55 protein-coding genes, 1 tRNA gene and 1 rRNA gene (1 of these 57 cut by a window edge) are annotated in these 56314 nt (G+C 68.9%); 23 read left to right on the forward strand and 34 right to left on the reverse strand.

From position 1 onward, the window contains the following. The 24 genes from ACFXK0_RS18410 to argS all read right to left on the reverse strand — a co-directional run. A 16S ribosomal RNA gene (locus ACFXK0_RS18410) occupies positions 1 to 87 on the reverse strand; the annotation flags it as partial. 411 nt (positions 88 to 498) lie between these two features. Next, entirely contained in the window at positions 499 to 1779 is a 1281-nt protein-coding gene (murA, locus tag ACFXK0_RS18415) for a UDP-N-acetylglucosamine 1-carboxyvinyltransferase (protein ID WP_379411616.1), read from the reverse strand. 79 nt (positions 1780 to 1858) lie between these two features. Continuing rightward, the gene (locus ACFXK0_RS18420; RefSeq protein WP_379411617.1) at positions 1859 to 2437 is read right to left on the reverse strand and encodes a cob(I)yrinic acid a,c-diamide adenosyltransferase; all 579 of its coding nucleotides are present in this window, start codon (positions 2435 to 2437) and stop codon (positions 1859 to 1861) included. After that, positions 2434 to 2862 (reverse strand): DUF2550 domain-containing protein, encoded by a 429-nt coding sequence (locus tag ACFXK0_RS18425; protein ID WP_379411618.1) that lies wholly within the window; start codon positions 2860 to 2862, stop codon positions 2434 to 2436. The genes ACFXK0_RS18420 and ACFXK0_RS18425 overlap by 4 nt, the downstream gene beginning before the upstream one ends. A gap of 175 nt (positions 2863 to 3037) precedes the next feature. Continuing rightward, positions 3038 to 3415, reverse strand: coding sequence for a F0F1 ATP synthase subunit epsilon (locus ACFXK0_RS18430; protein WP_379411619.1), 378 nt, complete (start codon positions 3413 to 3415; stop codon positions 3038 to 3040). A gap of 6 nt (positions 3416 to 3421) precedes the next feature. Then, positions 3422 to 4870 carry a F0F1 ATP synthase subunit beta gene (atpD, locus tag ACFXK0_RS18435; RefSeq protein WP_379411620.1) on the reverse strand — a complete coding sequence of 483 codons (1449 nt, stop codon included), beginning with the start codon at positions 4868 to 4870 and terminating at the stop codon, positions 3422 to 3424. 24 nt (positions 4871 to 4894) lie between these two features. Continuing rightward, positions 4895 to 5866, reverse strand: a complete 972-nt coding sequence (locus ACFXK0_RS18440) for a F0F1 ATP synthase subunit gamma (protein ID WP_379411621.1) — start codon at positions 5864 to 5866, stop codon at positions 4895 to 4897. A gap of 57 nt (positions 5867 to 5923) precedes the next feature. After that, on the reverse strand, positions 5924 to 7564 hold the full coding sequence (gene atpA / locus ACFXK0_RS18445; RefSeq protein WP_379411622.1) for a F0F1 ATP synthase subunit alpha: 1641 nt from the start codon (positions 7562 to 7564) through the stop codon (positions 5924 to 5926). Between the two features lie 67 nt (positions 7565 to 7631). After that, positions 7632 to 8444: a F0F1 ATP synthase subunit delta gene (locus tag ACFXK0_RS18450; RefSeq protein ID WP_379411623.1), complete on the reverse strand. Its 813-nt coding sequence runs from the start codon at positions 8442 to 8444 to the stop codon at positions 7632 to 7634. Between the two features lie 19 nt (positions 8445 to 8463). Then, positions 8464 to 9021: a F0F1 ATP synthase subunit B gene (locus ACFXK0_RS18455; protein ID WP_379411624.1), complete on the reverse strand. Its 558-nt coding sequence runs from the start codon at positions 9019 to 9021 to the stop codon at positions 8464 to 8466. Between the two features lie 5 nt (positions 9022 to 9026). Then, positions 9027 to 9275, reverse strand: a complete 249-nt coding sequence (locus ACFXK0_RS18460; protein WP_019045404.1) for an ATP synthase F0 subunit C — start codon at positions 9273 to 9275, stop codon at positions 9027 to 9029. A gap of 78 nt (positions 9276 to 9353) precedes the next feature. Further along, positions 9354 to 10208, reverse strand: a complete 855-nt coding sequence (atpB, locus tag ACFXK0_RS18465) for a F0F1 ATP synthase subunit A (protein WP_379411625.1) — start codon at positions 10206 to 10208, stop codon at positions 9354 to 9356. A gap of 289 nt (positions 10209 to 10497) precedes the next feature. Then, positions 10498 to 10956, reverse strand: coding sequence for a hypothetical protein (locus tag ACFXK0_RS18470; RefSeq protein WP_379411626.1), 459 nt, complete (start codon positions 10954 to 10956; stop codon positions 10498 to 10500). A 27-nt stretch (positions 10957 to 10983) separates the two neighbouring features. Next, on the reverse strand, positions 10984 to 12114 hold the full coding sequence (locus ACFXK0_RS18475; protein ID WP_379411627.1) for an MraY family glycosyltransferase: 1131 nt from the start codon (positions 12112 to 12114) through the stop codon (positions 10984 to 10986). A 13-nt stretch (positions 12115 to 12127) separates the two neighbouring features. After that, positions 12128 to 12784, reverse strand: a complete 657-nt coding sequence (locus ACFXK0_RS18480; protein ID WP_379411628.1) for an L-threonylcarbamoyladenylate synthase — start codon at positions 12782 to 12784, stop codon at positions 12128 to 12130. Positions 12785 to 13020: 236 nt separating this feature from the next. Beyond that, entirely contained in the window at positions 13021 to 13917 is an 897-nt protein-coding gene (gene prmC / locus ACFXK0_RS18485; protein WP_379411629.1) for a peptide chain release factor N(5)-glutamine methyltransferase, read from the reverse strand. Positions 13918 to 13959: 42 nt separating this feature from the next. Next, on the reverse strand, positions 13960 to 15030 hold the full coding sequence (gene prfA / locus ACFXK0_RS18490; RefSeq protein ID WP_379411630.1) for a peptide chain release factor 1: 1071 nt from the start codon (positions 15028 to 15030) through the stop codon (positions 13960 to 13962). Positions 15031 to 15128: 98 nt separating this feature from the next. Further along, positions 15129 to 15362 (reverse strand): 50S ribosomal protein L31, encoded by a 234-nt coding sequence (gene rpmE / locus ACFXK0_RS18495; RefSeq protein WP_379310600.1) that lies wholly within the window; start codon positions 15360 to 15362, stop codon positions 15129 to 15131. A gap of 224 nt (positions 15363 to 15586) precedes the next feature. After that, entirely contained in the window at positions 15587 to 17587 is a 2001-nt protein-coding gene (gene rho, locus ACFXK0_RS18500) for a transcription termination factor Rho (RefSeq protein ID WP_379411631.1), read from the reverse strand. Between the two features lie 357 nt (positions 17588 to 17944). Next, positions 17945 to 18874 carry a homoserine kinase gene (thrB, locus tag ACFXK0_RS18505; RefSeq protein WP_379411632.1) on the reverse strand — a complete coding sequence of 310 codons (930 nt, stop codon included), beginning with the start codon at positions 18872 to 18874 and terminating at the stop codon, positions 17945 to 17947. 25 nt (positions 18875 to 18899) lie between these two features. Continuing rightward, positions 18900 to 19994, reverse strand: a complete 1095-nt coding sequence (gene thrC, locus ACFXK0_RS18510) for a threonine synthase (protein WP_379411633.1) — start codon at positions 19992 to 19994, stop codon at positions 18900 to 18902. Then, positions 19994 to 21337: a homoserine dehydrogenase gene (locus ACFXK0_RS18515; RefSeq protein WP_379411634.1), complete on the reverse strand. Its 1344-nt coding sequence runs from the start codon at positions 21335 to 21337 to the stop codon at positions 19994 to 19996. The genes thrC and ACFXK0_RS18515 overlap by 1 nt, the downstream gene beginning before the upstream one ends. A gap of 2 nt (positions 21338 to 21339) precedes the next feature. Beyond that, complete coding sequence (gene lysA / locus ACFXK0_RS18520; protein WP_379411635.1) at positions 21340 to 22758, reverse strand: diaminopimelate decarboxylase; 1419 nt, start codon at positions 22756 to 22758, stop codon at positions 21340 to 21342. A gap of 26 nt (positions 22759 to 22784) precedes the next feature. Next, positions 22785 to 24446: an arginine--tRNA ligase gene (gene argS, locus ACFXK0_RS18525; protein WP_379411636.1), complete on the reverse strand. Its 1662-nt coding sequence runs from the start codon at positions 24444 to 24446 to the stop codon at positions 22785 to 22787. Positions 24447 to 24535: 89 nt separating this feature from the next. Between argS and ACFXK0_RS18530 the strand changes: the two genes are divergently transcribed. The 7 genes from ACFXK0_RS18530 to ACFXK0_RS18560 all read left to right on the forward strand — a co-directional run bounded on the left by ACFXK0_RS18530 (position 24536) and on the right by ACFXK0_RS18560 (position 29826). Further along, on the forward strand, positions 24536 to 25411 hold the full coding sequence (locus ACFXK0_RS18530) for a DUF3105 domain-containing protein (protein ID WP_379411637.1): 876 nt from the start codon (positions 24536 to 24538) through the stop codon (positions 25409 to 25411). Beyond that, positions 25411 to 26121 (forward strand): DUF305 domain-containing protein, encoded by a 711-nt coding sequence (locus tag ACFXK0_RS18535; protein ID WP_379411638.1) that lies wholly within the window; start codon positions 25411 to 25413, stop codon positions 26119 to 26121. Before ACFXK0_RS18530 ends, ACFXK0_RS18535 begins: the two co-directional genes overlap by 1 nt. Before the next feature lie 112 nt (positions 26122 to 26233). After that, positions 26234 to 26306 (forward strand) — tRNA-Arg (locus tag ACFXK0_RS18540). Positions 26307 to 26410: 104 nt separating this feature from the next. Then, on the forward strand, positions 26411 to 26998 hold the full coding sequence (locus ACFXK0_RS18545; RefSeq protein ID WP_379411639.1) for a hypothetical protein: 588 nt from the start codon (positions 26411 to 26413) through the stop codon (positions 26996 to 26998). Between the two features lie 90 nt (positions 26999 to 27088). Further along, the gene (locus tag ACFXK0_RS18550; RefSeq protein WP_379411641.1) at positions 27089 to 28048 is read left to right on the forward strand and encodes an extracellular solute-binding protein; all 960 of its coding nucleotides are present in this window, start codon (positions 27089 to 27091) and stop codon (positions 28046 to 28048) included. A gap of 103 nt (positions 28049 to 28151) precedes the next feature. Next, complete coding sequence (locus ACFXK0_RS18555; protein WP_379411642.1) at positions 28152 to 28739, forward strand: MarR family winged helix-turn-helix transcriptional regulator; 588 nt, start codon at positions 28152 to 28154, stop codon at positions 28737 to 28739. Between the two features lie 25 nt (positions 28740 to 28764). Beyond that, positions 28765 to 29826, forward strand: coding sequence for a hypothetical protein (locus ACFXK0_RS18560; protein ID WP_379411644.1), 1062 nt, complete (start codon positions 28765 to 28767; stop codon positions 29824 to 29826). On the opposite strand, the gene ACFXK0_RS18565 is transcribed toward ACFXK0_RS18560, so the two are convergent. Then, a complete protein-coding gene (locus ACFXK0_RS18565; protein ID WP_379411646.1) occupies positions 29823 to 30617 on the reverse strand; it encodes an enoyl-CoA hydratase in 795 nt (264 codons plus the stop codon). The two genes, ACFXK0_RS18560 and ACFXK0_RS18565, sit on opposite strands and share 4 nt — an antisense overlap. A 66-nt stretch (positions 30618 to 30683) precedes the next feature. On the opposite strand from ACFXK0_RS18565, the gene ACFXK0_RS18570 reads away from it, so the two are divergent. Further along, positions 30684 to 31235 carry a hypothetical protein gene (locus ACFXK0_RS18570; protein WP_379411647.1) on the forward strand — a complete coding sequence of 184 codons (552 nt, stop codon included), beginning with the start codon at positions 30684 to 30686 and terminating at the stop codon, positions 31233 to 31235. Positions 31236 to 31239: 4 nt separating this feature from the next. On the opposite strand, the gene ACFXK0_RS18575 is transcribed toward ACFXK0_RS18570, so the two are convergent. Then, a complete protein-coding gene (locus ACFXK0_RS18575) occupies positions 31240 to 32181 on the reverse strand; it encodes a DUF2157 domain-containing protein (RefSeq protein ID WP_379411649.1) in 942 nt (313 codons plus the stop codon). 146 nt (positions 32182 to 32327) lie between these two features. Between ACFXK0_RS18575 and icmF the strand changes: the two genes are divergently transcribed. Next, complete coding sequence (gene icmF, locus ACFXK0_RS18580) at positions 32328 to 35549, forward strand: fused isobutyryl-CoA mutase/GTPase IcmF (RefSeq protein WP_379411651.1); 3222 nt, start codon at positions 32328 to 32330, stop codon at positions 35547 to 35549. Here the strand turns inward: icmF and ACFXK0_RS18585 are convergent. Beyond that, positions 35546 to 36196, reverse strand: a complete 651-nt coding sequence (locus tag ACFXK0_RS18585) for a TetR/AcrR family transcriptional regulator (protein ID WP_379411652.1) — start codon at positions 36194 to 36196, stop codon at positions 35546 to 35548. The genes icmF and ACFXK0_RS18585 overlap by 4 nt on opposite strands. 103 nt (positions 36197 to 36299) lie before the next feature. Here ACFXK0_RS18585 and ACFXK0_RS18590 point away from each other — a divergent pair, with 103 nt between their 5' ends. The 6 genes from ACFXK0_RS18590 to ACFXK0_RS18615 all read left to right on the forward strand — a co-directional run bounded on the left by ACFXK0_RS18590 (position 36300) and on the right by ACFXK0_RS18615 (position 41729). Next, positions 36300 to 37136: an SDR family NAD(P)-dependent oxidoreductase gene (locus ACFXK0_RS18590; RefSeq protein ID WP_379411654.1), complete on the forward strand. Its 837-nt coding sequence runs from the start codon at positions 36300 to 36302 to the stop codon at positions 37134 to 37136. Further along, positions 37133 to 38056, forward strand: a complete 924-nt coding sequence (locus ACFXK0_RS18595; protein ID WP_379411655.1) for a ferritin-like domain-containing protein — start codon at positions 37133 to 37135, stop codon at positions 38054 to 38056. Before ACFXK0_RS18590 ends, ACFXK0_RS18595 begins: the two co-directional genes overlap by 4 nt. Next, positions 38053 to 38610, forward strand: a complete 558-nt coding sequence (locus ACFXK0_RS18600) for an NAD(P)/FAD-dependent oxidoreductase (RefSeq protein ID WP_379411657.1) — start codon at positions 38053 to 38055, stop codon at positions 38608 to 38610. Before ACFXK0_RS18595 ends, ACFXK0_RS18600 begins: the two co-directional genes overlap by 4 nt. Continuing rightward, complete coding sequence (locus ACFXK0_RS18605) at positions 38607 to 40118, forward strand: flavin-containing monooxygenase (RefSeq protein ID WP_379411658.1); 1512 nt, start codon at positions 38607 to 38609, stop codon at positions 40116 to 40118. Before ACFXK0_RS18600 ends, ACFXK0_RS18605 begins: the two co-directional genes overlap by 4 nt. Positions 40119 to 40210: 92 nt before the next feature. Beyond that, positions 40211 to 41278 carry an amidohydrolase family protein gene (locus ACFXK0_RS18610; protein WP_379411659.1) on the forward strand — a complete coding sequence of 356 codons (1068 nt, stop codon included), beginning with the start codon at positions 40211 to 40213 and terminating at the stop codon, positions 41276 to 41278. A gap of 43 nt (positions 41279 to 41321) precedes the next feature. Beyond that, on the forward strand, positions 41322 to 41729 hold the full coding sequence (locus tag ACFXK0_RS18615; protein ID WP_379411661.1) for a DUF3224 domain-containing protein: 408 nt from the start codon (positions 41322 to 41324) through the stop codon (positions 41727 to 41729). Between the two features lie 2 nt (positions 41730 to 41731). Here ACFXK0_RS18615 and ACFXK0_RS18620 read toward each other — a convergent pair whose 3' ends face one another. Next, positions 41732 to 42481, reverse strand: a complete 750-nt coding sequence (locus ACFXK0_RS18620; RefSeq protein ID WP_379411662.1) for an SWIM zinc finger family protein — start codon at positions 42479 to 42481, stop codon at positions 41732 to 41734. Continuing rightward, positions 42482 to 45277, reverse strand: a complete 2796-nt coding sequence (locus tag ACFXK0_RS18625; RefSeq protein ID WP_379411663.1) for a DEAD/DEAH box helicase — start codon at positions 45275 to 45277, stop codon at positions 42482 to 42484. It lies immediately after the preceding gene. Between the two features lie 130 nt (positions 45278 to 45407). On the opposite strand from ACFXK0_RS18625, the gene ACFXK0_RS18630 reads away from it, so the two are divergent. The 3 genes from ACFXK0_RS18630 to ACFXK0_RS18640 are packed head-to-tail and all read left to right on the forward strand — an operon-like array spanning position 45408 to position 47473. Further along, complete coding sequence (locus tag ACFXK0_RS18630; protein ID WP_379411665.1) at positions 45408 to 45770, forward strand: hypothetical protein; 363 nt, start codon at positions 45408 to 45410, stop codon at positions 45768 to 45770. 37 nt (positions 45771 to 45807) lie between these two features. Further along, a complete protein-coding gene (locus tag ACFXK0_RS18635; RefSeq protein ID WP_379411666.1) occupies positions 45808 to 46488 on the forward strand; it encodes an HNH endonuclease family protein in 681 nt (226 codons plus the stop codon). Between the two features lie 58 nt (positions 46489 to 46546). Continuing rightward, positions 46547 to 47473, forward strand: coding sequence for a hypothetical protein (locus tag ACFXK0_RS18640; RefSeq protein ID WP_379411668.1), 927 nt, complete (start codon positions 46547 to 46549; stop codon positions 47471 to 47473). 12 nt (positions 47474 to 47485) lie between these two features. Here ACFXK0_RS18640 and ACFXK0_RS18645 read toward each other — a convergent pair whose 3' ends face one another. After that, positions 47486 to 48295 (reverse strand): sulfurtransferase, encoded by an 810-nt coding sequence (locus ACFXK0_RS18645; protein ID WP_379411670.1) that lies wholly within the window; start codon positions 48293 to 48295, stop codon positions 47486 to 47488. A gap of 356 nt (positions 48296 to 48651) precedes the next feature. On the opposite strand from ACFXK0_RS18645, the gene ACFXK0_RS18650 reads away from it, so the two are divergent. Then, positions 48652 to 49854: a benzoate/H(+) symporter BenE family transporter gene (locus tag ACFXK0_RS18650; RefSeq protein WP_379411671.1), complete on the forward strand. Its 1203-nt coding sequence runs from the start codon at positions 48652 to 48654 to the stop codon at positions 49852 to 49854. Between the two features lie 344 nt (positions 49855 to 50198). Here the strand turns inward: ACFXK0_RS18650 and ACFXK0_RS18655 are convergent, their stop codons facing one another. The 3 genes from ACFXK0_RS18655 to pdhA are packed head-to-tail and all read right to left on the reverse strand — an operon-like array spanning position 50199 to position 53591. Beyond that, the gene (locus ACFXK0_RS18655; protein WP_379411673.1) at positions 50199 to 51524 is read right to left on the reverse strand and encodes a dihydrolipoamide acetyltransferase family protein; all 1326 of its coding nucleotides are present in this window, start codon (positions 51522 to 51524) and stop codon (positions 50199 to 50201) included. A gap of 16 nt (positions 51525 to 51540) precedes the next feature. Beyond that, positions 51541 to 52512, reverse strand: a complete 972-nt coding sequence (locus ACFXK0_RS18660; RefSeq protein ID WP_379411674.1) for an alpha-ketoacid dehydrogenase subunit beta — start codon at positions 52510 to 52512, stop codon at positions 51541 to 51543. Further along, positions 52509 to 53591 (reverse strand): pyruvate dehydrogenase (acetyl-transferring) E1 component subunit alpha, encoded by a 1083-nt coding sequence (gene pdhA / locus ACFXK0_RS18665; protein ID WP_379411675.1) that lies wholly within the window; start codon positions 53589 to 53591, stop codon positions 52509 to 52511. The genes ACFXK0_RS18660 and pdhA overlap by 4 nt, the downstream gene beginning before the upstream one ends. A gap of 170 nt (positions 53592 to 53761) precedes the next feature. On the opposite strand from pdhA, the gene ACFXK0_RS18670 reads away from it, so the two are divergent. The 3 genes from ACFXK0_RS18670 to ACFXK0_RS18680 all read left to right on the forward strand — a co-directional run bounded on the left by ACFXK0_RS18670 (position 53762) and on the right by ACFXK0_RS18680 (position 55487). Continuing rightward, on the forward strand, positions 53762 to 54280 hold the full coding sequence (locus ACFXK0_RS18670) for an Lrp/AsnC family transcriptional regulator (RefSeq protein ID WP_379411677.1): 519 nt from the start codon (positions 53762 to 53764) through the stop codon (positions 54278 to 54280). A gap of 22 nt (positions 54281 to 54302) precedes the next feature. Further along, on the forward strand, positions 54303 to 55106 hold the full coding sequence (locus ACFXK0_RS18675; RefSeq protein ID WP_379411678.1) for an SDR family oxidoreductase: 804 nt from the start codon (positions 54303 to 54305) through the stop codon (positions 55104 to 55106). A 162-nt stretch (positions 55107 to 55268) separates the two neighbouring features. Further along, positions 55269 to 55487, forward strand: coding sequence for a hypothetical protein (locus ACFXK0_RS18680; RefSeq protein WP_379411680.1), 219 nt, complete (start codon positions 55269 to 55271; stop codon positions 55485 to 55487). Here ACFXK0_RS18680 and ACFXK0_RS18685 read toward each other — a convergent pair. Next, a complete protein-coding gene (locus tag ACFXK0_RS18685) occupies positions 55484 to 55909 on the reverse strand; it encodes an acyl-CoA thioesterase (protein ID WP_379411835.1) in 426 nt (141 codons plus the stop codon). The two genes, ACFXK0_RS18680 and ACFXK0_RS18685, sit on opposite strands and share 4 nt — an antisense overlap. Before the next feature lie 171 nt (positions 55910 to 56080). Here ACFXK0_RS18685 and ACFXK0_RS18690 point away from each other — a divergent pair, with 171 nt between their 5' ends. After that, positions 56081 to 56314: the start of a serine/threonine-protein kinase gene (locus ACFXK0_RS18690; RefSeq protein ID WP_379411682.1), read on the forward strand. 1215 nt of this gene lie beyond the right edge of the window; 234 of the gene's 1449 nt are visible here — the first part of the coding sequence; its start codon is at positions 56081 to 56083; its stop codon lies off the right edge, out of view.

Here is a 56314-nt window from a genome sequence, read left to right on the forward strand (position 1 = left end):
GTACCCCGAAGGGCCTTACCGCTCGACTTGCATGTGTTAAGCACGCCGCCAGCGTTCGTCCTGAGCCAGGATCAAACTCTCCGTTGAAGACTCTCGAAACACTCCGAAGAGCGAATCAGAATAATCTAAAGACTAGAGTCCGAAAACCTAGCAAGCCGAACACCAGCAAATAAGTTTGCTGACATTCAAATGTCCACTCCTCAACCGGGGGGTATGAGAAGCGGAACCAATAATAATATTGGCACTGACATTCATCGACACACTATTGAGTTCTCAAAGAACACACGCACAAGCTTCTACCCGCAACATTTCGTAGGGGCTTCCGCAGGGCAACTGTTCCAACCTAGCGCACCCGACCCCACCGAAGCAAGTTCAGGAGGAGAGGCTGGCTAGATGATCAATCAGGCGCTCACCGCTACCCCGTGGGGGTCCGTGTCGCTCTGACTCGAATAAAGTTACGTGGTGACTAACGCGAAGTCAAATCGCCTGGTCAGGAGGCTATTTCGGCGCGCCTACGCGTTCGACCTGTCCGCCCAGCGCCTGCATCTGCTCGACGAACTTGGGGTAGCCGCGGTCGATGTGGAAGACGTCGTGCACCTCGGTGACACCGTCGGCGACGAGGCCGGCCAGCACCAGACCCGCGCCGGCGCGGATGTCGGAGGACCACACCGGCGCGCTGGACAGGCGCGGGATACCGCGGACCACGGCGTGGTGACCGTCGGTGCGGGCGTCGGCGCCCAGGCGGATCATCTCCTCGACGAAGCGGAAGCGCGCCTCGAAGACGTTCTCGGTGATCATCGAGGTGCCGTCGGCGATGGCGGCCAGGCCGATCGCCATCGGCTGCAGATCGGTGGGGAAACCGGGGAAGGGCAGCGTCGCGAAGTTCACCGCGCGCGGGCGCTCGGGCTGGACCACGCGGAAGCCGTTGGGCTCGTAGGAGATTCGCGCGCCCGCCGACCGCAGCTTGTCCAGTACCAGGGCCAGATGCTTGGGGTTGATCCCGGTGACGCGGACATCGCCGGTGGTCATCGCGGCCGCGATCCCCCAGGTGGCGGCGACGATGCGGTCGCCGATGACCCGGTGCGTGGTCGGCGACAGGCTCTTGACGCCCTGCACGGTCAGCACCGAGGATCCGGCACCGTCGATCCGCGCACCCATCTGCACGAGCATGGTGCACAGGTCGACGATGTCGGGCTCGCGCGCCGCGTTGTCGATGACCGTCTCCCCCTCGGCCAGCACGGCGGCCATCAGGATGTTCTCGGTCGCGCCGACCGACGGGAAGTCCAGCCGGATGCGGGCGCCCTGCAGCTCGTCGGCCTTGGCGACCACACAACCGTGCTCGATCTCGCTGGTCGCGCCGAGCAGACGCAGGCCCTGCTGATGCATGTCCAGCGGGCGCGAGCCGATCGCGTCGCCGCCGGGGAGCGCGACCACCGCGCGCTTACACCGCGCCATCAGCGGGCCGAGCACACAGACCGAGGCGCGGAACTGGGTCACCGCGGGGAAGTCGGCGTGGTACTTCGGTTCCGGCGGGGTGACGATCGTGCAGACCGAGCGGTCGCCGCTCTCGTCGTCGGAGATCGTCACGTCGCAGCCGAGGCCGCGCAGCACATCGGCCATCAGCGGGACATCGAGGATGTCCGGGCAGTTGGTGATGGTGGTCGTACCCTCGGCCAGCAAAGCGGCGGCCATCAGCTTCAGCACGCTGTTCTTCGCGCCGCCGACCGCGACCTCGCCGACGAGCTGATTACCGCCGGAGACCAGAAACCGTTCGCTCACCCCGCCAGCTTATCGACCGTTGCCCGACGACACGCCCCCCGACGCCAAACCGGCCGATCCTGGCGTCGGCGAATCGCTTTCAGCGCTCGCGTCCGCCACCGGGCTGCCACAGCACGTCACCGTCGGGATTGGTGACCCGGCTGAGGATGAACAGCAGGTCCGACAGGCGATTGAGGTACTTCGCGGGCAATACGCTGGTGTCGTCGGGGTGCGCCTCGACGGCGGCCCAGGCCGCGCGCTCGGCGCGTCGCACCACGGTGCGCGCTGTGTGCAACAACGCAGCCAACGGCGTGCCGCCGGGCAGGATGAACGAATTCAGCGGTGCCAGACCGTCGTTGAACTCGTCGCACCAGGCCTCGAGCCGGTCGATATAGGGCTGGGTGATGCGCAGCGGCGGATACTTCGGCTCGGCCACGATCGGGGTGGACAGGTCGGCGCCCGCGTCGAACAGGTCGTTCTGGATCTGGCGCAGCACCGCCAGCACGGCGGGCTCCGGCGCGCCGAGGGCCACCGCGACGCCGAGCGCGGCATTGGCCTCGTCGCAGTCGGCGTAGGCGATCAGGCGCGGATCGTTCTTGGCCACCCGGGAGAAGTCGCTCAGACCGGTGGTGCCGTCGTCGCCGGTGCGGGTGTAGATACGGGTCAGGTGAACGCTCACTGGGGGCCTCCTCGGGTGCGGCGGGCACGGTCGGAGGGACGTGACTCCATCCAGGACAGAAAAGCCGCCATCGATCCGCGGTCGAGGGCCAGCTCGAAACTGTTGTGCGGGTCGGTGACGGCTACTACGACGAGGTCTTCGGTCATGATGTCGAATTCGTCGCCCTGTGGTGCGCGGCGTTCGACGATCTCGAGGCCCTGCCGGTGCACGGTGCTGTCCGGGCCGAGCTTCAGGCTGGTCAGTTTGAAGAAGACGAGCCGGTCTTCTTCGTAGCGGATGAGGCCGTGCCGCCAGCCCTGGCCGCCGCGCGCGGGCAACACCCGCAGCAGCGCGGCCGTGCCGCCCCGGCGCAACATCACCAGCCGATAGGTCGAAGCACCGGCTACGAACACGAGCGTCAGCACCAGAATGATCAGGAGAACCATCCCGGTCTGCAATGCCGTACGCCCTTTCGCTCTGCCGGTGCCACAAAGACACCCCCATGCGATATTCAATCACGCCCGATACCGCCGCTTTCGCGGGGACCGCCACTGACCCCGCAGACAGCACTGCCGGTGACGAACCGAAGTTCGTCACCGGCAGTGGGCTGTGCTCGTGCGATCAGGCCTTGACGTTCGCTTCGACCGCGCGCACCTGGCCCTGGGCGACCCGCAGCTCCACCTCGGTGGCGCCGGTGTCGGCGAGGACCTGACGGGCCGCGTCGACGTCGACCTCGGCCGCGAGATCCGCGGACTCGGCCAGCACCCGCACGGTATCGGCGGTCACCGAGAAGAAGCCGCCGTGCACCGCGGCGACGATCCGCTCGCCGTCGGTCGACACGATGGACACCGTGCCGCCCTCGACGAGCTGACCGAGCAGCGGCTCGTGGCCGGCCATGATGCCGATCTGACCTTCGGTGGTCTGCGCGCTGACGAACGTCGCCTGGCCGGACCAGAGCTTGCGTTCGACCGCTACGAGATCAACTGTCATCTCCGCCATGGTGGACTACTTCCCGGCGATCTTCTTCGCAGCGGCCTCGACGTCGTCGAGACCACCGCAGGAGTTGAACGCCTGCTCCGGGAAGTGGTCGAACTCGCCCTTGCAGACGCGATCGAAGTCGTCGATGGTCTGCTCCAGCGGCACGACCGAGCCCGGCTGACCGGTGAACTTCTCGGCCACGATGAAGTTCTGGCCGAGGAACTTCTCCAGACGACGGGCGCGACCGACCAGGACCTTGTCCTCTTCGGAGAGCTCGTCCATACCGAGGATGGCGATGATGTCCTGCAGTTCCTTGTACTTCTGCAGGATCCGCTTGACCTCGTTGGCGACCCGGAAGTGACGCTCGCCGACGATCGAAGCCTCGAGGATACGAGAGGTCGAGGTCAGCGGGTCGACGGCCGGGTAGATGCCCTTCTGCGAGATCGGGCGGGAAAGCTCGGTCGTCGCATCGAGGTGGGCGAAGGTGGTCGCCGGCGCCGGGTCGGTGTAGTCGTCGGCGGGGACGTAGATCGCCTGCAGCGAGGTGATCGAGCGACCACGGGTCGAGGTGATGCGCTCCTGGAGCTCACCCATCTCGTCGGCCAGCGTCGGCTGGTAACCCACGGCCGAAGGCATACGACCCAGCAGGGTCGAGACCTCGGAGCCGGCCTGGGTGAAGCGGAAGATGTTGTCGATGAACAGCAGCACGTCCTGGTGCTGGACATCGCGGAAGTACTCCGCCATGGTCAGCGCGGACAGGGCCACGCGCATACGCGTGCCCGGCGGCTCGTCCATCTGGCCGAAGACGAGGGCGGTGTCCTGGAGGACGCCCATCTCTTCCATTTCCAGGTGGAGGTCGGTGCCCTCACGGGTACGCTCACCGACACCCGCGAACACCGAGGTGCCGGAGAACTCGCGAGCGATACGGGTGATCATCTCCTGGATCAGCACGGTCTTGCCGACACCGGCACCACCGAACAGACCGATCTTGCCGCCCTTGACGTACGGGGTCAGCAGGTCGATGACCTTGACACCGGTCTCGAGCATCTCGGTCTTACCCTCGAGCTGGTCGAAGCTCGGGGGCTTGCGGTGGATGCCCCACTGCTCGCCGTCGCGGCCGAGGCCGGGCGAGTCGAGGCAGTCGCCGAGGGCGTTGAACACGTGGCCCTTGACGATGTCACCGACGGGCACCGAGATCGGCTTGCCCGAGTCGACGACAGTCGCGCCACGGACCAGGCCGTCGGTGGGCTGCATCGAGATGGTGCGCACGATGTTGTCGCCGAGGTGCTGAGCGACCTCGAGGGTCAGGGTCTTGGCCACCGACGCGAGCTTGATGTCGGCGTTGAGAGCGTTGAACAGCTCGGGGATGGCGCCACGCGGGAACTCGACGTCCACGACGGGGCCGATGACACGGACGACGCGGCCGGCGGTTGCGCCCGCCTTGGCTGCGTTGTCCTGAGTGACAGCTGCGGTCATTAGATTGGTTCTCTTCCTGCGCTTCTAGTCGCGGTCCGAGCTCGACGCCAGCGCGTTCACGCCGCCGACGATTTCGCTGATTTCCTGCGTGATCTGGGCCTGACGCACCGAGTTCGCCTCGCGCTGGAGCACACTGGCCAGCTCGTTGGCGTTGTCGGTCGCCGCCTTCATTGCGGTGCGCCGAGCCGCGGACTCGGATGCCGCTGCCTCGAGCAACGATGCGTAGATACGCGTGTTGACGTACTTGGGCAGCAGCGCGCCCAGCAGCACGTCGGCGTCCGGCTCGAATTCGTACTGCGCCGTGGCCACCGCGTTCGGCGAATCCGAGACGATGTCCTCGCCGAGTTCGTAGTTCTCGTCGACGAAGCTCACCTGGATCGGCGCCAGGCGGCGCACCTCCGGGTTCTGCGTCAGCATCGAGACGAACTTGGTGTACACGATGTGCAGCTCGTCGACGCCCGCGATGGTTCCGGTGCCGTCCAGCGCGGGAACCTCGCTCTCGGAGCCGGCCATGAACGCCTCGACCAGGTGCTCGCACGCGGCCGACGCGTCGGTGTACTTCGGCTGCTGCGAGAAGCCGGTCCACGACGCCTGGTACGGGCGGTTGCGGAACTTGTAGTACGTGAGGCCCTTGTTGCCCATCACGTACAGCACCGGCTCCTTGCCCTCGCCACGCAGGGTGGTCATGAGCTCCTCGGCGCGCTTGAGCACGTTCGAGTTGTAGCCACCGCACATACCGCTGTCGCTGGTGATCACCAGGACAGCGGCGCGCCGGGCGTCGGGACGCTCGGTCAGCAGCGGGTGCGACAGGTTCTTCGACGCGCTCGCCAGTTCGCCGAGGACCTTGGTGATCTCCTCGGCGTACGGCTTGGCCGCCGCGACCCTGGCCTGGGCCTTGGAAATTCGCGAGGTCGCGATGAGTTCCTGAGCCTTGGTGATCTTCTTGATCGAATTCACACCACGAATACGGGAGCGCAATTCGCGCAAACTAGCCACTAGCGGGTCACACTCCCTTCGTCAGATCGGTAGTTGCCGACATCAGTTCGACCCGGCTTACTTCTCGACGTGCTTGCGGGTGACCGACAGCGACTCGACCTCTTCGTGGTCCAGATCGCCGGCGGCGGCCTCGTTCACGACGCGGCTGCCGTCGGAGGCCAGGAAGCCTTCCTTGAACTTGTCGGTCTCCGACTTGATCGCGTCGGCGGCCTCGCCGTCGAGCGGCTTGCGGCCACCCTCGAGCGCGTCGAAGGACGACTGGGTCGCGCTGTGCAGGTGCTCGAGCAGCTCGGCGGTGAAGCGACGCACGTCGCCGACCGGCACCGAGTCGTAGTAGCCGGCGTCGACCAGGTAGATCGAGATGACCTGATCCTCGACGGCGACCGGGGAGTACTGGTTCTGCTTGAGCAGCTCCACCCAGCGGGCACCACGCTCGAGCTGGGCCAGCGAAGCGGCGTCCAGGTCGGAGGCGAAGGCGGAGAACGCCTCCAGCTCGCGGTACTGGGCCATTTCCAGACGCAGCGAACCGGCGACCTTCTTCATGGCCTTGGTCTGGGCGGCGCCACCGACACGGGAGACCGAGGTACCGACGTTGATCGCCGGGCGGACACCCTTGTTGAACAGGTCGGACTCGAGGAAGACCTGACCGTCGGTGATGGAAATGACGTTGGTCGGGATGAACGCCGAGACGTCGTTGGCCTTGGTCTCGATGATCGGCAGACCGGTCATCGAGCCGCCGCCCATCTCGTCGGACAGCTTCGCGCAACGCTCCAGCAGACGGGAGTGCAGGTAGAAGACGTCACCGGGGTACGCCTCGCGGCCCGGCGGACGACGCAGCAGCAGCGAGATGGCGCGGTAGGCCTCGGCCTGCTTGGTCAGGTCGTCGAACACGATCAGGACGTGCTTGCCCTGGTACATCCAGTGCTGGCCGATGGCCGAACCGGTGTAGGGGGCCAGCCACTTGAAGCCGGCGGAATCCGACGCAGGGGCGGCCACAATCGTGGTGTACTCCATCGCGCCGTGCTCCTCGAGCGCGGTCTTGACGCCCGCGATGGTGGAGCCCTTCTGGCCGATCGCGACGTAGATGCAGCGGACCTGCTTGGTCGGGTCGCCGGTCTCCCAGTTCGCCTTCTGGTTCAGGATCGCGTCGACGGCGACGGCGGTCTTGCCGGTCTTGCGGTCGCCGATGATCAGCTGACGCTGGCCGCGCCCGATGGCGGTCAGCGCGTCGATCGCGGTGATACCGGTCGCGAGGGGCTCCTCGACCGGCTGGCGCTCCAGCACGGTCGCGGCCTGCAGCTCGAGCACGCGGCGGTCGTCGGCCTCGATCTCGCCCAGGCCGTCGATGGCCTGACCGAGCGGGTTGACGACGCGACCGAGGAACTTGTCGCCGACGGGAACCGACAGCACGTCGCCGGTGCGGCGGACCTGCTGGCCCTCTTCCAGCGAGGCGTACTCGCCGAGGATGACGGCACCGATCTCGGTGTCCTCGAGGTTCAGCGCGACGCCCAGGACGCCGCCCGGGAACTCGAGCAGCTCGTTGGCCATCGCCGAAGGCAGACCGCTGACGTGCGCGATACCGTCGCCGGTATCGGTCACGAGGCCGACTTCTTCGATGGAGGTTTCCGGGGTGTAGCTCTGGGTGTAGCTCTCGATCGCGCTACGGATCTCGTCGGAGGAGATCGTCAGCTCCGCCATGTTGTTCCTGCTCTCGCTGTGGTCTCGAATGTCGGGGGTTGGGAAGAGGCGTCCGGGCTGCGTCGATTTACGACAGTGCCCGGCGCAGCTTCTCCAGTCGGCCGGTGGCGCTGCCGTCGATGACGTCGTCTCCGACGCGTACGACGACGCCGCTCAGCAGCGTCGGGTCGACCTGCACGTGCACGGTGACCGCCTTGCCGTAGATCCGCTGCAGGGAAGCCGAGAGCTTCTCCTTCTGCGGACCGGACAGTTCGGCCGCGGCGTGTACGTGGGCGACGATCTGGTCACGACGGGCCGCCGCCAGATCGGACAGGGCGCCGAAGGCGACGCCGATGTTGTTGGTCCGCAGTCGGGTCACCGCCTGCTCGGCCAGCGCCAGGGTGGTCGGCTCGGCCTTGCCGGTCAGCAACCGAACGATCAGCTCGCGCCGCGCCTCGGTGGGCTTGCCCTGATCGGACAGTGCCTGCTCCAGCTGCGGGTTGTCGGCGATGATACGACCGAGCCGGAACAGCTCGTCCTCCACCGCGGCCAGCCGGCCACTGTCGGCGGCCGACTCCAGCAGAGCCTCCTGCCCGAGTAGCACCAGGGTGTCGACCAGATCACGGGCCCGCGACCAGTTCTGGGCCACCGCGGTGGTCAGCACTGCCTGCGTGGCAGCGCTGACCTTGCCGCCGAAGATCCGCTCACTGAGATCAGCGCGCGCCGAACCCGGCACCGACACGTCCGCGAGCGCCACACGCAGCGAACGCTGGTCGTCCAGCACGGCGACAACGGCGAACAGTTCCGACCCCGTTGTGGCCGCAACAGTTTCGCTTCCGGTCAGAGCGGCCCGAAGCGCCTCCCGGGACCGGGAGCTGGCCTCGCGGCTCGCTGCGTACATGCTTCTCACTTTCGCGTCGTTACCTTCCGGCCCCGATGGCGGTGGTGTCGTCGAGTTCGCTGAGGAACTTGTCGATCGACGCCGCCTGCTTGGCCTCGTCCGAAACCGACTGGCCGATGATCTTCTCGGCCAGGCTGACGGCGGTGACGCCGACCTCGGAACGCAGCTCGGTCAGGATCTGCTGGCGCTGGGCTTCCAGCTGGGAGTGACCGGCGGCGACGATGCGGTCGCTTTCGGCCTGGGCATCCGTGCGCATCTGCGCGAGGATCTGCTGACCCTGGGTGCGCGCATCCTCGCGGATACGTGCGGCCTCGAGCCGGGCGTCGGCCAGCTGCTGCTGGTACTGCTGCAGCGTCTGCTGTGCTTCGACCTGGGCTGCTTCGGCCCTGGCGATACCGCCTTCGATCTTGTCGGCACGCTCGTCGAGGGTCTTGGTCACACGTGGGATCACGTACTTCCAGAACAGCAGACCGATGACGGCGACGCAGACGATCGACCAGACGATGTCGTACGTTTCGGGGATGAGAGGATTCACATCCTCTCCCCCTTCGGCAGCGAGCGTGATGAGTTCGCGCATCGGAATCAGAAGATGAAGCCGGCGACGAGGCCGATCAGCGCCAGGGCCTCGGTGAACGCGATACCGAGGAACATGTTGGTCCGGATCTGGCCGGCCAGCTCGGGCTGACGGGCAAAGCCCTCGATGGCCTTACCGACGACGATACCCACGCCGATGCCGGGGCCGATCGCGGCGAGACCGTAGCCGATGGCGCCGAAGCCCTTGAAGGTGCTCTCGGTGGTCGCGGCTTCCTGGGCCAGGTAAGCGAGGCTCATGAGTCTTCTTTCCCTTTCTTTTGCTCACCCGCCGGTCGGCGTGTGTAGCAGGTTTGGCAGTACTGGTATGGAAACAGGTCAGTGGTCGGCAGCGTGCTGCGCGAGGCTGATGTACACCGCGGTCAGCAGGGCGAACACGTACGCCTGCAGGAAGATGACCAGCAGCTCGAACAGCGTGAAGCCGATGCCTGCCAGCAGCGAGAAGGGCGAGAAGACCTTCATCCACGAGGTGGCATCGAAGAGGAAGAACCAGGTGGCGCTGAAGAACAGCACCAGCATGATGTGACCGGCCAGCATGTTGGCCATGAGTCGGACGGTCAGCGTGAACGGGCGCAGGATGAACGTCGAGACGAACTCGATCGGGATCAGCAGCACGTGCAGCGCGGGCGGCACATCGGGCACGACGATGCTCGAACGCATGTACTTCCAGAAGCCGTACTTGCGGATACCGACGTAGTTGAACGCGACGTAGGCGATCACGGCGAGCACCAGCGGCATACCGACGCGGGCATTCGAGGAGATGTTCAGGAACGGCACGACACTGGAGAAGTTCAGGAACAGCACCGTGAAGAAGATCGTCGCGATCAGCGGGAGGAACCGCTTACCGGATTCCTTGCCGAGTACCTCGTCGGCGATCTGCTCCTTGACGAAAACCACGGCGGTTTCCACCACGTTCTGCAGGCCGCGCGGCACGATCTTCGGCGAGCGGAAAGCCAGCGCGAAGACGAGCACCACAACAGCGGTCATCAGCAGCCGGATCAGCATCAGGCGATCGAGTTCGAACGGCGTACCCTCGAACAGCACTGCTGGAGGGAAGAAGTCGGACAGCGATGGCGCGTGGAACTCGCCCGCCGCCAAAGTGATGACGCTCAGCGTTCTCTCCCGTGTTCGGGCCGCGGGTACGACGGTCATTCCCGCGGTTCGATCGGACATTGACGATCAATGGGGTCGACTCTGGTCGGCTCGAAATTCGACAGTTGCTTCGTACGGGGTATCCCGCATCAGCTTCTGTTCGGGCGTCGGCGACATCGTCGACATGCTTCAACCGGGCACATTCCACCCGGATCGGCAGTAAGCATAGCGGCACCGGGTGGGATCGTGGCGATCCCCCCTCGGCAACCCGAGGCAATGCCCCGAGTCATACCGGGCAGCGCCTCCAGCTTGGGTGCTTGCTTACCAACACTTTACCAAGCTATCTACGACAGTGTGTAGCTGGGTGGGATTATTCCTGTTCGGAAGCCGTTTCGTCGTCCCCCGCGCGTGTCGTGACATACGGAACCTTCACGCTCACAACACCGTACGTCTCCGCGCCCAGCACGATCAGCAGGGCGCCGACCACTGTGAAGAACAGCGTGGGCCTGCTGTAGAAGTCGAACTGGTTGAGCACACCGACGATCACCAGCGCGATCAGCAGCTTGCCGACCCAGCTGACCAGCATGACCAGGCCCGCGGTGCTGGGCGGCAGCTTGGCGCCGAGCAGTACGGCGACCACGGTGGTGAGGATGAATCCGCCGCCGATGGCCGAGCCGAGCAGCGCGCCCCACAGGCCCGGCGTCCCGGCCACGAGGGTGGCGATCACCACCGAGACGACCACCAGGACACCGAGCCCGATCAGGCCGTAGCGCAGCGCGGTGCGCAGAGGGGCGTCGGGGCCTGGCACGGGGTTCGGTGTAAAGCTCACGGCGCGTACTTTACCTTCGGCCGCCGCTCAGCGGTTGGCCGACTCCACCCGGCGCATCGATGGGATCGCGGTCACTACCAGCGCGAACACCAATCCACCCGCCACCAGCAACACCACGATCCGCCGATCCATCAACGAGGTCCCGACCGCGCCGAACGCCAGTACCCCGACCCACAAATAGATCAGCAGAACCACGCGCCGCTGCGAATGTCCGATCTGCAGCAATCGGTGATGAAGATGCATTTTGTCCGGTGTGGAGAAACTCACGCCGGCGCGCACCCGGCGCACGATCGCGAGCAACAGATCGAGCACCGGAATGAACATCACCGCGCCGACCAGCAACAGCGGCGAGAGCAAACCCACAATGTCGCGCGGGCCATAGCCCTGCAGCGGAATTCGCCCGGAGGCACCGGTGGAAACAGCGGCCAGCATCAAGCCGATCATCATCGAACCGGTATCGCCCATGAATATTCGGGCGGGCGAGAAATTGTGCGGAAGAAATCCGAGGCACGCACCGGCCAGCGCGGCGGCCAGCAACGCGGGCGGATAGGTGTCCACCGAGCCGCCCTGGTCGTAGAGCAAACCGATGGAGAACGCGAAAACCGCGACCGCGCAGATCAAACCGAGCCCGGCCGCCAAACCGTCCAGGCCGTCGACGAAGTTCATCGCGTTCACCAGGGTGACGGTGATACCCACGGTGACCAGACCGCCCTGCAACGCGTCCAGCACCACGGTGGTGTCGTTGAACGGGTCGTAGATGACGTACCAGCTCAGGCCCATCACCGCCATCACCCCCGCCGCGGTCACCTGACCGGCGAATTTGGTGAGCGCGTCCAGCCCCCAGCGGTCGTCGACGATACCGACCAGCACGATGATGGTGGCGGCGACCAGCACCGCCGGAATATCGGGCGCGTAATCGAATCCGCGACGCAACGCGGGCAACTGGTGCGCGAACAACACCGCGGCGACGACACCGACATACATGCCGACACCACCCATGCGCGGAATCGGCGTCACATGCACATCACGCTCGCGCGGCACGGCGACCGCGCCGAAGCCGATCGCCAGCAGCCGCACACCACCGGTGGCCAGGAAGGTGACCGTGGCCGAGACGAGCAGCACGAGCAGCAGCTCGCGCAGGGGAACAACACTGCTCATCGGATACGTGCGATCACCGCTGCGCGACGCTGAGCGCGTCGGGCGTCATCCCGAGCACTTCGGCGATATCGGCCAGCGGCACGGCACCCTCCCGCAGCACCCGCGGCTGATCCGCGGTGAGATCGACGATCGTCGACGCGACCGCGTGCTCGGCCGGGCCGCCGTCGAGATACACACTCGCCAGCGAACCGAGCTGCTCGCGCGCCTGCTCGACAGTGCTCGCCGGCGGCTGACCCGAGACATTGGCGCTCGACACCGCCAGCGGACCGACCTCGCGCAGCAACTCCAGCGCCACCGGATGCAACGGCATCCGCAGCATCACCGTGCCGCGGGTGTCACCGAGATCCCAGGCCAGCGACGGCGCGGCCTGCACGACCAGGCTCAACGCACCGGGCCAGAACGCCCGGATCAGCTCACGCGCCTGCGGACGGACCGAGAACACCAGGCCGTCGATGGTGTGCCAGGAACCGACGAGCACCGGGACGGGCATATCGCGACCGCGGCGCTTGGCGGCCAGCAGGTCGGCGACCGCCGAGGAATCGAAGGCATCGGCGGCCAGGCCGTACAGGGTGTCGGTCGGCATGACGACCAATCGTCCGGACTTGAGCGAGCTGGTCGCGGCAGCGATCCCCGCAGCCCGCGACGCCGCATCCGCACAGTCATAGACCACTGTTCCGCCTCTCCGCGTATTTTTCCGGTCGCTTGGTGCGGGGTGAGTCTAGCTCTCGGGCCTGCGGGGGCGTGTGGGGGGAGTTTTGGGCGTACCCGGGGAGTTACCCATGTTCTGGCGAGATCAGTTGTTGCGTTGGATGCGGTGTGAATGCTGGGTGCTGGGCATTCGTCGTGGCGGCTGTACAGGGGCACCGTTGTGAGGTTTGCCGGGCGAGGTTTGCATGTCGTGCCGGATCAGGGAGTGCCGGGCTTGGTGCCGACGACGAAGCGTGGTTTGCCGGCGAGGTCGGGGTGTTCGACGATGTCGGTGAAACCGGCGGCCGCGAGGAGGGTGGCCGCGCCGGAGCCGTTGGTGTCGTCGTGTTCTATGCCGGTGGCGCCGCCGGGGCGCAGGAGGCGGGTGATGGTGGGGACCATGGCGCGGATGATGTCGAGGCCGTCGGGGCCGCCGAAGAGAGCGCGGTGTGGGTCGTGGTCGGCGACTTCCGGGTCGAGGACGGCGGCGTCGGGGATGTAGGGCGGGTTCGCTACGAGCAGGTCGACGCGGCCGGTCAGCTCGGTGAGCAGGGCGGGGTCGGTGACGTCGTCGGCGTAGAGGGTGATGGGGGTGTCGCCGTCGGCGATCCGGGCGTCGGCGTTGCGGCGGGCCCAGGTCAGGGCGTCGGAATCGAGTTCGACGGCGTGCACCGCGGCATCGGGGCGAGCGTGCGCGATGGCCAGGGCCAGGGCGCCGGAACCCGTACACAGGTCGACCACCACCGGCTCGTGATCGTGCGGCAGCGTCTCCAGGAAGGCCAGCGCCCAGGCGAACAGCAGCTCGGTCTCCGGACGCGGCACGAAGACACCGGGGCCGACGGCGAGGTCGATCTCGCCCATCGCGGCGGTTCCGGTCAAGTGCTGCAACGGGATTCGCGCGGCCCGCTGGTCGACGAGCCGGGCGAACCGGTCGGCGTCGGCCTGCTCGACCATCGGCACCAGGGCCAGGCGCATGCGCTCGGTACCGAGCACGTGCGCGGCCAGGGTCTCGGCGTCGGGCAGCGGCGAGGCCACGCCCGCCGCGGCCAGCCGTTCGGCGGCCGCGACGATCAGCGGACGCAAACGCACCCGGTCGGTCATCGCGTCATCGGGCATGCTCGCCACCTCTCCTCGGTCTCCACCGGGGCTCGTCGCGCGTTATTCGGCAGCCATGCGGGCGTCGCGATCGGCCTTGCCGAGCGCGTCGAGCAACGCGTCCAGGTCACCGTCGAGAACCGCGTCGAGATTGTGCGCCTTGAAACCGATGCGGTGATCGGCGATCCGGTTCTCCGGGAAGTTGTAGGTGCGGATCCGTTCGGAGCGGTCCACCGTGCGGATCTGGCTGGCGCGACCGGCGGCGGCCTCCTGATCAGCCTGCTCCTCGGCCAGCGCCTGCAACCGGGCGGCGAGCACCTGCATCGCGCGCGCCTTGTTCTGCAGCTGGGAGCGCTCGTTCTGGCAGGTCACCACGATGCCCGACGGCAGGTGGGTGATGCGGACCGCGGAGTCGGTGGTGTTGACGCCCTGGCCGCCCTTGCCGGAGGACCGGTAGACGTCGATACGCAGGTCGGTCTCGTCGATCTGCACCTGCTCGACCTCGTCGGGCTCGGGGTAGATCAGCACGCCGGCGGCCGAGGTGTGGATGCGGCCCTGCGATTCGGTGACCGGCACACGCTGCACGCGATGCACACCGCCCTCGAACTTGAACCGCGACCACACCCCGTCGCGGGCCGCGTCCTTGCTCTTGATCGACAACGTCGCGTCCTTGTATCCGCCCAGGTCGGAATAGGTGACGTCGAGCGTCTCCACCTTCCAGCCGTGCCGCTCGGCGTAGCGGATGTACATCCGGGCCAGATCGGCGGCGAACAGCGCCGATTCCTCGCCGCCTTCACCGGACTTGACCTCGAGCACCACATCGTCGCCGTCGTGCGGATCACGCGGAGCCAGCAGATCGGCCAGCGCCTGCTCGAGCTCGGCCAGCTGGCTCTCCAGACCGGGCACCTCGGCGGCGAACGCGGCATCGTCGGCGGCCAGCTCCCGCGCGGCCTCCAGATCATCACGCACCGACTCGAGCTTGCGGTAGGTGCTCATCACCGGCGCCAGCTCGGCGAACCGCTTACCGACCCGCCTGGCCGCGCCCGCGTCGTTGTGCAACGCCGGATCGGCCAGCTGCGTCTCCAGGCCCGCGTACTCGGCCAGAATGTCGTCGATGGCGGACGGCTGCGTCACGTTTGCTTCCTTATGTGCGGTGCGGAACGGGATCGGTGGGGCGAGAAACCACCGACGCCCGGCCTGCGCGATGCAGAACCGGGCGTCGGGTGAGGCAACTAGCTGTCGGCGTCGGCCTTCTTGCCTGCGCGCTTGCCGTAGCGAGCCTCGAAGCGAGCGACGCGGCCGCCGGTGTCGAGGATCTTCTGCTTGCCGGTGTAGAACGGGTGGCACTGCGAGCAGACCTCGACGGTGATCTGGCCGGACTCCTTGGTGGAGCGAGTCTGGAAGGTGTTGCCGCAACCACACACGACGGTGGTGTCGACATACGTGGGGTGGATTCCTGCCTTCATGGGCGTCCTCTCGATAATGGTCGCCGGGTCGTACACCGCTGGAGCGCGGGATACGTGAACCGGAACCGACTAGGCGGGATGTCTGCGAACGCGCAGACACACAGCGAGCCAGTATGCCAGATCTGGCCACTGCCTCCGAAAACACCCCCGAGCACCCCTTTGTTCCCGGCCTGGAACCAGACAGGGGCCCCGCCGTAGCGGAGCCCCTGTGGGTGTTCAGCGAATCACTCGTCGAGTGCGCCCGGTGCGGTCTTGGAGACCGTCATCAGGAACTCGAGGTTGTTCTTCGACTTCTTCAGCCGGTCCATCAGCAGGTCGATGGCCTGATGCGAGTCCAGACCCGAGAGCACGCGGCGAAGCTTGTGCACCACCGCCATCTCGTCGGGCGACATCAGCAGCTCGTCGTGGCGGGTGCTCGACGGGTTGATGTCGACCGCGGGGAACACGCGCCGCTCGGCGATCTTGCGGTCGAGCTTGAGCTCGGCGTTGCCGGTGCCCTTGAACTCCTCGAAGATCACCGTGTCACCGGTGGAGCCGGTCTCGACCATCGCCGTGGCGATGATGGTGAGCGAGCCACCGTTCTCGATGTTGCGTGCCGCGCCGAGGAACCGCTTGGGCGGGTACAGCGCGGTCGAGTCGACACCACCGGAGAGGATGCGGCCCGAGGCGGGCGAGGAGTTGTTGTACGCGCGGCCCAATCGGGTGATCGAGTCCAGCAGCACCACAACGTCTTTGCCCATCTCCACCAGACGCTTCGCGCGCTCGATGGCGAGCTCGGCGACCGAGGTGTGGTCACCCGGCGGACGGTCGAAGGTGGAGGCGATGACCTCACCCTTCACCGAACGCTGCATGTCGGTGACCTCTTCAGGACGTTCGTCGACCAGCACGACCATGAGGTAGCACTCGGGGTTGTTGATCGCGATCGCGTTGGCGATGTCCTGCATGATCGTGGTCTTACCCGCTTTGGGCGGGGACACGATCAGCGCGCGCTGACCCTTGCCGATCGGCATGATCAGGTCGATCACGCGCGTGGTCAGCTTGTTCTGGGTGGTTTCCAGACGCAGGCGCTGGTTCGGGTACAGCGGGGTCAGCTTCTGGAAGTCGGGGCGGCGCTTGGCCGCGTCCACCTCGCCACCGTTGACCGTGTCCAGGCGCACCAGCGGGTCGAACTTCTGGCGCTGGTTGCTCTGCTCGCCGTCGCGCGGGGCACGCACCGCGCCGGTGATCGCGTCACCGCGGCGCAGGCCGTTCTTGCGGACCAGGTTCATCGAGACGTACACGTCGTTCGGGCCGGCCAGGTAGCCGGAGGTGCGCACGAACGCGTAGTTGTCGAGGACGTCGAGAATGCCGGCGACCGGCTGCAGGACGTCGTCCTCGCGGATCTCGAAGTCGCGGGCCTCACCGCCGCCGCCGGCGCCACCGTCGCGGTCGCGACCACGACGACGCTCGCGGAACCGGCGGCCCCGGCGACCGCGGCCGCCTTCCTCGTCGTCGCCGCCACGGTCGTCGCGGGGGCCGCGATTGCCGTTCTGGTTCTGGTTGCGGTCGCCCCGATCGCCGCGGTCGCCACCCTGGCGGTCGCCACGCTCGGCACGGTCGCCACCCTGGCGCTCGCCACGCTCGCGACGGCGCTCGCCCTGCTCGCCGCCCTCGGCCTTGTCGGCCTGCTTGGTCTCCTCGGCGCGGTTCTCGGCGGGGGCGTTCTCGCCGCCACCGGAACGGGCCTGGTCACGACCACGACGCTGCCTGCCACGGCCACGCTGGCCGCCCTCACGCGCGGTTTCCTCGCCACCCTCGGCGGGCGCCTCGGACTTGGCCTGCTCGGCCGGAGCCTGCTCGGTCCCGGCCGCGGCGGCCGGCTTCTCGGCGGCGGGCGCGGCCTTCTCGGCACGCGCGGGGCGCTCCGACTTGGCGGGCGCGGCCTTGGCGGGAGCCTCGCTCTTCGCGGGAGCCTCACTCTTGGCAGGCGCTTCGCTCTTCGCGGGAGCCTCGCTCTTGGCGGGCGCCGCGGACTTGGCGGGCGCGTCGGCCGTCACGGCGGCGGCCTGCGCGGGCTTGTCCGCCTTCGCCGGCGCACCGGCCTGGTTTTCCTTGATTGCGGCGATGAGATCGCCCTTGCGCATGCCTGAGGTGCCTCGGATACCGAGCTCCCCCGCCAGTGCACGCAACTGCGGCAACAGCATTCCAGTCAGCCCCGATCGTGCGACGTCGGTGTGTTCGCTCATTTTCGAAATCTGTCCGGATTCACTTTCGCGGCCGCCCGAGTTCGTAGGGTTGGAATCCACCCCGGGTGTCGCGAGCAGGTCCGTTTCTGTCACGGAAGTCCTTTCCTTCCCTCGAATGCCGTGTGCTGAGTCGAGGGTTCGTTCCGTAGACCCGGCAACATATGCCGAGCTCGGATTATGCGTCCAGCAGGACGCCTGTGCCGTACTACCCGCCCCGCCGGACCGGAGGCTTCGCCACCAGAGGAAAGTGGTGAGGGGAGCGATTGCCCTGATGAAGCACCGGCGTCTGATGCGCACGATGTACGGACTTGCACAGAATAGCTGCCCATTGTGAACAACGGCAAGGCAGGCACGCCGTCAGTGCACCGCCACCCCGTCGGCGACGCCGGGTTCGACCACGCGCAGACCGTCGAGATCGGCCTGTTTACGCAGGTCATCGGGGAAATCCTCGGTGGTCAGCGCGAGAATGGTCGGGCCGGCGCCGGAAACCGTCGCCGGGATGCCCGCGGCGCGCAGCCGCTCGATCCAGGCGGTGGTCAGCGGTAGCGCGGGCGCACGCTGGGTCTGGTGCAGCCGGTCGGCGGTGGCCGCCATCAGCAGGTCGGGGCGCTCGGTCAGCGCGACGACGGCCAGCGCCGCCCGGCTGACATTGAACGCCGCGTCCCCGTGCGGCACCAGCTCGGGCAGCAGCCCGCGGGTGTGCGCGGTCGAGGAGCGTTCCTGCGGGATCAGCACCACCGGGCGCAGCGCGGCCGCCGGGTCCAGCCGCACGGCCCGGTAGCTGCGGGTGATGTCGGCATCCTCGGTTTCGGTCCACGACACCACGATTCCGCCGAGCACGCTGGCGGCGGCATTGTCGGGATGTCCCTCGAACTCCGCGGCCAGCTGCACCAGCCGGTCCTCGTCCAGGCGCAGCGCCGGATCGAACTTCGCGGCCAGGCCTGCGCCGGCGGCCAGGCCACCGACCACGGCCGAGGCGCTGGAGCCGAGCCCGCGCGAGTGCGGAATCACGTTGCGGCACACCACGTCGAGGCCGTCGGCCCAGACGCCGAGCGACTCCAGTCCGCGCTCGATCGCCCGTACCACCAGATGTGTTGGGCCCCAGGGCACGTCGTCGGCGCCCTCACCCTCGACCTTGATCTCGAGGCCCGACTCGGTGGTGCGCACCACGATCTCGTCGTAGAGACCCAATGCCATTCCCAGGCAATCGAATCCGGGGCCGAGATTGGCGGTGGAGGCGGGCACACGCACGGTCACTGTCAGACCGGCGGGCAGGGTCGCTGTCATCGTCCTGCTCTCGCGTGCGCTCAACTCAGGCCAGCTCGAGTTCGTGGGCGATCGCCACCGGGTCGACAGCGATCGGCTTGACCTCGGGCATCCCGGCCAGCGCGTTGTCGGGGTCCTTGAGACCGTTGCCGGTCACCGTGCACACCACGGTCAGGCCCGAATCCAGCCAGCCCTCCTGGCGGGCGGCCAGCAGACCGGCCACACTCGCCGCCGACGCGGGCTCGACGAAGACACCCTCGGTCGCGGCGACCAGCCGGTACGCGGCCAGGATCTCGGAGTCGGTGGCCGCCCGGAAGGCGCCACCGGACTGCTCCTTGGCCTCCATCGCCCCGTTCCACGACGCCGGGGCGCCGATCCGGATGGCGGTGGCCACGGTCTCGGGATCCTTCACCGGGGCACCGTTGACCAGCGGCGCGGCACCGGCGGCCTGCACACCGAGCATGCGCGGCAGCACCGAGGTGACGCCGTCGGCGTGGTACTCGCGGTAGCCACGCCAGTAGGCGGTGATGTTGCCCGCGTTGCCCACCGGCAGCACGTGCACATCGGGCGCCTTGCCCAGCACATCGCAGATCTCGAACGACGCGGTCTTCTGGCCCTCGATCCGCGCCGGGTTCACCGAGTTCACCAGGCCGACCTCGGGGAAGTCCGAGGTGACCTTGCGGGCCAGCTCGAGACAGTCGTCGAAGTTGCCCTCGACCTGGATGATCTTGGCGCCGAGCATCACGGCCTGGGCCAGCTTGCCCATCGCGATCTTGCCCTGCGGGATCAGCACCGCGCACTCCATGCCCGCGCGGGTGGCGTAGGCGGCGGCCGAGGCCGAGGTGTTACCGGTGGAGGCGCACAGCACGGCCTTCTGGCCGCGGTACTTCGCGTCGGTCATCGCCATCGTCATGCCACGGTCCTTGAACGAACCGGTCGGATTGGCGCCCTCGACCTTGAGGTACACCTCGCATCCGGTCAGCTCGGACAGGTGCGTCGCGGGAACCAGCGGGGTACCGCCCTCGAACAGGGTGACCGGCTCCCACTCGGCCGCACCGGCCAGCCGGTCGCGGTAGGCCGCGATCAGGCCCGGCCAGCGCGAGTGCACGCCGAGCTGGGGGGCGATGCCAGTGGTGCTCATTATTCTTCAGTGCCTTCCAGTCTGAGAACGCTGGTCACGGAGGTGACGGAGTCCATGTCGGCCAGTGCCGCGACAGTATCGGCCAGCGACGACTCCACCGCATGGTGGGTCACCACCACGAGCCGGGCGCCGTCGCCGTGGCCCTGCTGACGCACGGTGGAGATGCTCACGCCGTGCTGAGCGAACTCCCCCGCCACCGCGGCGAGCACGCCGGGACGATCCTCCACCTGCAGGTTCACGTGGTAGCGGGTGGGGGTGTCACCGATCGGCGCGATCGGCAATTCAGCATAGACCGACTCGCCGGGGGCCCGGCCACCGTAGAACTTGTTCCGCGCGGCCATCACCAGATCGCCGAGCACGGCCGAGGCGGTCGGCGCGCCACCGGCGCCCTGACCGTAGAACATCAGGCGACCGGCGTTGTCGGCCTCCACCACGACGGCGTTGAACGCGCCGTTGACCGAGGCCAGCGGGTGCTTGCGCGGGATGAGCGCCGGGTAGACGCGCACCGAGACGCGGTCCTTGCCGCCCTCGTCGGAGCCGGGCTCACCCGGACCGGAGGACACCCGCTCGCAGATGGCGAGCAGCTTGACCGTGCAGCCAACGGCCGAGGCGGTCTCCAGGTCCTCGGCGGTGATCTCGGTGATGCCCTCGCGGTACACATCGGCCGCGGTCACCCGGGTGTGGAAGGCCAGCGAGGCCAGGATCGCGGCCTTGGCGGCGGCGTCGTAGCCCTCGACGTCGGCGGTCGGGTCGGCCTCGGCGTATCCGAGTTCGGTGGCCTCGGCGAGCACGTCGTCGTAGGCGGCGCCGGTCTCGTCCATCGCGGAGAGGATGAAGTTGGTGGTGCCGTTGACGATGCCGACGACCCGGTTCACCCGGTCACCGGAGAGCGACTGGATCAGCGGGCGCACCACCGGGATGGCGCCGGCGACGGCGGCCTCGAAGTACAGGTCGGCGCGCGAACGCTCGGCGGCGGCGGCGAGTTCGCCGGTGTAGTCGGCCAGCAGTGCCTTGTTGGCGGTGACGACGGACTTGCCGCCGGTCAGCGCGGCGCCGATCAGCGCACGGGCCGGGTCGATGCCACCCATGACCTCGACGACCAGGTCCACGTCGTCGCGGGCGACGAGCGCCGCGGCGTCGGTGGTGAGCAGGTCGGCGGGCAGCCCACGGTCCTTGTTCACGTCGCGCACGGCGACGCCGCGCAGCACCAGCGGCGCGCCGACGCGCGAGCGCAGGTCCTCGGCGTGTTCACGCAGCACGCGCACGACCTCGGTACCGACCGTGCCCATGCCGAGCACGGCCACACCCAGCGGACGCCCCGCGCCCCCGTTGTTCGCGCTCATTGTCATACCTCCAGGCTCAGCAGGTCCGCCACCGTTTCCCGGCGCAGTATCAGTCGCGACGCACCGTCGCGCACCACGACCACCGCGGGCCGGGTGAGCTGGTTGTAGCGGCTCGACATCGAATAGCAGTACGCGCCGGTCGCCGCGACGGCCACCAGGTCGTCGGGGGCGACATCGGCGGGCATCCAGGTGTCCCGGATGACGATATCGCCGCTCTCGCAATGCTTTCCGACCACGCGCGCGACCACCGCGTGCGCCTCGGACGTGCGCGAGACCAGACGGCAATCGTAGTCCGCCTGGTACAGCGCGGGGCGGATATTGTCGCTCATTCCACCGTCCACGCTGACGTAGCGGCGCCGCGCGCCCCCGTCGAGCTCGACGTCCTTGATGGTGCCGACCTCGTAGAGGGTGACGGTACCGGGGCCCGCGATGGCGCGACCGGGCTCGACGGCGATGGTCGGTTCGGGCAGCCCGGCGCGGGTCGCCTCGGCGGCGACCAGCTCACGCAGGCTGGCGGCGAACTCGTCCAGCGGCGGCGGGTTGTCGGCGGGCAGGTAGGAGATGCCGAGGCCACCGCCCAGGTCCAGGGTGGCGATCTGCGCGGTGCGCTCGATGCCGAACTTGTCGATGGCCTCGCGCAGCAGGCCGAGCATGCGGCGGGCGGCGATCTCGAAGCCGTCGATCTCGAAGATCTGCGAGCCGATGTGGCTGTGCAGGCCGACCAGGCGCAGGTTGTCGGTCTCGAAGACGCGGGCCAGCGCTTCCATCGCGTCACCACCGGCGATCGAGAAGCCGAACTTCTGGTCCTCGTGGGCGGTGGAGATGTACTCGTGGGTGTGCGCCTCGACGCCGACGGTGACCCGGACCAGCACGTCCTGGACCACGCCCGCCGCACCGGCGACGGCCTCGAGCCGGTCGATCTCGTAGAGCGAGTCGACCACCACGTGCCCGACGCCTGCCGCGACGGCGGTCTCGAGCTCGGGCACCGACTTGTTGTTGCCGTGCAGGGCGATGCGCTCGGCCGGGAAACCGGCGTGCAGCGCGACGGCCAGCTCGCCGCCGGAGCACACGTCCAGCGACAGGCCCTCATCACGGATCCAGCGCGCGATCTCACCGCACAGGAACGCCTTGGAGGCGTAGTGCACGCGGGCATTGGGGCCGAAGGCGGCCACCATGTCGCGGCAGCGGGTGCGGAAATCGTCCTCGTCGATGACGAACAGCGGCGTGCCGTACTGCTGGGCGAGCTCGGTGACCGGTACGCCGGCCAGCCGGACCACGCCGTCGTCGCCGCGGGTGGCGTTGCGCGGCCACACGTTGGCCGGGAGGTCGATCATCTCGCTGGGATCGGCCGGACGCTCGGGCAGGCTCGGGGCGTGCGGGATCTCTGCGTGCCGGGGACCGGCCGGGTGTGCACCACTCACGGTTGTGCGTCCTTCCTGGAAAGTGTTCACATGCGCTCCGGTGCGCTGACGCCGAGCAGGGCGAGGCCGTTGGCCAGCACCTGGCGGGTGGCCTTGACCAGTTCGAGCCGGGCGGCGTTGAGCGGGGTGACGGCGTCGTCACCCTTGGGCAGCACGCGCATGTCGTCGTCGGACTGGAAGGGGTGGTAGACCCCAGCCAGTTCTTCGAGGTAGCGGGCGATGCGGTGCGGTTCGCGGGTCTCGGCGGCGGTGGCGACCACGCGCGGGAAATCGCCGAGGGTGCGGATCAGGTCGCCTTCGCGGGCCGAGTTCAGCAGCGCGAAGTCGGGGGCGACCGAGGCGAACTCGTCGAAGCGCGCGGCATTGCCGATGATGCTGTTGGTCCGCGAGTGCGCGTACTGCACGTAGTAGACCGGGTTCTCGTTGCCTTCCTTGGTCCACAGGTCCAGGTCGATGTCGATGCTCGAGTTCACCGAGGACCGCACCAGCGAGTAGCGGCTCGCGTCGACGCCGATCTGCTCGACCAGGTCGTTGAGCGTCACCACGGTGCCGGCGCGCTTGCTCATCTTCACGGCCTGACCGTCACGGACCAGGTTCACCATCTGCCCGATCAGCACCTCGACGGTGTCGGGGTTGTCGCCGAAGGCGGCCGCGGCGGCCTTCAACCGGCCGATGTAGCCGTGATGGTCGGCGCCGAGCATGTAGATGGCCAGGTCGAAGCCACGCGCGCGCTTGTTCTGGAAGTAGGCGATGTCACCGGCGATGTAGGCGGCGTTGCCGTCGCTCTTGAGGACCACGCGGTCCTTGTCGTCGCCGTATTCGGTGGAGGCGATCCACCAGGCGCCGTCCTTCTCGTACAGGTTGCCGGAGTTCTTGAGCTCCTCGACGGCGGACTCGACGGCGCCGGAGGCGAACAGTTCGCTCTCGTTGAAGTACACGTCGAAGTCGGTGCCGAAGTCGTGCAGATCCTGCTTGATCTGGGCGAACATCTGCTGCACGCCCTCACGCCGGAACAGCTCGTGCCGCTGTTCGGCGGGCAGGGTGAGCGCGTCGGGATGCGCGGCGACGATGCCTGCGCTGATCTCCTGGATGTATTCGCCCGCGTACCCGTCCTCGGGGGTCGGCTCGCCGAGCGCGGCCGCGACCAGCGACTTCGCGAAGCGGTCGATCTGCGCGCCGTGGTCGTTGAAGTAGTACTCGCGGGTGACCTCGGCGCCCTGCGCGGCCAGGATGCGGCCGAGCGCGTCACCGACGGCCGCCCAGCGGGTACCGCCGAGATGCACCGGACCGGTCGGGTTGGCGGAGACGAACTCGAGGTTGATCTTCGTGCCGGACAGCGCGGCACCGGTGCCGAACCGCTCGCCCGCGGCCAGGATCTGGGCGACGATCGCGCCCTGCGCGGAGGCGGCCAGCCGGATGTTCAGGAAGCCCGGACCTGCGACATCGGCCACATCGATACCGTCGGTGGCCGAGAGCGCCTCGGCCAGCCAGCCGGCCAGCTCACGCGGATTGGTTCCTACCCGCTTGGCCACCTGCATGGCTACATTCGTGGCATAGTCGCCGTGTTCCGGGTTGCGCGGACGCTCCACTGTGACCTGCTCGGGCAGGACCGACGAGTCCAGTCCACGTTCGACAAGCACCTTCGCGGCGGTGGTGCGAAGGAGATCTGCAAGGTCAGCTGGAGTCACGAGTCTCTATCCTATTGGCTGGGCGCCTCGCAACCACGACCGCCCGGTACGAACGTCCCGATCCACACGTCGAAAGAGCACAACGAGCGATGCCGAGCAGGACCAGCGCCACATCAGCCAAGGCCGTCCGGGCCGCGGGGAAGTCGTCTCCGTCCCGCAAACCCGGCAAGGGAAAGCTTCCCGGCAAGAAGCGGGAGGTGCCATGGGCGCTGCTCGGCGCTGGTGTCGCCATCATCGCGCTGATCGGCCTGCTGGCCTACAGCCTGGTGCCCAAGTACCTGGACCAGGCCGCGATCCGCGAGGCGCAGACCGACCTCAAGGAATGGGTGCCGTCCAAGGACAACCAGGACCCGTCGGCCAAGATCGAGGGCGTCGTCAAGCAGGACTACCCGGCCGGTCTGCACGTCAGCGCCGAGCAGCGGGTGGCCTATGACAAGTCCCCGGCCTTCGGCGGCCCGCACGACGGCGCCTGGGCCAACTGCACCGGCACCGTCTACGCCAAGCCGATCCGGATGGAGAACGCCGTCCACTCGCTCGAGCACGGCGCGGTCTGGATCGCCTACAACCCCGACAAGGTCGACGCCGCCGGTGTCGAGAAGCTGTCGAACTTCGTCAAGGGCCGCCAGTTCAGCCTGATGTCGCCGTACCCGGGTCTGGACTCGGCCATCTCGCTGCAGTCGTGGGGCCACCAGCTCAAGCTCGATTCCGCCGACGACGTGCGGATCAAGCAGTTCATCTCCGCGCTGCGCGAGAACCCGTACGCCTACCCCGAGGTCGGCGCGAGCTGCTCGAACCCGATCTTCGACGCCAACAACCCGCCGCCGTTCGACTCCTCGCCCTACGGCCCCGACGCGGTGCCGATGGACGGCGAGGGCCTGACCCCGGACCAGACCGAGCTCGGCGGCGCCGGTGCGCCCGGCGTGCCGACCATCCCGATGCCGGGCGGCCTGCCCGCGGGTCAGTGATGAGTTCGGTCGATCCCGAACAGACCACTCCAGAGCCGGGCGCGCGCCGCCCGGCCGGGGCGATCCTCGTCCTCGGCGCGATCGGGCTGCTACTGCTCGGCGCGGTGGCCGGGGTGCTGCTGCGGCTGCCGCTCGACAATGCCGACGAACCTGCGCCCGGCCCGGTCGACATCGGTTTCAGCCAGGACATGGCGGCCCACCACGCCCAGGCCGTCGACATGGCAGGCGTCGCCCTGATCGCCTCCACCGACAACGACGTGCGCAGGCTCGCCTACGACATCCTGACCACCCAGCAGAACCAGATCGGCCGCATGCAGGCCTGGCTGCAGCTGTGGGGCGAGCCCAACCAGAACGTGGACGGTTACATGGGCTGGATGAGCGAGCACGGCGACGGCGCGCACGGGCACGGCGGCGCCACCGCCACCCACGAGATGTCGGGCCCGATGACATCGATGCCCGGCATGGCCTCCCAGGAGGAGATGACCGCCCTGCGCCAGGCCACCGGCCCGGCCCTGGACACCATGTTCCTGCAGCTGATGCTGCGCCACCACCAGGGCGGCGCGCCGATGGCCGAATACGCGGCCGAACACGCCGAGGTGGCGTCGGTGCGCCTGCTGGCCGAGCAGATGGCCAAGGCACAGGCCAGCGAATCCGCGCTGATGACAACCATGCTCGCCACCCGCGGCGTCACCCCGCTGCCGCTGAACTGACCCACCGGCCGGACCGGGTCAACCTCCCGGTCCGGCACTGTTTTTGGCGCACCGCATTCCATGCGATACGCTGTCGCTGCCCGATCGCCGCACAGCGACCGGCACCTATCCCGCCCTCGTAGCTCAGGGGATAGAGCGTCTGCCTCCGGAGCAGAAGGCCGCAGGTTCGAATCCTGCCGAGGGCACAGCAGTTCGAGGTCCCGTCCGTTCGGTCGGGGCCTCGTTTGCTTTGAGTTCGGTTCCACAGCGGTTGCGGGGGCCAGGCCCTCGATGACATCAGGAGCGGGCCATGACCAATCCCCCCGAGGGACAGCAGCCACCGAACATTCCTTCCGGGCCGCCGGGATATCCGCACGCCGGGTTCGGGCCGGGCGCGAATCCTGTCCCCGGTGGGCCGGATGTGTTCCCGCCGCAGCCGCCGAAGAAGAAGCGGACCGGATTGTTCGTCGGGCTCGGGGTGCTCGCACTGGTCGTCGTCGGTGTGGTGGTCGCCGGGGTCGTGCTCACCCTGCAGGGCCGGACGCCGCTGTCCTCGGACGAGAAGAAAATCGAGGTCGCGATCCGCGATTTCTACGACACGCTGGATTCCGAGGGCTTCATCGCCGCCGCGGCCCTGGCCTGCGCCGCCGACCGCACCGAGATCGACAACCTCACCCCCGAACAGCGTGAGCAGTTCGACGCGGCCACCGTGCAGGTGACCATCGACGACGTCGAGGACATCGTCATCACCGGCGACACCGCCCAGGCCACCGTGACCGGCCAGCTCACCCTCTCGGTGGAAGGCGAGGAGCCCAATACCGAGAGCAGCACCGAGGAACATCTGGCCAAGGAAGACGGCACCTGGAAGATCTGCTCGGCACCGGCCGCCAAACACTGATCCAACACCGAAGTGCGCCTGGCATTCCCGGGTCCGGCCCGCATCACGCGAGGTATTTTGCTCAGCGGGACCTCGGGCGGGAAGGACGTGATGACCTCGCGCGGCAGAAGAGTGCTGGCCGGGTTGACGGTGGTGGCTGTCGCGGTGTTCGGGGCGGGCGCCTGCGGGTCGTCGCCGGGGCACGGTGACCAGATCACCGTCTACAGCGGCCAGGACGCCACGCTCGTCGCGGAGTGGGTGGCCGCGTTCACCGAGGAGACCGGAATCGAGGTCGTGGTGCGGCACGGCGGCGATATCGGGCTGGGCAACCGGTTGCTCGCCGAGGGCGCCGACTCCCCCGCCGACGCCTTTCTCACCGCGAACACCCCGGCGATGACCCTCGTCGCGCGGGCCGGACTGCTCACCGAGGTCGACCAGGCGACCCTGGATCAGGTGCCGAGCCGGTACCGATCGCCCGCGAACTGGGTCGGAGTCGCCTCGCGGGCAACAGCTTTCGTCTACGACACCGACCAGGTCCGGCCCGCCGGACTCCCCGCCTCGCTGCTCGACCTCGCGCAGCCCGCGTGGCAGGGCCGCTGGGGTGCGGCCACCGCGAGCTCCGACTTCCAGGCGATCGTGACCGGTCTGCTCGCGCTGCGCGGCGAGGATGTCACCCGCGCGTGGCTGCGGGGTGTGCGGGCGAACGCCGTCGGCGCGCCGAATACCGCGGCCACCGTTGAGGCCGTCGCCGCGAACACCCCCGCGACCGGTCTGATCTTCGACGACGCCTGGTATCGCGCCGGGGAAAGCCACGGAAATACCGCGCTGCACTACTTTTCCGGTCAGGATCCCGGCGCTTTCGTCAGCGTGTCCGGTGCGGCCGTGCTCGCCGCGAGCGAGAAACACGACGCCGCACAGAAATTCCTCGCCTTTCTCACCAGCGAGCAGGCCGCGCAGATTCTCGCCGCGAATACCGGCGGCGCCCCGCCCCCGGCCACGCCGCCGATCGATCCCGCCCGGCTCGACCCCGGCACGGCGCTGCGACTGCTGGCCGAGGCCGGATTGCGCTGAGTTCCGATCACCGTGATCGCAACTCTGGTCCGGCGGCAGCGGGATCGGCACTATCAATGGCGAGGCGGGGGAAAGCGGTCCCGATCGTGAAATGATCGGAATCATGTCACGACCCGGACCGCTTTCCCAGGACCCCATCGCCGAGGCGTATCGACAGTGGATCGAGCACGGCTGGGGCTCGGTGGCCGACGGGATGGCCCTGGTGACCTCGCTGGTCCGGGCACAGCAGATCGTGATGGCGCGCGTCGACGTGGCGCTCAAGCCCTCCGGACTCACCTTCTCCCGCTATGAGCTGCTGCAATTGCTCAGTTTCAGCAAGACCGGCGCGCTGCCGATGGCCAAGGCCAGCGCCCGATTACAGGTGCATCCGACCAGCGTGACCAACACCGTCGACCGGCTCGAGGCCGCAGGCCTGGTGAACCGGGTACCGCACCCCACCGATCGCCGCGCGACGCTCATCGAGATCACCGACGCGGGAAGGGAATCGGTGGCCGCGGCGACCGAGGCGCTCAACGCCCAGGTGTTCGCCGAACCCGGGCTGCCACCCGAGCGCGGCCGCGAACTGCTCGGGCTGCTGGCGCAGTTCCGGCACGACGCGGGCGACTTCGACACCGCCGACCCGGAAAACCTCGCATTCCACGCGACCTGGCGCCCGAACGAAGAATCTCCGCGCGACGCCCTTGGCAGCTAGCCGAAAACCGGCCACCATGGAGCCCATGGTGCTGGTCCTGGGGGTATCGGCGGGTGCGGGCGGTGCTCGTGCTGTGCTCACCCACTCCGATCAACCCCACCTGCCGCCGCTGGACCGGGTGCGGGTGCCGCGCAGGCCGGGCGCCTCGGTCGCGGAATCGGTGCTCACGGCGGTACGCCGGATGCGGGTGGCCGCCATCGCGCGCGACGAATGCGTCACCGACACCGTGGTCACCTGCCGCAGCGAACTGCACGCCGACGCCGTGCGCGCGGCCGCGGGCCAGTCCCTGGCGATCGTCGACGAACCGCTGGCGCAACTGCGCTACCTGCGCTTCACCGGCCTGCTGCCCGCCACCGATTCGGTGATCCTCTACGACCTGGGCTGCTCGGGCCTGACCATCACCCACGCCGACTGCCGCACCGACACCATTCTGGCGAGCAGGCGCAGCACCGTGCTCAGCGGCGACGGCTACGACAATCTGCTGCGCTGGCAGCTGGCGCGCGGCGGTGTCGCGGCCGACGCGCGCACCAGCCGCGCGCATCGCGAGTCGCTGAGCCAGGCCAGGGTGGTCACCGCCACCGACGCGGGCACCGGTGAGCGCGCGGTGCTGACCCGCAGCGACCTGGCCGGCCTGTGTGGCGAGGGACTGCGGCATTCGGCGAGTTTCGTGCGGCAGGTGATCGAGGAGACCGGTGTGCGTCCCGGCGCGCTGGTGCTGCTGGGTGGCTGCACCCGCAATCCCACCCTGCGCGCGGATCTGGCCGGGCTGGCCGGGCTGCCGGTCGTCTACGACCCCGAACCGGAGTACGTCTCGGCGCGCGGAGCGGTGCTGCTGGCTGCCCGGCGCCCCTCGGCCCGGCTGCGGATGACCCGGCTGCGCGCGGGCGCCGCGGTGGCGGCCCCTACCGCCGAGCAGCGGCCGGCCCGGCGCACGCTGCTCGCCGCGGTCGCGGTGACGGCCACCCTCGGCGGCGCGGTGGCCGGATTGCTCGGCACCGACACCGCGCCGGCGCGGTCACCCGAGCAGGGCACCGCGCCGACGACAGCGCAGTTCAACAAGGGTTTTCTCCGGGTGGAACAGCCCTAGCTGTTGGTGAAGTTCGGCGCGCGCTTCTCGACGAAGGCGGCCATGCCTTCCTTCTGATCGTCGGTGGCGAACAGCGAGTGGAACACCCGGCGCTCGAACAGCAGGCCCTCGGCGAGGGTGGTCTCGAACGAGCGGTTCACCGCTTCCTTGGCGATCATCGCCACCGGCAGCGACATCGAGGCGATGGTCTGCGCCGTCTCGAGCGCGGTGTCGAGCAGCTGGTCGGCGGGCACGATGCGCGAGACCAGACCGGCCCGTTCGGCTTCCTCGGCGTCCATATTGCGGCCGGTCAGGACGAGGTCCATCGCCTTGGCCTTGCCGACCGCGCGGGTCAGCCGCTGCGAACCGCCGATGCCGGGGATGACGCCGAGCTTGATCTCGGGCTGGCCGAACTTGGCGGTGTCGGCGGCGATGAGGATGTCGCACAGCATCGCCAGTTCGCAGCCGCCGCCGAGGGCGTAGCCGGCGACCGCGGCGATGGTGGGCTTGCGGAAGTTGGCCAGGCGGTCCCAGCGGGCGAAGAAATCGGACAGGTACATGTCCATGTACGACTTGGGCGCCATCTCCTTGATGTCGGCGCCCGCCGCGAACGCCTTCGCCGAGCCGGTGATCACCACCGCGCCGATGGAGTCGTCGGCTTCGAGCTCGTCCAGCGCGGCGATGACGTCGTCGAGGACCTGCGCATTGAGGGCGTTGAGCGCCTTGGGCCGGTTCAGCGTGATCCAGCCGACCCCGCCTTTGCCCTCGCTGCCGCCCTTGCGCTCCAGCAGAATCGTCTCGAATTCGGTCACGACACCCTCTTGTCCTCAGTGGTCACGGATGGGGGTGACGATACCGAGCTGCGGCACAATCGGGTCATGGGCACCGACCACTTCGTGCGGATCAGCCGCCTGCGGGCACTCATCGACCACGAGAACACCGGCGCGGGCGAGCGGGCCACCGCACAGCGCATGCTCGACCGGATCCTGCGGAAATCACCGGGTGCGGCCGCCGCGGCAGGCGCCTCGGATCGGGTCTACGGCGCGCGGCACGACCGGCCGGGCCGTCATGCCAGCACCGAGTCGATCGTCGAGTCGGTGCGTGAGGACATCACCTTCGCGCGGATGTTCGCCCTCGCGGGCGGGCCGGGCGAGCTGCGGGTGCACAGTCCGCTGGCCGCCGCGCCCGCCGAGGTCACCGTGTCGGTGAGTACGCCGTTCGCCGATCAGATCGTGGTCACCATCGACCACATCCCGCCGGGCTGGGGCTGGGAGGCCGACGAGTTCGACCGCACCACCGCGACCGGGGAGCTGCGCGGCCTCGCCGACGAACTGGCCGAGATCATCGACAGCTACAACCACGACGGCACCGATGTCGGCCCGCGTTTCTTCCGCACGATCCGCGCCCAGGAGATGACGCTGCTGCGCTGAGGCCTCAGCCGGGGCGCAGGACCAGCACGACCAGCCCGATCGTCAGCACCACCGCGCCGACCGCCAGCACCAGGCTCGCGGCCGCCGGGCCGCCCGCGGTGTGGTCGGTGACGAGCTGGCCGACCGCGACCGCCACCGTCGCGGCCCCACCCAGCACCAGCACCGGTTCGCGCCGGATCGCGTACACGCCCAGGCACGCCAGCCCGATCAGACCGGTGAGCACCGGCGGCCACCACGAGTCGCCGTAGGTCACCGACTGCGCGCCGAGTACCGCGATCACCCCGCCGAGCAGGTAGGCCGCCCAGTCGGCGACCAGCAGCCGCGCCCACGCGAACCCGAACCACACCGCGCCGAACACCAGCAGCAGGATTCCCTGCCACGGCGATCGGCTGACCGAGGTCGATTCGATGATGCCCGCCACCCCGAACCCCGCCATCGCGATCATCCCCAGCACGCTCGGCACCAGCAGGTACCCGAGCACCGCGACCACCAGTCCCGCGAACACGGCGGCGCTGTCGCCACCATGCTCGCCGAAGGCGGTGCGCACGGCCCCGGTCGTCGCGCAGGCAGCGAGTACCAGCAGCACCGCGGCCAGTCTGGTGCGTCCCGCCGAGGCGATCGGCACCCGCCGGAACACCCCGCGACATCCGCCGGCCAGCACGATCGCGCCGCCGGCCGCGCAGCCCGCGACCACCACCAGCAGCACCACCCGCCCCGATTGCGCGACATCGCTCCAGGCCCGGCCGAGGAACAATGCCAGACCCGCCGCGACCAGCCCGGCGCCGAGATAGGCGACGATCTCCGCGAGCATCCGGCCGGTGGACGCGCGGGCGGCGTGGTCGGCCTCGTCCACCGCGCGCAGCACCGCCCGCCGCTGTCCGGCACTGATCACCCCCGCCGCGACCAGCCGCTCCAGCGCCACACCCACCCTGTGCTCGCGAACCATCCGTCGAGTATGTCGAGCCGGGTCGACAATCCCGTCGTATCCGGTGCGGAGCGTTTCGCGGCACGGTGACGTCTTTCACACTAGAATTAGTTTGATGTCCGAGTATCGGGCGTGCGATAAATCGGCTGCGGCAATCGGAGGAAGCCATGGACGAGCCAAGCGCACTGCATGTTCCTGTCCATCCGGTGCGGTTCGTGACGTCGGCGGCACTGTTCGACGGCCATGACGCCGCGATCAACATCATGCGGCGCATCCTGCAGAGCCAGGGCGCCGAGGTGATCCATCTCGGCCACAACCGCTCGGTCCGCGAGATCGTCGACGCGGTGCTCGAGGAGGACGTGCAGGGTGTCGCGGTCAGCTCGTATCAGGGCGGGCACATCGAGTTCTTCGAGTACCTGGCCACGACCCTGCGCGAGGCGGGTACGGGGAATGTGCGGATCTACGGCGGTGGCGGCGGTGTGATCGTCGCCGAGGAGATCGAGCGGCTCGCCCGCAGCGGGGTGCGGATCTTCTCCCCCGAGGACGGTCAGCGCCTCGGTCTGCCCGGCATGATCAACGAGCTGATCCGCGACTGCGACACCGACCCGGCCGCCACCACCGTCGACCTCGACGCGCTCTACACCGGCGACCGGATCACTCTGGCGCGCACCATCACCGCCCTGCAACAGGGCGCGCTGCCCGCAGCCGGCCGCACCGCGATCCTGGCCGCCGCTGGCAAGCGGCGGGTCCCCGTGCTCGGGATCACCGGCACCGGCGGCTCCGGAAAATCCTCGCTCACCGACGAATTGGTGCGCAGGCTGCGCACCGACCAGCAGGACAAGCTGCGCGTCGCGGTGCTCGCGGTCGATCCGACGCGCCGGCGCGCGGGCGGTGCGCTGCTGGGTGACCGGATCAGGATGAACGCCCTCGACGGCGAGCACGTGTACTTCCGTTCGCTGGCCACCCGCGGCAATCACGAACTGCCCGACGATATCGACACCATGATCGCGGCCTGCCGTGCGGCGGGCTACGACCTGGTGATCCTGGAGACCCCGGGCATCGGCCAGGGCGACGCGGGCATCGTCGATCATGTCGACGTGGCGCTGTATGTGATGACGCCGGAGTTCGGCGCCGCCTCCCAGCTCGAGAAGATCGACATGCTCGATTACGCCGATGTGGTCGCGGTCAACAAGTACGAACGCCGGGGCGCGGCCGATGCGGTGCGTGATGTGGCGCGTCAATTGATCCGCAACCGTGCCGAATTCGGCGCCACCCCCGCCGATATGCCGGTCTTCGGCACCAGCGCGGCCACCTTCGACGACGACGGCGTCACCGCTCTCTACCAGCACCTGACGGGGCTGCTCACCAAACACGGACTCGTGGTGGAGCCCGGTGCGCTGCCGCGGGTCGAGACGAAGGTGTCCACCCGGTTCGCCCAGCTGGTGCCGCCCGCGCGGGTCCGCTACCTGACCGAGATCGCCGAGACGGTGCGCGCCTACCACGCCACCACCGCCACGGAATCAGCGGCGGCCCAGCGCATTCAGCGCTTGAGCCTGGTCCACGAGGAACTGCCCGACGACACCGCCGTCGCCGAACTGCTCGACGGTGCCCGCGCGACGCTCTCGCCCGAATCGACCGCGCTGCTGGCCGACTGGCCCGCCCTCGCCGAGAGCTACCGGGGCGAGGAGCAGGTGGTACGGGTGCGCGACCGGGAATCACGCACCCCGCTGCGCCGCGAATCCCTGTCCGGCTCCAGCATTCCCCGCGTCGCGCTGCCGCGTTTCACCGACCACGGCGAACTGCTGCGCTTCCTGCGCTCGGAGAACCTGCCCGGCCTGTTCCCGTTCACCGCGGGTGTCTTCGCGTTCAAGCGCGACAACGAGGACCCGGCGCGCATGTTCGCCGGTGAGGGCGACCCGGCCCGCACCAACCGCCGGTTCAAGGTGCTCAGCGCGCACGCCGAGGCGACCCGGCTGTCCACCGCGTTCGACTCGGTCACCCTCTACGGCCACGACCCGGCCGAACGTCCCGACATCTACGGCAAGGTCGGCACCTCGGGTGTCTCGGTGGCGACCATCGAGGACATGCGCACACTCTTCGACGGTTTCGATCTGGGCGCGCCCACCACCTCGGTCTCGATGACCATCAACGGCCCGGCCCCGACCATTCTGGCCTTCTTCCTCAATACCGCGATCGACCAGTCGCTGGCGCGATTCACCACGGCCGAAGGCCGGGAACCGACACCGCAGGAGGCCGCCGAGCTCCGCGCGCGCACGCTGTCGACGGTGCGCGGCACTGTGCAGGCCGACATTCTCAAGGAGGACCAGGGCCAGAACACCTGCCTGTTCTCCACCGAATTCAGCCTGCGGATGATGGCCGATGTGCAGGAATGGTTCGTGCGCAACAATGTGCGCAATTTCTATTCGGTGTCCATTTCCGGCTATCACATTGCCGAGGCGGGCGCGAACCCGATCAGCCAGCTCGCCTTCACCCTCGCCAACGGATTCACCTATGTGGAGACCTATCTCGCGCGCGGCCTGGCGATCGACGATTTCGCCCCCAACCTGTCGTTCTTCTTCTCCAACGGCATGGATCCGGAATACACCGTGATCGGCCGGGTCGCCCGCCGGATCTGGGCGGTGGCGCTGCGCGACCGCTACGGCGCGGGCGAACGCTCGCAGAAACTGAAGTACCACGTGCAGACCTCGGGCCGTTCCCTGCACGCGCAGGAAATGCAGTTCAACGATATCCGCACCACGCTGCAAGCGCTGATCGCGGTCTACGACAACTGCAACAGCTTGCACACCAACGCTTTCGACGAAGCCGTCACCACGCCCACCGAGGATTCGGTACGCCGCGCGCTGGCCATTCAGCTGATCATCGCCAAGGAATGGGGCCTGGCGATGAACGAGAATCCGCTCCAGGGCAGTTTCGTCGTCGACGAACTCACCGATCTGGTCGAAGAGGCGGTGCTGGTCGAATTCGAGCGGATCAGCGAACGCGGTGGCGTGCTCGGCGCGATGGAGACCGGCTATCAGCGCGGCCGCATCCAGGACGAGTCCATGCGCTACGAACAGCGCAAACACGACGGCTCGCTGCCGATCGTCGGGGTGAACACCTTCCGCGGCCGGGAGGACGACGCAGGCCACGGCCCGATCGAACTGGCCCGCGGCACCGAGGCCGAACGGCAGTCCCAGCTGGAGCGGCTGCGCGAGTTCCGCGACGAGCACAGCGAGCAGTCCCATCGCGCGCTGGCCCGGCTGGCCGAGGTCGCCCACACCGACGGCAATATCTTCGAGGTGCTGATGGACGCCGCCCGGGTGTGCACGTTGCAGCAGGTCACCGACGCGTTCTTCGCTGTCGGCGGGCAGTACCGGCGCACGGTCTAGCCGCCGAGGAGCTCCGGCGGCAGGAACATCGCGCCGAGTTGCAGCGCGATCATGCTGGTGTGTTCGGCGATGCGGTCGGCGTCGACGTCGAGCACGCCGGTGCGCCAGGCGGTGAGCAACTCGATGAAGCCGCCTATTCCGGCCAGCGTGCTCATCCGGAACGCGGTCTCGTCGACGCCGGGGCGCAGATAGGGCCAGGCGACGGCGACCATCATGTCGGTGGAGTCGGTGAGCATCCGCTGCCGCCGCAGTTCGAGGACGGCGCTGCCCGCGTGCTCGGCCAGCAGGATCCGGGCCCGGCTGCGCTGGTCGGCCTGTAGTGCGACCGCGCGGGCGATCGCGGCGCGCAGGATCTGCACCGGGGTGCGGTCGCTGTTCTCGGTGATGACCGCGGCCAGATCGGCGAACACCTCGGCGCAGACCTCGTCCCAGACCTCGCCGAGCAGTTCGTCGCGATCGGCGAAGTTCTCGTAGAAGTACCGGTCGTTGAGCCCGGCCCGCTGACAGACCCCGCGCATGGTCACCGCGGCCCAGCCGCTGTCGAGCCAGATCTCCAGCGCCGCGGCCACCAGGGCCTCGCGGCGCTGCGCCCTGCGCTCGTCGGCGGTTCGCCCACCCCAGGTCCGGGCCGGTGCACGCACATCCATGGTTGACAAAGTACTCCGCCACGCGCCTAATTGGTGTCAGGTGCGGCCAATGGTGGCAGACGCCACCAGATGAGGACCGGCACCGGGTGAACCGGGAGTTGCCATGCGACTTTTTCCCTTCGGTGGGCCGCGCCGAACCACACGCGCCGACGCCGTCGTCACCGGCGCGGGCAGCGGCATCGGCCGCGCCTTCGCCGTCGAACTGGGCAGGCGCGGCGGCCGGGTGCTCTGCTCGGACCTCGATACCGACCGGGCCGCCGAGACCGCCGAACTGGTCGAGGAAGCCGGCGGGAAGGCGATCCCGGCGCGCTGCGATGTCACCGCGATCGAGGAGGTCACCGCGCTGGCCGAGGTCGCCGGAGACTGGTTCGGCGGGCCGCCGGCGGTGGTGATCAACAATGCAGGCATCGGCGCGGGTGGTCCGCCGGTCGGTGAGTTCAGCCTCGCGGACTGGCAGCGCACGCTCGGGGTGAACCTCTGGGGCGTCATCCACGGCTGCCATGTCTTCGCGCCGCTGTTGCGAGCGGCGGGGCGCGGCGCGCTGGTCAATGTCGCCTCGGCCGCCGCCTTCGGCGCCGCGCCGCGGATGGCGGCCTACAACGTCAGCAAGGCGGGCGTGCTCGCGCTCTCGGAGACCATGGCCGCCGAGCTCGCCGGGACCGGCGTCAGCGTCACGGTGCTGTGCCCGACCGGCGTGAAAACCGGGATCATGCAGGCGGATTCGCCCATCGACGAGACCGCGGACCGCCTCGGCGAGCTGCTGCTGCGCTGGACCGGACGCCCGCCCGCCGCCATCGCCCGCACCACCCTCGACGCCGTCGATCGCGGTGATCTGTACGTCGTCCCGCAGCTCGAAGCCAAGGTGCTGTGGCAGGCGAAACGCTGGATGCCCACCACCTACACCCGTTCGGCGGGCCTGCTGGAGCGGGTCGTGCGATGACGTTCACCTACCCGGACATGCTCGCCACCGTCAAAGCCAGGCAGTGGGCACTCGCCGACATCGATTGGGACGCACCGGGCGCCGACACGATCACCGACGAGCAGCGACCCCGGCTGGCCACCTTCATGGCCGATCTGGTGTGGATCGAACATGTCGGCGCCCGCGGTTTCGCCGCCCTCGTCCAGCAGGCGCCACCCGGCGCGCTGCGCGAGATCTACCGGCACTTCCACGCCGAGGAACAGAAGCACGCCAATGCCGAGCTCGCGCTGATGCGGCGCTGGGGCATGCTCGACGGTGACGCGATGCCGGTGCCCAACAAGAACATCCGCCTGGTGATCAGCTGGCTGGACCGCTACGCCGAGGGTATGAGCCTGCCGGTGCTCGGCACGGTCATCCCGTCGCTGGAGACGGCGCTGGACGGCGCGCTGGTGAAGTTCCTGCTCGACGAGGTCGAGGATCCGGTGTGTCATCAGGTGTTCCGGCACATCAACAACGACGAATCCCGTCATCTCGCGGTCGGGTTCCAGGTACTCGAGCAGCTCGGCGCGGGCCCGATGCGCAAGATCGCCGTCGAGACAGCGGGTTTCGCACTCCGGCCCGCGCTGCTGCTCGGCGCGCTGCTCTACGCGCCGCTGCTGTCGCGGATGTCGGCCAACATCATCGCCCTCGGCCTCGACGAGGAGAAGCTGTGGCAGGCGGTGCGCCGCTACGAGAACGTCGGCGAACGCAGCCCGGCCATCCGCCGGATGCCGCTCTATCACGTGGTGAAGATGCACGGAAAGGCGACGATCCACCGGCGACAGCCCTTCCAGTTGCTCGCCGACGTGTCCAACGCCTGTATCGATCGCTTCCCGACCCGGGTCCTCGGGCACCGGCCGTCGTGGACGAAAGAACTCACCTACGAACCGGTGGCGAAATGACGTCGCTGCCCCACGCCGACACCTACACCGGCCGTCAGCTGCACTGCACGGCGTTCCGGCCGCGCCACGAATTCACCGGCGAGCGGGTGGCGATCATCGGCAGCGGTGCGGCCTCGGCGCGCCTGCTGCCCGGCATCGCCGCCGAGGCCGCCCGGGTGACGGTGTTCCAGACCGACGCGGTGTGGGTCCTGCCCCGGCTCCCGCTGCCGGGCGTACTGCTGCGCCGGACGCCGCAGCCGCTGCTGCGATCGGCCGCACGGGCGAATCTTCGTGTACAGGTGCGTGATTCATGGCTGCGGCACCGCCTCACCCCCGACGACGACGCGGGCCTGACCGTGCACAACAGCTACTACCGCGCACTGCGACAGCCGGGCTGCGCGCTGGTCACCTGGCCGATCGCCCGCCTGGCACCGCTGGGTGTGCGTACCGTCGACGGTATCGAGCACCGGGTCGACACCATCGTCTACGCCGACGACGACCGGCACATCGTGCGCACCCTGCGCCGCGCCGGGCGGCTGCCCGGCTCGGCGGTCCGGATGAAGGAGACAGTATGACCACCGGAATCGATCACGAGATCATCATCGTCGGCGCCGGGTTCTCCGGTATCGGCGCGGCCATCGAGCTGCGCAAGGCCGGCTTCGACGACTTCCTGATCGTGGACGAGGCCGACGGCGTCGGGGGCACCTGGCATCGGAACACCTATCCCGGTGTGGCCGTCGACATCCCGTCGTTCAGCTATCAGTTCTCCTTCGAGCAGCGCACCGACTGGTCGCGGGTGTACGCCCCGGGCCGCGAGCTCAAGGCCTATGCCGAATCGTGCGTCGACAAGTACGCACTGCGCCCGCGCATCCGGTTCGGCACGACGGTGCTGGCCGCCGATTTCGACTCCGACGGCGATCGCTGGGTGCTGCGCACCGCTGACGGCACCGAACTGTCGGCGCGCTACGTGATCAGCGCGACCGGCGTGCTCACCCGCCCCAAACTGCCCGATATCGCCGGTATCGAGGACTTCGCCGGCGTCACCATGCACACCTCACGCTGGGATCATCGCCAGGAACTGCGTGGAAAACGGGTGGCGATCATCGGCACCGGCGCGTCGGCCGTGCAGGTGATTCCGGAGATCGCGCCGGAAGTGGCGCACCTGACCGTCTTCCAGCGCACCCCCATCTGGTGCCTGCCCCGCCCCGATCTGCCGCTGCCCACCGCGGCCCGGCTGGCGCTGAAACTCCCCGGCGGCCGGACCTTGACCCGGCTGGTCAGCCAGACCTATGTCGAGTTCACCTTTCCGCTGGCCGCGCACTACTACAACTCGATCCCGACCGCCGCGCTCGGCGAACGCGCCGGGCTCGCGCATCTGAAACGTCAGGTGAAAGACCCCGCTGTCCGGGCCGCGCTCACCCCGAACTACGCGCTCGGCTGCAAGCGGCCGAGTTTCTCCAACGATTACCTGGCGACGTTCAACCGGTCGAATGTCACCTTGGAAACCGATGCCATCGCCGAGGTCACCGCCACCGGTGTCCGCACCGCCTCGGGTGTCGAGCACGCCGCCGACGTCCTGATCCTGGCCACCGGATTCAAGGTCATGGAATCAGGCAATATGCCGACCTACGATCTGCACGGTGTCGGCGGACGTGACCTGGAGAAATGGTGGGACGAGAACCGCCTGCAAGCCTATGAGGGCGTGAGTGTGCCGGGCTTTCCCAACTACTTCTCGATCATCGGGCCCTACGGATACAACGGCGCGTCGTATTTCACGCTGATCGAGAATCAGACCCGCCACATCCTGCGCTGCCTGCGGCACGCGCGCAGCACGCGGACCGCCCGGATCGAGGTCACCGCCGAGGCCAACGATCGGTTCTTCCGGGAGATGCTGGCCCGCCGGGGCGGCCAGGTGTTCTGGCAGGACAGTTGCGCACTGGCCAACAGCTACTACTTCGACGCGCACGGCGATGTGCCGCTGCGGCCGTCCTCGACGGTGGAATCGGCCTGGCGAAGCGGCCACTTCGACCTCGACGACTATCGATTCACCGCCGCTCGCCGGGCGGTCGCCGAGTCGCGATAATTCTCCCCGCGCCGCGTCCGACGAACAGTCCCGTACCGGTTCGGCGCGTGTGACAATCGCCGGGAGAATTCGGCGGCGATGGGACGCACAGCATGGATCTGACCGGCCTCGACATCATCGATGCGCACATCCACCAGTGGGATCCGCACGCGACGCCGCGCGCCTTCAGCACGCTCGCCAAGCTCCTGCGTTATCTGCCGGTGCCGATCGATGTGGCGGCGAAACTGGCGCCGCGCCGCGACCGCGAATTCGTCGGCGACCCGACCGCGTATTCGGGCCCCTATCTGCCGGCGGACTACCGCGCCGACGCGGGAACGACGGCGGTCGAGTCGATCGTGCACATCGAGGTCGAGTGGACGGGCTGGAAACCGGACGAGACCCGCTGGGTGGCGAGCCTGCCGTTCGGCGTGGACACGCCGGGGCTGGCCGCGATCATCGGCTCGGCCGATCCGGGCGCGGTCGAGTTCGGCGCCGTGCTCGACGCGCACCAGACCGCGTCACCGCTGTTCCGTGGCATCCGCACGATGGTCGCCCACCATCCCGACCCGGCGGTGAAATCCTTCGCCGCGCACGATGGCGCACTCACCGCGCCCGCCTTCCTACACGGCTTCGAGCAGCTGGCGCGGCGCGGGCTCTCCTTCGAGGCGTGGGTGTACTCGGGGCAGCTCCCCGAGGTGACGGCGCTGGCCGAGCGGTTCCCCGAGGTCCCGATCGTGCTCGATCACCTGGCCACCCCGGCCGGGCTGTTCGGCCCGGTCGGCAAGCACACCGGCCGGACCGCGGCGCAGCGGCAGGCGCTGCTGGACCGCTGGCGCGATGACCTCACCGACCTGGCCGCCCAGCCGAACGTGGTGGCCAAGGTGAGCGGGCTGATGATGCCGGTGCTCGGTCACCCGGTGCCGCCCCGTGGCACCCCGACCCCGGTGCCGCGGCTGGTCGAGCGGACCGGTCCGCTGCTGGCGCACGCCCTGGAAGTCTTCGGCGCCGACCGGCTGATCTGGGGCTCCAACTTCCCGATCGACCGGCCGATCACCAGCCTCACCGGCGCCGTCGAGACCGTGGCGACCGGACTCACCGACGCGGGCGCCTCGGCCGCCGACCTGCGGAAGGTCTTCCGGGACAACGCGGTGCGCGTCTACCGGATCGACACCACACCGTGAACGTCAGCGGTTCCTGTCGGTGGCCGCGATTAGCATCCCCGTCATGAAGGCAACCGGAACATTCGAGGTCACCGCGTTCGAGCCGACCGACCTGCGACCGCGACCGGACATCACCACCGGACTGCCGGTGGGCGTGTCCACGATGACCAAGGTGTACGCGGGTGAGATCGAGGGGCAGTCGGCCACGCTGTTCACCGCCGCGTTCGACATGACCAGCGGCGCGGGCACCTACGTCGCGATGGAGTCGTTCGAAGGCGCGCTCAACGGCACACCGGGCGCCTTCAACTTCGTGCACGCGGCCACCACGGGCGGCACCGACCGCACCGACGAGTTCTTCCACATCGTCCCCGCCAGCGGCACCGGCGCGCTCACCGGGATCACCGGCAGCGGCGCGCTGTCGGTCGACGAGCGCGGCGGGCACCACATCTGGTTCGAGTACGAACTGGGCTGAGCTCAGCTGTCGAATTCGAGGTAGAGCGAGCGGAGTTCGCGCAGGCCGGTGGCCGCGAGCTGCTCGTCCTCGGCCGACATCCGCAGGGCCCGGCGCAGTGGCACCGGGTCGAGATCCTCGATGACGGCGTGGAATTCGATGCGCGGCAGCTCCGGCAGTGCGAGCTCGTCGCCGTAGAGATCATCGGTCTCGGCGGTGCGGTCGGCGGTCTCGACGCCGCGAATGAGGGTGTCGAGGTCGAGGCCGCGCAGGGTGAGGATCTCGGCGGGCTGCTCGTCGAGCCGTTCGGCGAGCAGGTAGCAGACCGCGGCGACGTGCTTGCACGGCCAGCCCATATCCGGGCAGCTGCACGAGAAGTCGAGTTCGGCGGCGGTGGTCGGGAGCAGGTGCGGCCCGAGCGCGGGTGGCAGTGCGCCGGAAGCGATTTCGGCGAGCATGCCCGGCGCCTCGCGGATCTCCGACAGCAGCAGCTCGACCTCCTCCGGGCGCAGCGGGCGGATGGCCAGTACCGAGGTGAACGGACTGGGCTGACTGCCCTGGACCTCCGCGGTGACCGCGCCGCGCTCGATCCGGTAGTTCACCACCTGCCCGACCCTGGCGTAGGTGCGGCCCCGCGAGAGCCGTCCCGCGTCGGCCACCTGCTCCACCGCGTCCAGCAGCGATTTGCCCCACCAGGTGCGGCCGAAACCGCCGCGCGAGCGCACGCCACCGGTGACCGGCCTGCGCGGCCCGAACTGGCTGAAGTCGGCCATCTACTCGCCCACCGCTTCGGCGCCCAGGGTGAACAGCTCGCGCAGTTCGTCGGTGCTCAGCTCGGTGATCCAGTTCTCCCCCGCACCGACCGCCAGCTCGGCCAATTGCCGTTTGCCGCTGATCATCTCGTCGATCCGCTCCTCGATGGTGTCCACGCACACCAGCTTGCGGACCTGGACCGCGCGCTGCTGGCCGATCCGGTACGCCCGGTCGGTGGCCTGGTTCTCCACCGCCGGATTCCACCAGCGGTCCAGGTGGATCACATGATTGGCGGCGGTGAGGTTGAGGCCGGTGCCGCCCGCTTTGAGGGAGAGCAGCATCAGCGGCGGGCCGTCGGCGCGCTGGAAGCCGGTGACCATGTCGTCGCGGCGCTGTTTGCGCACGCCGCCGTGCAGGAACGGGATCGGGCTGCCGAAGCGTTCGGTCAGATACGGCAGCACCAGGTCGCCGAATTCACGGAACTGGGTGAACAGCAGGGCCTTCTCACCGTCGGCGAGCACCGCCTCCAGGACGTCCTCGACCAGGGCGAGCTTGCCGGAGCGGTGACTGCCGCGCCGCAGCACCGCCGACCCGTCGCCCAAGTAGTGGGCGGGGTGGTTGCAGACCTGTTTGAGCCTGGTCAGCGCGCCGAGCACCGCGCCCTTGCGCGCCATGCCCTTCGCGTCTTTCAGTTTCTCCAGCATGTCGTCGACGACGGCCTGGTACAGCGCGGCCTGCTCGACGGTGAGATTGGCCCGCACCGTCATCTCCAGTTTGTCGGGCAGATCGCTGATCACCGTGGGGTCGGTCTTGAGCCGGCGCAAGACGAACGGGTCGGTGATCAGGCGCAGGCGATCGATGGCGTGCTGGTCGCGTTCGCGTTCGATCGGCACGGCGAATCTGGCCCGGAACGACTGCGGGCTGCCCAGCAGTTTCGGCATGGCGAAATCGAAGAGGGCACGCAGTTCCTCGAGCCGGTTCTCCACCGGAGTTCCGGTGAGCGCCAGGCGATGTCGCGCGGGGATCGCGCGGGCGGCGCGGGCCTGCCTGGTCACCGCGTTCTTGATGTGCTGTGCCTCGTCGAGCACGATGCGCTCCCATTGCTGTTCGGCCAGCAGGGTCACGTCGCGGGCCAGCAGGGCGTAGGTGGTGACCACCAGATCCGAATCCGCCACCGCCGCGGCGAAATCCGCGCCCTTACCGCGAGCGGCCCCATGATGGACCAGGACGCGCAGGTCGGGCGCGAAGCGTTGCGCCTCCCGCTGCCAGTTGCCGACCACCGACATCGGGCAGACCAGCAGTGTCGGGCCGGCCGGCGCGGCAGCGGCTTCGCGCTCGTGGGTCAGCAGCGCGAGCACCTGCACGGTTTTGCCGAGGCCCATGTCGTCGGCCAGGATCGCGCCGCAGTTCAGCCGGTTCATCGTCGCCAGCCAGCTCAGACCGCGTTCCTGATAGGGGCGCAGCTGGGCCTTCAGGCCGACAGGGACCGGCACCGGTTCGGGTTCACCCTCCCGCGCGAACAGTTCGGCGGCCCAGCCGTGCGCGGTGACCTCGGTGACCGGTACATTGTCGACGCGCTCGGCGGCCAGCTGGCCGATCATGTCGGCGAGGGTGATCGGTGAGTCGTCGGCGTGCTGCGCCACAAAGCGGGCGGCAGCGGCCAGCGCCCGGTGGTCGGCCTGCACCCATTCCCCGCGCAGCTGGACCAGATCGGACTTGCTGCGGACCAGCCGCTGCATCTCGGCCTCGGTGAGCACGAGATCACCGAGCGCCAATTCCCAACGGTAGGACAGCAGTCCGTCGAGGCCGACGGTCGATTCGGCGGCGGGGCTGCTCACCCGCAGCCGCATGCTCGGTTCGGCGATGTTCCACGCGCGTGGCAGCAGCAGCCGGATCCCGGCCTCGCGTAGGGCATGCGCGCCGTGGGCGACCAGATCGGCGACGACCTCGGTGGGGAGCAACAGGTCGAGTCCGCGCGGGTCGGTGGGCAGGTCGCGCAGGCGCGGGTAGGCCTTGCGTGCCTGTCCCAGTTTCTCCGCGGCGGTGCGCACGAGGACCGGATCGTCATCGAGGGCAATGGGTTTCGGTGCGTCGTCGACAGGTCGCAGACATACTTGCAGCCGCCACAGCGCCACGGATTCGTCGGTGGAGCCGAATTCGCCGTCGGGCTCGCACAGGCGAAGCACGAGCTCGGGCTCGTCGGCGGCATAGCCTTCGCGCCACTGGGCCAGGGTCTCGGCCAGCCGGTAGGAGCCCTCGTCGAGGGCGGTGTCGCCGACCAGGGCGGCCAGCAGCGGGTGCGTCAGCGTGCGGTGGGTGACGTATTCGCGGGCGATCGGGTCGGTGAGCTCGGTGACCAGGTCGTCCAGGACGGCCGAGGGCGCGCCTGCCACGCGCAGGGCGGGCGGCATGGCCGCGGCCAGTTCGGCCAGCCACGCGCGCTGACGTTGCCCGCCGACCAGCCGCCAGCGCACCCACCACTGCCCGTCGGCCCGCTCGACCTGCGGCACCACCCGCCCGGCCCGCACCCAGCGTTCGATCCCGCGCGCCACATGGGCGAGAAACCGCAGATCGCCGGAGATGTGCTCGCGTGGCAGCCGGCTGCGCAGCACGACGGCCGCCGTGGACGGCGCGAGCGCGTGCGCGCGGACCTCGGCGGTGGCGGGCTGCCCCGCGGCGTCGACGAGCAGGACCTGGGCGCGATGCCGGAACCTGGCCCGCTCCAGGATGTCGCCGAGCACCGACCCGACAGCGACCACTTCCCCGTCGTGCCACAGCAGCAGACCCGAGCCGGGTGACCACAGACCGTGCAGCATGGCGTCCATCCAAGCAGGTGGGACCGACAGCATCGGCGACGGCTATGCCCTGGATTTCTTGCCGAGACCGGAACATACTGGGATATCCCCTGGTCACGGGTGATCCCCTGGAACTGCGTGGAGGGCAGCAATGACAATTCTGCTCCAGGTTCTCGAGCAGAGCTTTACCCCGGCAACCCCGTGGGAGCGACGCAAATTCACCTTCGTCGACGCCGGAAAGATCGTCGGCATGCGCTTGGACGGTCAGTCCGGTGTGTGGCTGGATCTGTCCCGGCCCGGCGAATCGCAGCGGCTGGCGCACACCGTCGACCCGCGGGAATCCATCACGTTCCTGCTCACGGTGTTCGCCAAGATCGCCGAATGCGAGGATCGCGGCGGGTCATGGCTGATCGGGCACGACGGCACGCACGTCAGCTCGATCGCGGCCACCCGATTCCCGCCGAACGCCAGCGAACTGGCCGCCGACGACATTCTGGCGCGCGCCTGGTTGTAACCGAACTTGTCGGTGCCACCAGCTACAACCTGGGGGTATGGCGAAACTGGCGTGGTTGCTCGTGACGGTGCTCGCGACCGCGGGCTGTGCCGTGCCCGTCCCCGATCCCCCGGCCGCCCCCGGCAGCCCCACCCGCGCCGAGCTCACCGCCCTGCTCGACCGGGTCCGCGTGGTCGCCGCCCGCCCGCATCCCGGCGGCTACGAACGCGGCTGCAAGGCCGGTCAGGGCTGTGTCTTCGGCCCGGCCTGGACCGACGACACCGACGCGCCCGGCGGTCACGACGGGTGCGACACCCGCAACAACGTCCTCGCCGCCCAGCTGCGCGAGGTGGTGCGCCGCGGCCGCTGCGTGGTCGTCGCGGGCATCCTCACCGACCCCTACACCGGCACCGACCTCCCCTTCCGCAAGTCCGAGGGCGGCCGCATCCAGATCGACCACGTCTACCCGCTGGCCGCCGCCTGGGACATGGGCGCCGCCACCTGGCCCCTAGACCGCCGCCGCCGCTTCGCCAACGACCTCTCGGTCAACCTGCTCGCCACCAGCGCAGCCACCAACCAGGCCAAACGCGACCACACCCCCGCCGACTGGCTCCCACCCGCCCACCCCAACCACTGCTTCTACGCCGCCAAATACCTCACCGCCGCCACCGACTACGACCTCCCGATCACCACCGCCGACCACACCCGCCTCCACGAAGTAGCCCGCAACTGCCCCTAGCCACCCCCGCCGATTTGTCCGATTCGAACAAACATTCGAGAATTGATAGCCTTCCTGCATGGTCAGCTCATCGCACGAGGCGATGCACAGGATCTTCACCCACAATGCTGCGGCATTCGCCCGCGCCTTCCACATACTGAATCTGCCGTTTCCGGACCCCGTTGCGGTAGAACAGATTTCGGTCGACCTGACCGAAACCGCACCGGTCGAACGCCGGGCCGACACCGTCTTGCGGGTCACGACCCCCGAAGACACATTCCTCCTGATCGCCGAAGCGCAATCGAATCGCGACGACAGCAGGATCGCCGCGTGGGCCTACTACGCGACATTCCTGCACAACAAGTACGATCTGCCGGTCGTGCTGGTGGTGGTCTGCCACGACAAGCAGACCGCCGCCTGGGCAAGCAAGCCGATGCGGCTCACGTATCGCGGCTGGACGAGCTTCACCCTGACCCCGCTCGTGCTCGGCCCGCACAACGTGCCCGCGGTGGTCGATCCTGCCGAGGTCCTCGACGACCTGCCGCTGGCGACACTGTCCGCGATCACCCACGCCCGCGAACCGGAGATCGGTGCGATACTGGAGGCGATCATCGTCGCCTTCCGCAGACGTGGATCAGACGAGGAAACCGAGTTCTACGCCGAACTGGTCGAACAGGGAATTTCACACACCGACGCAGCCCAGCTCTGGAGGGACAAAATGGCCACGGATCTGTCGTTCTTCCGTTCGGAATCCGCTCAGCGGTTGCGCGCGCAAGGTCGTGAGCAGGGGCGCGAGCAGGGGCTCGCAGAGGGGCGCGAGGAGGGGCTGGAACTGGGACGCGCCGAGCAGGCGGCGCGGTCGGTGCTGACCGTGCTCACCGGACGTGGTATCGAGCTCTCCGCCGGTCAGCGCGAACGACTGATGGCGACCACCGACCTCGATCAGCTGAATGCGTGGCTGCTCCAGGCGTTGACTGTTACCGGGGCGGCTGAGCTGTTCGGCTGACCGGCCGCGCGCTCACTCGCCGGTGGCGACCGGGCGTTTCGGGTCGTTGGACCATTGGGACCAGGAGCCCGGGTAGAGGGTGGCGGGGATGCCGGCTAGGGCGAGGGCGGCGATTTGGTGGGCGGCGGTGACGCCGGAGCCGCAGTAGACGGCTACCGGGCCGTCGCCGAGGGCGGTGAAGCGGGCGCGGAGTTCTTCCGGGGTGCGGAAGCGGCCGGTGGAGTCGAGGTTTTCGGAGGTGGGGGCGCTGAGTGCGCCGGGGATGTGGCCGGCGCGTGGGTCGACCGGTTCGACCTCGCCGCGGTAGCGTTCGGCGGCTCTGGCGTCGAGGAGGAGGCCGGGCCAGGTCGCGGCGGCGTCGATGTCGATGACCGGGAGGGCGCCGGGGCGCACGATCAGGTCGCCGGGCGCCGGGTCGGGTTCGGCGCCGGTGGCGATCTCGCCGCCCGCCGCGATCCAGGCGGGGAGGCCGCCGTCGAGCAGGCGCACGTCGGTCAGTCCGGCCCAGCGCAGCAGCCACCAGGCGCGGGCCGCGGCCATGCCGCCGGTCGCGTCGTAGACGACGACGGCGGCACCGTCACCGAGTCCCCAGCTGCGGGCGCACTTCTCGAAGGTGCCGGGGTCGGGCAGGGGATGCCTGCCGCGCGCGGGTGCTGGGGCTGCGGCCAGTTCGGTCTCCAGGTCGACGAACACCGCACCCGGGATGTGCCCGTCCAGGTAGTGCTGCGGACCATCCGGATCGCCCAGCGCCCAGCGCACATCCAGCAGATGAATCTTCTTGTCCGCCAGCTCTTCCCGCAGCTCCGCCGCAGAGACAACCACCGCGCCCACTCCCACTCCTCCTGTGCCGTGTCCACCACGAATCCCCGTCTCGCCACCCTACGCACCACTGACCGCTCCCGGCACCGAATGCCGACCCGGCGACATGACGATCCACCCGAGCGGGCAACTCGACGCCGGCGGGGACGAGGCGGGGTGCCGCGCCGCACAGGGTTTCCGGTGGCGCGCAGGGGTGCGAATCACGGGTTGCCGGTGATCGTCCGGGGTCGGTTCGAGCGAGCCGGGAGTGATGGCGTTCGCACTGCGCGCGACTGGACCGGCCGGGTGATCTGTCGATCAGGCCAGTTTCGCGGGACTGGCAGGTGACACCGGGTAGGCGGGCGGGCAGTATCTGCGCAATGTCGCAGGTCTCCACCACCACCCCGGATGTCGTCGGCGAGCGGGCGGGGATCGCGCAGCCGCTCGGGGCGGGGGCGATCACCGCGCTGGTCGGGTTCACCAGTTCGTTCGCGGTGGTGCTGAGTGGGTTGCGGGCGGTGGGGGCCAGTCCCGCGCAGGCGGCGTCGGGGCTGCTGGTGCTGTGCCTGACGCAGGGTATCGGCATCCTGGCGCTGAGTTTCCGGTACCGGATCCCGATCACGCTGGCCTGGTCGACGCCCGGTGCGGCGCTGCTGGCGAGCACCGGACTGGTCGCGGGCGGGTGGCCGGGCGCGGTCGCGGCCTTCGCGGTGACCGGTGTGCTCATCGTGATCACCGGGCTGTGGCAGCGGCTGGGCGCGCTGGTCGCGGCGATTCCGGTGCCGATCGCGCAGGCGATGCTGGCCGGCGTGCTGGTGCCGCTGTGCCTGGCGCCGGTGCAGGCGCTGCGGACCTCGCCCGCGGTGGTGGTGCCGGTGATCGTGGTCTGGCTCGTCCTGCAGCGATTCGCACCGAAGTGGGCGGTGCTGGTCGCGTTCGCGACCGCGGCCGTCGGGACCGGCATCGACATCGCGGTGAATCACCGGCAGCTCGAGCTGGCCGCCATGGTCCCGACGGTGGAATGGACTGTTCCGCACTGGCAATGGCAGGCGGTGGTCGGTATCGCGATCCCGCTCTATATCGTCACCATGGCTTCGCAGAACATCCCCGGCGTCGCGGTCATGCGCTCGTTCGACTTCCAGGTCCCGTGGCGCGCATCGATGCTGGTCACCGGTATCGGCACCATCGCCGGTGCCGCGGCGGGCGGGCACGCCGTCAACCTCGCCGCCATCAGCGCCGCCCTGGCGGCGGCCCCCAGCGCGAGCCCCGACCCGAAACGCCGCTGGATCGCCGCGGCCACCGCGGGCGCCACCTATCTCGTCCTCGGCCTGGCCTCCGCCGCCTTGGTCACCCTGATCGCCGCCGCCCCCGCGGGCACCCTCGAAACCGTCGCAGGCCTGGCCCTGCTCGCCACCCTCGCCGCCGCCCTCACCGGCGCCCTCAGCGACCCCGCCCACCGCATGTCCGGCCTCGTCACCTTCCTGGTCGCCGCCTCCGGCACCACCCTCTTCGGCATCGGCGGCGCCTTCTGGGCCCTCATCGCCGGCCTGACAGTCCGCCGCTTCCTCCCGCGCGGCACCTGAAAGCGCCAGTCCCCCAACATCTCTCACCCATCGCCTCCGTCGCCGACGGCCCCCGAACCGCTGCCCGGACTCCCCATGCCGCCGGGACCAGACGTGGCCGAGCCACCTCCTGGACAAATGATCACCAGGCCACCAGGGATTTCGGCTCTCGGGCGATGCCTACCTGAAGGCCTGGTGATCATGTGTCCAGATCGCTTGGTCCGGCTCCGATCAGCTGGATACCGGACAGCTGGCTGGTGAGGGGACGGCGACCTGGGTCGCCAGGGGACTCGTTCCCGGCTTGGTAGCCCCCTTTCTCACCGCCGGGTGGGCTGTGTTCACCGTCGTGACGGTTCGGATATCGCTCAGACTCGGCTGAGGAGGGTGAGGGGGTCCTCGAGGTAGCTCGCGGTGGTGGCGAGGAATCGGGCGGCGAGTTCGCCGTCGATCATGCGGTGGTCGAAGCTGAGGCCGAGGGTGGTCACCCAGCGGACGGCGAGTTCGTCGCGGTGGACCCAGGGGCGTTTGCGGATCGAGCCGAGGCAGAGGATGGCGGCTTCGCCGGGATTGACCAGGGGGACACCGGAATCCACGCCGAAGACGCCCACATTGGTGATGGTGAAGGTGCCGCCGCGCAGGTCGGCGGGGGTGGCGTTGCCGGAGCGGGCGTTCTCGGCCGACCAGCTGATCTCCCGGCAGAGCTCGCGCAGGCTCAGGGTGTGCGCGTCCTTGAGGTTGGGGACGAGCAGGCCGCGCTCGGCGGCGACCGCGATGCCCAGGTTCACATAGTGCTTGGTGACGATCTCCTGGCTCTGTTCGTCCCAGGCGGTGTTGATCGCGGGATACTCGGCGATCGCGGCGAGGGTGGCCTTGGCGACCAGCGCGAGCGGGGTGAGAGTGAGGCCGTCGAAGGACTTGGTGGTGCGCAGATGGTCGAGCAGTTCCATCGAGGCCGTGCAGTCGACGGTGACGAAGGTGCTGGCCTGCGGGATGGTGCGGGAACTGGCCTGCATGGCGGCGGCGGTGCGCTTGCGGATACCGGAGATCGGGGTGCGTTCCTCGCGCGCGGTCGGTTCGATCAGGCCGCCGTCGGTGTCGGTGACGCGGGTGTGCGGCGCGGGCGCGCTCTCGCCGTTGCGGGCGGGGGTGCGCGGCGTGGTCACCGGGACCGCCGTGCGCACGTCCTCGACGGTCACCGCGCCCTCGGGCCCCGACCCGGCGACGAACCACAGGTCGATGCCGAGTTCCTTGGCCAGCTTGCGCGCCGCCGGTGTCGCGGCCGCGCGGTGGGTGCTCGGGGTGCTCGCCGCCATGGCCGCCGCCGGTGCGGGTCTGCGTCTGCGCGAAGTGCTTTCGGCCTCCGGCCCGTAGCCGACGAGCACGTCGTTGCGGGCGGTGTTGTCGGCGGCCGGGGGCTGCTGGACCGCGAGATCGTTGCGCACCCGGATCAGCGGCGCGCCCACCGGCACCGTGTCACCGGGCTGGGCCAGCAGCTCGACGACGACTCCGGAGAACGGCGAGGGCAGCGCCACCACCGCCTTCGCGGTCTCCACCTCGGCGATGGTCTGGTTCAGTTCCACCCGGTCGCCGACCGCGACCGACCACGACACCAGATCGCCGTCGGCCAGGCCCTCCCCCAGGTCGGGGAGGCGGAATTCGAGAACATGACCGTCGTCGGCTTGTTCCGGCACTAGGGCACCTTTCTGGTCACGCGAGACAGCGATCGACGGCCGCCAGGATGCGGTCGGGGTCGGGCAGGTGGTGCTTTTCGAGCTTAGCCGGGGGGTAGGGGATGTCGTAGCCACCGACCCGCAACACCGGCGCCTCGAGGTGGTAGAAGCAGCGTTCGGTGATCCGGGCGGCGATCTCGGCGCCGAGCCCGGCGAAGACCGGCGCTTCGTGCACCACGATCAGCCTGCCGGTCTTGTCCACCGATTCGGCGATGGTGTCGACGTCGATCGGCGAGAGACTGCGCAGATCGATCACCTCGAGCGAATGTCCTTCCTCCGCGGCGATCTTCGCGGCGGTGAGCGCGGTGGCGACGGTGCCGCCGTAGGCGACGACGGTGGCGTCGGCGCCGCGCGTGCACACCCTGGCCTGGTGCAGCGGCAGGTCCGGTTCGCCGTCGAAATCCACGTCGGCCTTGTCCCAGTAGCGGCGTTTCGGTTCGAAGAAGACGACCGGATCGTCGAGTGAGATGGCCTGGCGGATCATCGAATACGCGTCGGCCGGGGTGCTCGGCGAGACGACCCGCAGGCCCGCGGTGTGCGCGAAATACACTTCGGGCGATTCCGAATGGTGCTCGACCGCGCCGATGCCGCCGCCGAACGGAATGCGAATCGTCAATGGCGCCTTCACTTTACCGCCGGTGCGGTAGTGGATCTTGGCGACCTGGGAGACGATCTGATCGAAGGCCGGATAGACGAACCCGTCGAACTGGATCTCCACCACCGGCCGGTACCCGCGCAGCGCCATGCCGAAAGCCGTTCCGACGATGCCGGATTCGGCCAGTGGCGTGTCGATGACCCGGTTGTCGCCGAAGTCCTTCTGCAGCGTGTCGGTCACCCGGAACACCCCGCCGAGGCGGCCGATGTCCTCACCGAGCAGCACGACCTTGGCGTCGTCGTCCATCGAGCGGCGCAGCCCGGTGTTGAGCGCCGCGGCGAAGGTGGTGATCATGACTGCGCTCCTTCGGCGAGGTAGTCCGAGAACTGCTGTGCCTCTTCGGCGATCAGCGGATGCTCGGTGGCGTAGACGTGGTCGAACATGCGGCGCGGATCCGGGTCGGGCATTTCCAGAGTCGCCGCGCGCACCCGCCGGGCGATGTCGTCGGCGGTCTCGGCGACGTGGCGGGCGAAGTCCGGATCGAGCAGGCCCTCGCGGTCGAGCAGCAGCCGCATCCGTTCGATGGGGTCGCGGTGCGCCCAGTATTCGGTGTCGGCGGCGGTGCGGTACCTGGTCGGGTCGTCGGCGGTGGTGTGCGGGCCCATCCGGTAGGTCATCGCCTCGATGAAGGTGGGTCCGCCGCCGCCGCGGGCGCGTTCGATCGCCTGCCGGGTGACGGCCAGCACCGCCAGCACATCGTTGCCGTCGACCTGCACCCCGGCCATCCCGTAGCCGTCGGCGCGGCGCACCAGCGGCACGTGGCTCTGCACCGACACCGGTTCGCTGATGGCCCACTGGTTGTTCTGGCAGAAGAACACCACCGGCGCGGTCCAGGCGGTGGCGAAGCCGAGCGCTTCGGCGATGTCGCCCTGGCTGGTCGCGCCGTCGCCGAAGTAGGCGATGGTGGCGATGTCGGCGCCGTCGAGGTGGGCGGCGTAGGCGTAGCCGGTGGCGTGCAGGCCCTGGGAGCCGACCACGATATTGGCGTTGGTCATCCGCACCGCTTCGGGGTCCCAGCAGTGGTGGGCGACCCCGCGCCACAGCGCGGTCAGCTGTTCGGGCGGCACGCCGCGGCAGTAGGCCACCGCGGTCTCGCGATAGGAGGAGAAGACGAAGTCGTCGGGGTGCAGGGCGTGGGCCGAGCCGACCTGGGCGGCTTCCTGGCCCAGTAGCGGCGGCCACAGGCCCAGCTGCCCCTGGCGCTGCAACGCGGTCGCTTCGACGTCGATCCGGCGGGTCACCACCAGGTCCTCGTAGAGTTGCCGCAACTTCGTGGCGTCGACATCGGCGACCAGTGCGGCGTGTTCCCGATCGAACACGCGACGGCCGTCGGGCTGTACCAGCTGGACCGGGTAGGTCTGCTTCTCCGACATCGAGATCGCCTCCTCACCACCGCGCCTTGTGGGCCGATGCAGGTTCGACAATCGCTGAGTGCGATGTGTATCACTCAGCATCCACGATAATGCCGACTGCGCAAGCGTCCGACACGCGAGTGAGCAGAATGCACGATCTAGACGTGCCGCTCGCTGTCATACTGCGTTGTATGACCAGTCGCGAACCCGACGCCGTGACCCTCGACGCCACCGACGCGCGGCTGCTGCGCGAACTGATCACCACCCCGCGCGCCACCGGCGTGGAACTCGCCGCCCGCCTCGGCCTCTCCCGCAACACCGTGCAGGCCCGGCTGGCCCGCTGGGACGCGAGCGGGGTGCTGGGCAGCTTCGAGCGACGCGTGGACCCGCGAGCGCTCGGCTACCCGCTCTCGGCCTTCGTCGCGGTGGTCGTCGACCAGCATCAGCTCGACGCCGTCGTCGACGAACTCGCCCGCGTCCCCGAGGTCACCGAGGTGTGCGGGATGACCGGTTCCACCGATCTCACCGTGCGGGTGGTCGCCCGCGATGCCGACGACCTGTATCGCATCGCCGGGCAGATCCTCAAGATCCCCGGTGTCGAGCGGACCAATATGGCGCTGGTGATGCGCGAACTGGTCGGCCCGCGCACCGGACCGCTGCTGGACCGCCTGGCCGGTGGCGAACTGGGCCGGAATTCTTCCCCGTCGTGACGGCCGCCGTTAGGGTGCGGGCATGGAGATAGCAGGCAAGGTCGCGATCGTCACAGGTGCGGGCGGGGGTATCGGCGCGGGTCTGGCGCGCAGGCTGGTGGCCGGTGGCGCGCGGGTCGTCGTCGCCGATCTGGACGCCGACGCGGCGGCGAAGGTGGCCGAGGAGCTGGGCGCGCAGGCGATCGCGGTCGGCGGGGACGTGACCGACCGGCTGGTCATCGCCGAACTCATCGCGGCGGCCGAGCTCGAATTCGGCCCGGTCGACCTGTATTTCGCCAACGCGGGCATCGGCGGCGGCCCCGGGCTCGACAGCACCGAGGCGCAGTGGTCGGCCGCGCTCGAGGTCAATGTGCTGGCGCATGTGCGCGCCGCCGAACTGCTCGTCCCCGGCTGGGTCGAACGCGGCAGCGGGTATTTCGTGTCGACCGCGTCGGCGGCGGGTCTGCTGACCCAGATCGGTTCCGCGCCGTACTCGGTGACCAAGCACGCGGCGGTCGGTTTCGCGGAGTGGCTCTCGGTGACCTACGGCGATCAGGGCGTGCGGGTGAGCTGCCTGTGCCCGATGGGCGTGGACACCCGGCTGCTCACCGGCGAGCTGATCCCCGACGATCCGGACGCCTCGGCGCTGGCCATCAAGGCGGTGAAGACGGCGGGCAAGGTGCTCTCGACCGAGGAGGTCGCCGAGACCGTCGTCGCGGCCATGGCCGCCGAGCATTTCCTGATCTTGCCGCACCCGGAGGTGCTGGAGATGTACCGGCACAAGGGCGCGGACTACGACCGGTGGATTTCCGGCATGCGCCGCTTCCAGGCGATGTTGCGGGCGTAGAAACCGGCCGGTTCGCGCGATCCGTCCGTTTTCCGCCGGTCGCCGAACTCGCCGCCGCGATTTCACCGGAGGTAGCCACATGATCGCTCGATCCCTGCCACGATGACTTCGAGCGCCGGTCACGATCCGCTGCCCGGCGCAGGTCTACGCGGAGATCCGGCGATGGCGAAATTGACGTACTTCAAGAAGGTCAGGGACGACAACGGCGAGGTGGAATACCATTTCGGCCCGAGCCGGGAAGCCCTCGACGCCGCGCTGGTGATCGACAAGGCCACCTTCGCCGCCGTGCCGGGCACCCAGTCCAGCACGCCGGCGGGTCAGATCATCCTGCGGGCCCGCCGGGCCGGCGAGTGGCCCGAGGTCGGCGTCATCACGTCCTAGCCGGTGACCAGTTCGGCGGCCGCCGCACGGATGACCTCGGGGATCGCCACCGGTTTGCGGGTCTGGTGGTCGACGTAGACGTGCACGAAATCGCCGGTCGCGGCGAGTTCGAGACCGGCGTCGGTGTCGCGGAAGATCGCCAGATCGTAGGTGATGCTCGAGTTGCCCAGCCGCGAGATCCGCAGCCCGACCTGCAACTGGTCGGGGAAGCTGACCGAGCCGTGGAACCGGCACGAGGTCTGGGCGACCACACCGAGCGCGGGCAGCGCGGTGATGTCGGCGCCGGTGGCCCGCATCAGCCAGGCGTTCACCGCGGTGTCGAAGTAGGAGTAGTAGGTCACGTTGTTCACGTGACCGTACTGGTCGTTGTCGGCCCAGCGGGTCGGCATCGGCCACAGCACGGGGTAGGTCATGGCCCTCATCATGGCAGCACCGCCGCAGGCCGGCGACGACAGCGCGCCCGCACGGGCACGGCGCGATTGCCGCGCACCGATCGGCGGATTCCCCTACGATCGTCGTATAAATCGCTGCGACAACATGTTTCGAACTGCCGATGGTTTGCGGGCGATCATCGGTCGTGGATAGGTACGCCGATGGGGGAGCTGGGCGCGGGCGCGATGTTCGCCGGATACCGGGTGGTGCGCAAACTCGGGGCGGGCGGGATGGGCCAGGTCTATCTGGTCGATCATCCACGCCTGCCGCGCCGCGAAGTGCTCAAGATCCTCGCCGAGGAACACCTGGTAGACCACGAATTCCGGGAGCGGTTCCTGCGGGAGGCCGATCTCGCGGTGCGGGTGCGGCATCCGAATCTGGTGGACGTGCACGAT

The organism is Nocardia sp. NPDC059177, from assembly GCF_042755165.1.
Lineage (GTDB): Bacteria > Actinomycetota > Actinomycetes > Mycobacteriales > Mycobacteriaceae > Nocardia.

Bases quoted from the DNA above. Each gene is read 5' to 3' on its own strand.
- ACFXK0_RS18425 (WP_379411618.1), bottom strand. From the start codon at position 2,862: ATGGTTCTCCTGATCATTCTGGTGCTGACGCTCGTGTTCGTAGCCGGT.
- ACFXK0_RS18430 (WP_379411619.1), bottom strand. From the start codon at position 3,415: ATGGCGGAGATGACAGTTGATCTCGTAGCGGTCGAACGCAAGCTCTGG.
- atpD (WP_379411620.1), bottom strand. From the start codon at position 4,870: ATGACCGCAGCTGTCACTCAGGACAACGCAGCCAAGGCGGGCGCAACC.
- atpA (WP_379411622.1), bottom strand. From the start codon at position 7,564: ATGGCGGAGCTGACGATCTCCTCCGACGAGATCCGTAGCGCGATCGAG.
- ACFXK0_RS18450 (WP_379411623.1), bottom strand. From the start codon at position 8,444: ATGTACGCAGCGAGCCGCGAGGCCAGCTCCCGGTCCCGGGAGGCGCTT.
- ACFXK0_RS18455 (WP_379411624.1), bottom strand. From the start codon at position 9,021: ATGCGCGAACTCATCACGCTCGCTGCCGAAGGGGGAGAGGATGTGAAT.
- ACFXK0_RS18460 (WP_019045404.1), bottom strand. From the start codon at position 9,275: ATGAGCCTCGCTTACCTGGCCCAGGAAGCCGCGACCACCGAGAGCACC.
- atpB (WP_379411625.1), bottom strand. From the start codon at position 10,208: ATGTCCGATCGAACCGCGGGAATGACCGTCGTACCCGCGGCCCGAACA.
- ACFXK0_RS18475 (WP_379411627.1), bottom strand. From the start codon at position 12,114: ATGAGCAGTGTTGTTCCCCTGCGCGAGCTGCTGCTCGTGCTGCTCGTC.
- prmC (WP_379411629.1), bottom strand. From the start codon at position 13,917: ATGCCCGATGACGCGATGACCGACCGGGTGCGTTTGCGTCCGCTGATC.
- rpmE (WP_379310600.1), bottom strand. From the start codon at position 15,362: ATGAAGGCAGGAATCCACCCCACGTATGTCGACACCACCGTCGTGTGT.
- rho (WP_379411631.1), bottom strand. From the start codon at position 17,587: ATGAGCGAACACACCGACGTCGCACGATCGGGGCTGACTGGAATGCTG.
- thrB (WP_379411632.1), bottom strand. From the start codon at position 18,874: ATGACAGCGACCCTGCCCGCCGGTCTGACAGTGACCGTGCGTGTGCCC.
- thrC (WP_379411633.1), bottom strand. From the start codon at position 19,994: ATGAGCACCACTGGCATCGCCCCCCAGCTCGGCGTGCACTCGCGCTGG.
- ACFXK0_RS18515 (WP_379411634.1), bottom strand. From the start codon at position 21,337: ATGAGCGCGAACAACGGGGGCGCGGGGCGTCCGCTGGGTGTGGCCGTG.
- ACFXK0_RS18530 (WP_379411637.1), top strand. From the start codon at position 24,536: ATGCCGAGCAGGACCAGCGCCACATCAGCCAAGGCCGTCCGGGCCGCG.
- ACFXK0_RS18535 (WP_379411638.1), top strand. From the start codon at position 25,411: ATGAGTTCGGTCGATCCCGAACAGACCACTCCAGAGCCGGGCGCGCGC.
- ACFXK0_RS18545 (WP_379411639.1), top strand. From the start codon at position 26,411: ATGACCAATCCCCCCGAGGGACAGCAGCCACCGAACATTCCTTCCGGG.
- ACFXK0_RS18550 (WP_379411641.1), top strand. From the start codon at position 27,089: ATGACCTCGCGCGGCAGAAGAGTGCTGGCCGGGTTGACGGTGGTGGCT.
- ACFXK0_RS18555 (WP_379411642.1), top strand. From the start codon at position 28,152: ATGTCACGACCCGGACCGCTTTCCCAGGACCCCATCGCCGAGGCGTAT.
- ACFXK0_RS18560 (WP_379411644.1), top strand. From the start codon at position 28,765: ATGGTGCTGGTCCTGGGGGTATCGGCGGGTGCGGGCGGTGCTCGTGCT.
- ACFXK0_RS18570 (WP_379411647.1), top strand. From the start codon at position 30,684: ATGGGCACCGACCACTTCGTGCGGATCAGCCGCCTGCGGGCACTCATC.
- ACFXK0_RS18575 (WP_379411649.1), bottom strand. From the start codon at position 32,181: ATGGTTCGCGAGCACAGGGTGGGTGTGGCGCTGGAGCGGCTGGTCGCG.
- icmF (WP_379411651.1), top strand. From the start codon at position 32,328: ATGGACGAGCCAAGCGCACTGCATGTTCCTGTCCATCCGGTGCGGTTC.
- ACFXK0_RS18585 (WP_379411652.1), bottom strand. From the start codon at position 36,196: ATGGATGTGCGTGCACCGGCCCGGACCTGGGGTGGGCGAACCGCCGAC.
- ACFXK0_RS18590 (WP_379411654.1), top strand. From the start codon at position 36,300: ATGCGACTTTTTCCCTTCGGTGGGCCGCGCCGAACCACACGCGCCGAC.
- ACFXK0_RS18595 (WP_379411655.1), top strand. From the start codon at position 37,133: ATGACGTTCACCTACCCGGACATGCTCGCCACCGTCAAAGCCAGGCAG.
- ACFXK0_RS18600 (WP_379411657.1), top strand. From the start codon at position 38,053: ATGACGTCGCTGCCCCACGCCGACACCTACACCGGCCGTCAGCTGCAC.
- ACFXK0_RS18605 (WP_379411658.1), top strand. From the start codon at position 38,607: ATGACCACCGGAATCGATCACGAGATCATCATCGTCGGCGCCGGGTTC.
- ACFXK0_RS18610 (WP_379411659.1), top strand. From the start codon at position 40,211: ATGGATCTGACCGGCCTCGACATCATCGATGCGCACATCCACCAGTGG.
- ACFXK0_RS18615 (WP_379411661.1), top strand. From the start codon at position 41,322: ATGAAGGCAACCGGAACATTCGAGGTCACCGCGTTCGAGCCGACCGAC.
- ACFXK0_RS18620 (WP_379411662.1), bottom strand. From the start codon at position 42,481: ATGGCCGACTTCAGCCAGTTCGGGCCGCGCAGGCCGGTCACCGGTGGC.
- ACFXK0_RS18625 (WP_379411663.1), bottom strand. From the start codon at position 45,277: ATGCTGCACGGTCTGTGGTCACCCGGCTCGGGTCTGCTGCTGTGGCAC.
- ACFXK0_RS18630 (WP_379411665.1), top strand. From the start codon at position 45,408: ATGACAATTCTGCTCCAGGTTCTCGAGCAGAGCTTTACCCCGGCAACC.
- ACFXK0_RS18635 (WP_379411666.1), top strand. From the start codon at position 45,808: ATGGCGAAACTGGCGTGGTTGCTCGTGACGGTGCTCGCGACCGCGGGC.
- ACFXK0_RS18640 (WP_379411668.1), top strand. From the start codon at position 46,547: ATGGTCAGCTCATCGCACGAGGCGATGCACAGGATCTTCACCCACAAT.
- ACFXK0_RS18650 (WP_379411671.1), top strand. From the start codon at position 48,652: ATGTCGCAGGTCTCCACCACCACCCCGGATGTCGTCGGCGAGCGGGCG.
- ACFXK0_RS18660 (WP_379411674.1), bottom strand. From the start codon at position 52,512: ATGATCACCACCTTCGCCGCGGCGCTCAACACCGGGCTGCGCCGCTCG.
- pdhA (WP_379411675.1), bottom strand. From the start codon at position 53,591: ATGTCGGAGAAGCAGACCTACCCGGTCCAGCTGGTACAGCCCGACGGC.
- ACFXK0_RS18670 (WP_379411677.1), top strand. From the start codon at position 53,762: ATGACCAGTCGCGAACCCGACGCCGTGACCCTCGACGCCACCGACGCG.
- ACFXK0_RS18675 (WP_379411678.1), top strand. From the start codon at position 54,303: ATGGAGATAGCAGGCAAGGTCGCGATCGTCACAGGTGCGGGCGGGGGT.
- ACFXK0_RS18680 (WP_379411680.1), top strand. From the start codon at position 55,269: ATGGCGAAATTGACGTACTTCAAGAAGGTCAGGGACGACAACGGCGAG.
- ACFXK0_RS18685 (WP_379411835.1), bottom strand. From the start codon at position 55,909: ATGAGGGCCATGACCTACCCCGTGCTGTGGCCGATGCCGACCCGCTGG.